The sequence below is a fragment of the Kitasatospora sp. NPDC058190 genome, assembly GCF_042883685.1.
GTDB lineage: Bacteria > Actinomycetota > Actinomycetes > Streptomycetales > Streptomycetaceae > Kitasatospora.
Map to the genome: position 1 here is coordinate 1 of NZ_JBHVVI010000032.1, position 56150 is coordinate 56150.

Sequence of the window (56150 nt, forward strand, 5' to 3'; positions counted from 1 at the left end):
GCTTGGTGGGGTAGAGCTGGTCCATGCTGCCCTCGGGTAGGTAGCGGCGGGGGAAGGCGATCCATTCGTCGTGGAGCTCGAAGAGCACGGCGGTGACCAGCCGCAGGAGCGCGTCGTCGTTCGGGAAGACCTGGACGACGTCGGTGCGGCGTTTGACCTCGCGGTTGATCCGCTCCAGCGGGTTCGTCGATTGGATCTTGATCACAACCTCACACGGACCCAAGCTCCCGGGCCTCCCGGGCCGTCCGACCGGACGGCCCGGGAGGCCCGGGCGTAGCGGTGGTCGAGCAGGCGATCGCCCTGGGGGTGGAGCGGAGCTAACGGGGGCTGAGCAGGCAGAACTCGTTGCCCTCCGGGTCGGTCAGGATCCGCCACGAGATGGCGGACTGGTCGATGCCCGGGTCGGAGGCGCCCAGAGCGCGCAGCCTGGCCTCCTCGGCTGCCGGGTCGTCACCGCGGTAGGGGCTGATGTCCAGGTGGACGCGGTTCCACCCGCTCTTGGTGTCGGGGGTGCGGACGAACTCCAGGTAGGGGCCGACGCCGTGGGCGGAACGCATGGTCGCGTGGTCGTCGGCGGCCTCGTGCACCGTCCAGTCCATTGCCTCGCCCCAGAACCGGGCCATCGCCCGCGGGTCGGTGCAGTCGACCACCACTGCGGCGATCGGCCCGGTGTCCCGGTAGATCTCCCGGGGCTCCAGGACGCAGAACTCGTTGCCCTCCGGGTCGGCCATGACCGTCCAGGGGACGTCGCCCTGCCCCACGTCGGCGAGCGTCGCGCCGAGGTCCTTCAGGCGTGCGACCAGCTCCGCCTGATGGGCCGTCGAGGTGGTGGCCAGGTCGAGGTGCACCCGGTTCTTCACCGTCTTGGGTTCTGGGCGGGCGATGAGGTCGATGCAGACGGCCGCGGGGTCGGGGTAGGCGAAGCCGACCGGTTCGAGGTTGGTCACGCCGGGGCCCTCGCTGTCGACACCCCAACCGAGTGCCTCCGCCCAGAACCGGCCGAGCGCGGCGTCGTCCTGGGCCTTCATGTTGATCTGCACGAGTCGTGTTGCCATGCCGTAGATCCTAGATCCGGAGTCGGCCGGTTTCAGCGGAGTTCCAGGGCGTCGAGCCACCGCTCCGCGCACTGTTGCCGCCGGCTCGGTCGCCCCCTTCGTGGTGTGGCCGATCAGTTGGTGGGCTCGTTGGTGGTGTTGGGTAGTGCGGGGGCGCTTTCGTCGAGCTCGGTGGGGTAGATCCGGTCCATGCTGCCCTCGGGTAGGTAGCGGCGGGGGAAGGCGATCCATTCGTCGTGCAGCTCGAAGAGCACGGCGGTGGCGCGGATTCGCCACAGGCCTGCGCAAGGACTGGGACGCGGTCATGGCCGACCTCACACTCCGCTGGAACTCCGGCCCCGTCGAGGGGCCACGTCAACCGCATCAAGATGCTCAAACGCCAGATGTTCGGCCGCGCCAAGCTCGACCTCCTCCGCAAGCGCGTCTTGCTCGCGACCTGAAGATCACTACGGCGGCTTTCCCGGAAATCGTGCCGTGCGGCTCCAGGTTCCCAGCCATGGCGGGGCGCGAGCTGTCGGCGGCGTGCTCTACCGTCCCGACCATGACAGCTGCTGTGGCCTGGACCGACGACGAGATCGTCGCCAAGATCCGAGAGTTCGCGGACAGCAACGAGTTGCCTCCGCCCGCACCGGTCGAGGCCGCGGACGAGTTCGAAGCCACGGTCGGGTGCCCGATTCCGCCGCTGCTGCGAAGAATCTACTGTGAGGTCGCCAACGGTGGATTCGGAGTTGACTCCGAAATCGTTTCTCTCACCGACACGGGCAAGTGGTACAGCGACGAGGAATCCCTTCTCTCGCTCTACCGGGCGGTGTCGTCCCCGCCACCCGACTACGAGGTGAACCGCCCACCGCACGTCGTGCCGCTCGTGACCCTCGGGTGCGGCATCTGGTGGTGCATCGACCTGAACACACCACACGGCAACATGTGGGGTCTGGACGGGAACAGCCGCTGCACCCGCCACCTGTTCTTCCCAGAGAAGTTCACCTTGGCCGAATGGCTAATCGACTGGCTCGAAGGGAACCGCACCTTCCCTCACGCCCCAGCGATGGATGGCTGCCCCGACTGCTGATACGCCTTGGGCACTTCACGGAACTCGCCAGAGCCACTCTGCCATGGCCACCGACACGCTCCCGAACCTCTGATCCAGGGCCCACACATGATCTGACCTCACCTCACCCCGAGGGACTTTCGGGGTCGACCAGTTAGAAGCCGTTGTCGTACCGATCGAGGGGGTTGCCGATCGAACGAGTCCCGATCGGGCGATCGCGGGGTGGTCGGCGCTTACACCATCCGCTACCTGATCGACAACGGGATCAAGTGGCGGGCGATGCCCGCAGACTTCCCGAGAGCGAGAACGCATGCTGCGGCTCGGTCGCCCACAGTAGAGCCACCCTGGGCGGTCGTTCTCCATCAGACCGGTCACAACGAGTCACCCCAACGCCCGGGACGGAGAACATCCGGCGCAGGCAGAGGTGGACAGCCCCTCCGACAGCAGCCACCCCTGCAATATATTCCCGTTTCCGCCGCCACTCCCCGATGCCTAGCTCGGAAGAACGGCTGGTCAGAATTCCGTTTGTCCCCGCAGGGTAAGGGCGGGAAGCTCATCGTGTCGTTGACGCGCCAACTCTTGAAATCCGAAGAGCCCCGCGCACGGCCTGCTGTTCACGGATCAGCTGCGCGAGTAGGCTGACAGAGAAAGAGGATGAAACATAACAATATTAAGAGGTTGATATGTCAAGCAATGGAACTCGGCGAAGAGTCAGACGGGCAACGGGGCTAAGCGCGGCCGTTATGACGGCGGTCAGCGTACTCGTCGGCGGTGCCACCACTGCATTGGCAGCACCCACCTCGCCCGCGACTGGCGCCATAGTGGCATCCGCCTCGCAGGTTGTGCCGAACCAAGGTGGTGGCGGTGGCTACGGTTATGAGGATGGCTACAACAGTGGCACCAGATGTGAGTACCTTTCTCCTACTAGCGGAGCTGCTCTCCCGTCTGCTCTTGCGGATAATCTAGCGAAGGCGCAGGCCGGTAGGGATCCGACTGCTATTAGGCTGGCACAAACCGCGGCTTCGGAGTACAAGGCGAACTTCGGCCAGGGATACCATGCGGGCGCGGATCAGGCTGGTTGCGCCGAACGTAATCACTACGTGGGCCCTAATCCTCAGGCTCCGCAGCATACCGGTCCGTCCAACACTGGTCCGTCCGGCCACGGCCCGTCCTTGACTGGCCCGTCCGGCCACGGCCCGTCCTTGACTGGCCCGTCGAGCCACGGTCCGTCCATGACTGGCCCGTCCAATACCGGCCCGTCGACGACTGGCCCATCGACGACCGGCCCGTCCATGACCGGCCCGTCCACGACTGGCCCATCGACGACCGGCCCGTCCAACACCGGCCCGTCTGTGCCCTGCAGGCCAGGAATTGACCCAGCCTGCTCAACCCTTGCCCCTCCGTCCACGAGTGGCCCGTCCACGAGTGGCCCGTCCACGACTGGCCCGTCCAATGCGGGCCCGTCGACGACCGGCCCGTCCACGACTGGCCCGTCCAATGCGGGCCCGTCCACGACCGGCCCGTCGACGACCGGCCCGTCCACGAGTGGCCCGTCCACGACCGGCCCGTCCACGACCGGCCCGTCCAACGCCGGCCCGTCGACGACTGGCCCGTCCACGACCGGCCCGTCCAACGCCGGCCCGTCGACGACCGGCCCGTCCACGACCGGCCCGTCCAACGCCGGCCCGTCGACGACCGGCCCGTCCACGACCGGCCCGTCCAACGCCGGCCCGTCCAACGCCGGCCCGTCCAACGCCGGCCCGTCCACGACCGGCCCGTAACGCACATCTTGCCTCTGCCAATTAAGTAGCCGTTGTCGTACCGATCACGGGTCAGCGGATGTATGAAGACAGGGCCTCCGGTGCAGCTCCTGGGTGTTGAAGCCGAAGAAGCACCGGGAAGGCCCTGTTGCCGCAGCTGGATGCCATCGCGGCGGAACTGTCCAACTCGACGCACGCGCAGCGTAGTTGCCTCGCGCCGGTACTGGAACGCGGCCGACCAGGGCGAGCGTCTTCGACGCTACGACTCTGACATGACGGACGCCGAATGGCCGAGGTCAGGGACCTGCTGCCCGTGCCGGCACGGATAAACGGCAAGCTGAGTGCCGATAGCAGCGCCCAGGCCCAGGTGCCCACTGACAGGTGATGTCGCGGAGATCCGTACAGAACCGCGCTGTACGGTGTCGGGCCAGTGGAATGCCACCGGCCCGCCGCTCAGGAGCGGCGGGCCGGTGAGAGGAGGCCGATTCAGACCTCGGTGGTGGCGGCGAACTTCACGAACGCGTCCCATGTAGCCGGCTCGAACGCCAGCTGGGGGCCGCTCTTGTCCTTGGAGTCACGCACGTGGACGACATCCGGGGTCTTGGCGACCTCGACGCACGCGGCACCCTCGTTGCTGCTGTAACTGCTCTTGAACCACGCCAGCTCGGACATGCTCACTGCTCTCCCAAGATCTTCTCGATCAAGGCCAAGGACTCCCTCATCGTGAGCGCCTGCCCCCTGAGGGTGCCGTACCGTGCGGCCATCTTACGGACTTCCTCGGGATCCGTGATCAGCCTGTTGACGTGCTGCACCTCGACGTATGCGATCTGCGATCGCCCGCTGGGAGTGAGGAGGATGAAGGAACCGCCCATGCCGGCGTTTTCCGTCCTGTCGAGCGGCATCACCTGCAACTCCAGGCCTCGGATCTCGGCGACCTTGAGGAGGTGTCGCAACTGCTCCTGGTGTACGTCCCAACCTCCCAGCGGGCGGCGAAGGGCGCTCTCGTCAATCACCCAGCTCATGACTGGCAATGGCCATCGAGTCAGGATCTCCTGCCGTTCCAACCGCGCAGCGACCCACTTGTCGACCTGCTCGACGGAGAGCCACGGCCTGCGCATGTCGTACAGCGCCCGCGCGTGGGCCTCCGTTTGGAGCAGGCCAGGAATGTGAAGGCTGCTGTATTCGTGGATCTCGATCGCCTTCGCCTCCTCCTGCGTGAAGGCCCTGGAGAAGGCCGGGTGTCGCTGGGACACCCGAATCTTCGCCTTCATCACGTCGTCCGCGACGAGCCTCAGGGCTCCACCCGCGTTCAAGAGGTCGTCGACCTTCGTCAGGTACTCGATTCTCGGGGTCCGCAGTCCCCGCTCCACGGCGCCGACCAGGTCTTCGCTGTAGCCACTCAGCCTGGCCAGCTCCTTCTGCGTGATCCCGGCCCGCTCGCGGAAGAACTTGATCAGCTTCCCCACCGCGCTGTAGAACTCCGCGACCCCCTCGGATCCCTCCGGCAGATCGCCGTCCTCGAAGACCGTTCCCTTGACACCCATCGCAGCTCCCATCCTGACTCGCCGCGCTTCCGATCGATTGATCCGGAGTCGGCCGTACATGCCGACCCTCCGCGTCCGCACAAGCACTCTCCGTGCCCGCCGAACTCATGGTCAGCGTACGTCCGTCCCGCCACGCTTTCTCCCATGACCACCCAGATCCCCCTCGACAACCCCCGCAGCCACACCACCACCCTCGCCGGCACGCCCAAGGGCGCCGCCATCTGCCGGCGCATCGCCAGACGTCAACTCGCCACCTGGGGGCTGGACTCCACGCACACCGAGCCGTTCCACTCCGCCCTGCTCATCGTCGCGGAGTTGGCCGCGAACGCGATCACGCACGGACGCGTTCCGGGGCGTGGCTTCGAACTTCACCTCGCCCTCACCACCACCGCGCGCCGGGGCACCACCCTCCGCATCGAGATCAGCGACCCGCGCGGCGACCGGCTCCCCGTCCTCCCGACCGTCCACGTCCCCAACGCCCAGTCCGGGCGCGGCCTCACCCTCATCAACGCCCTCTGCGACCGCTGGGGCACCATCCCCCGCCACCCCAACTCCAAGACCGTCTGGGCCGAACTCGACCTGGCCACCACCCCCGATGCCATCTGAACCCCGCCATAGCGAGGGCCACGCAACCCTCTGCACCCTCCTCCCCGTCGCCCTCCTCCTCGCCCTCCTCGCCTGGGCCCACCCCCTCACCGCCCACAACCACCAACCCCCACACCCCACTTCAAGCCCCACCGTCACCCCCTGAAAACAGCGGGAGTGGGAAGTCGGCCCCACCGACATCCTGCTCCCGCCATGTTGTGTCGGCGCCACCGGCATCGGGCTGTGACGGTGGTCATCCGTCGTCGAACGACACCATGGTGACGATGTCCTGCCGCACGTTGTTGCGGGCTGTTCCGGCGGTGGGTTCGTCCGGTGAATACGCGCTGACACAGATCCAGGTGCCGGCCGGGATGTCATCCCTGGCGCCCACCGGGGGCAGCTGATCCCCGTCGAGGGCCAATGGGTCCGGCGATGAGGGACCGGCCCACGAACTGCACCGGACCTGGGGCGAGTTCAACACGGGTCCCTGCCATCGAGACCCGCCCGCAGCCGCGGCCATCCTCCCGGCGGAGGACTCGATGCCCCTCGCAGGGGTGATCATCAGACACTGCTTCAAGCCGATGCCCGGCGCCGGCCGGGTGGGGAAGATCGGCCCATGCGATTCAAGACACTTCATCCATCCCCGACGGTCGGTGACACCGCGCGACCGGTCCCCAAGTGGGCCATCCGCTCCGCCCAGGTCATACCCCTGGCCGTCCTGCCATCGTGCATCTGGCGCCTGCCGTTCGCATTCAACTACGAGATGGGCCAGGTCTACGCCGTCCACAAGACGTGGCACTGGTGGGTGATCCTCTACGTCTTCGGGCTGAGTCTTCTCTCCGAGGGGCTCGCCTACATGTCCTTCGGCCTGGTGGCCGGATGGGGCGAAGTGGTTCCTTCCTGGATCCCGTTCGTCGGCGGCCGACGCGTTGCGCCGCTCGCGGCGATCATCCCGGCCACCTTGGGCGCTCTGGGGCTGATCGCACTGTGGGACCAGCTGCCGTTCGGCTTCCTCAACGTCGGCGGGTTCCACATGGTCGGGTACTCCAGCGGCTGGTGGAAGACCCTCGCGGCAACGGCCACTCTCCCGCTGACTCTGTGGGGCCCGCTTCTCCTGGCTCTGACGTACGCGTACTACAAGCGTCGTCGTGGAGAGTGACATGGACGGCGCTCGACTCCGGGCCCACCATGACGCGCCTGGAGGCACGTTGACGTCGGACAGGGCTGATGTAGATGTCCTGTTGGGGCGGGTGACGGCTCGGTCCACCGAGCGAGGCTCGGCCTCGTCGCAGCAGAGTCGGCTCAGCCCCGTGATCGTCGCCGTTTGTGCGGGTCACGGGCTCCGCTGGTCACGGGTTCCACTGGTCACGGGTTCCACACCGAGCCCCTTCCGGGTGCGCTGGAGAATCTGCAGGAGGCGCTCTTCGGTCGGATACCCGCCTGTGAGCAGCCGGTTGCAGTGAAGATGGACGTAGCTGGCCAGCAGTCGGTTCCGGGGCACGGAGAGCCGGCCGGCGGCCTCCAGCTCGGCCAGGCGCGCACCGGCTCGCGCGAGCTCGCTCCGCCGCTGCCGCAGGATCTCGACCACCGCATCACCCAGCAGGGCCGGGCCCTGGGGGGAACCGAGCAGCGCGCGCAGGCGCTTCTGACGGGCGCGGTAGTCGTCGCCGGCCTGGTGTCGGGCCTCCGCGGGGTGCTGTCGCACCTGGTCCGAGTACCAGTGCCCCCGGTCCTCGGCGCCCAGGCCGAGCCCGGCGAGGAGGTCGTCGATGGTGACGACGATCAGCTCGGCGAGATCGTCCGAGGGGCGTGCAGCGTCCGTGTGGTGGGCCAGCAGTCGCATCACGGCTCGGCTGTCGGCACAGAAGACCTCCTCGCTGGTGTCGGTCCCCTCCGTGCCGCCGTACCGCTCGAGCTCGCGCTCGTAGGTGTCGATGACGAGCCGTGAGACGAGGCCCTCGTCGGCGAGCCGGGACGTGAACCGGGTGACTTCCGGGAGCAGGTACCGGGTCAGAACGTCCGGGTTGCCCTTCCACCGCACGCGCAGGTGGGGGTCGGGGTCGGCGTAGCGGATGAAGAACCACTGTTCTGCGAGCCCGGACACCTCGGCCATCTCGCAGAGCTGCGTGAGGGGGCCGGTGAGGAGGAAGTTTTCCTGGTCGGGATCGCAGTAGAGCTTGGCGAACAGCCAGTTGCCTCCGGGGAGGCGCGTCCGGTCGCGGATCGATGCCGGGCGACCGTTGCCGCGCCGGGTTCTCCGGGCCAGTGCGGCCGTGCGCGCCGGCTCCGGTGATGTCGGCGTCGGGTGCAGGACGAGCGGCACCACGATCTCGCTCATGAAGAGGCCGCCCGCCCCGGGTATCCACGCGGCCGTCGTGTCCGGCAGTGCTTCCTGGAACACGAGCTGCTCCGCCCGGCCGGAGCGAGCTTCGGCTCGCAGCTGCTCGATCTGACGGGGATCGTCGAGGTCGAGCAGCAGCCGGTTGTCGGCCATGGTCAGGTAGAGGCGCGGCGGGACCGACCATGCCGCGCGCCAGGTGGTCACGTGGCCCGCGAAAGCCGTGTCGTCGGCGGTCCATCCGTCGGAACCGTCGACGGCGGACCTGAGCAGCCATCGCGCCGGGGAAAGGACGATCCGACCGTACTGCACCCTGGGCAGGAACGGGAACGCGGCCGCAGGCCCCCAGTCGAAGGGGGTGAACTCGGGTGATCCGTCACGGGACACCTCGTCGAGAAAGCGACAGACGGCGGGTGCCTGACGAACGTTGAGCATGTGGCGCGCGGTGGGGCGCAACGCGATGTCGAGGCTCCCCGACCGAAGGTGGAAGCGGTTGTCCCGGACGCTGACGAGGATGTCGTCGAGCAGGACAGTCTGGCGTGCGGGCACCCCTGCCGGGACGTCCAGCACGATCTCGTGGTCGCAGGAGGCGGGGCGTACGACGACGTTGGCCATGCGGTGGCTCACGGGAAGGTAGACGACCTCGGCCTGCGTTCCGGCGTCGGGGCGCGCACGGTACTCGGCCTCGGCCAGGCTGCGGAGCGCCTCCGTTCCTCGTGGCGCGAGGAGGTCGGCGAAGCGACCGAGCGAGCGGCCGGCGCTGTTGGCACCAAGGTTCGGTCCGACGACCACGAGGAAGTCCCCCCGGTCCACCGCCTCGGCGGACGTCGCCGCGACGAAGGCGGACAGTTCCAGGGAGACAGGCGCGAGCACGGGCGTGGGATTCCAGGTCTGGAGCTCCTCCAGTGCGGTGTCGGTCAGCTCGACGACGTGCTCTCGATCGCGCAGGGCGCCCAGCGCGAGGTCCGTGAGCACGCGCGCGCGTCGTGCGTCCGACTCCGGGACGCCGGACCGGCGTGACGCGTGCTCGTGCCCGAGTGGGCCGATCCCGGTGTGCTCGTCGAGCACCTCCAGTACGGGGACCTCCCGATCCTGGCCGTAGCGTGCGATGAACGCGCTCCGGTAGGCCGACAGATCGGGAGATCCCAGCGGCCGGGGCGACATCCGGAGAAGCAACTCGGCGGCCTGAGCGCACGCTTCACCCACGGAGGCGCTGACCTGGTCGCCCCCCAGGGGTCGCGCCATGTCGGTCTGGAAGACCGGTCCGGTCACGGGGTGAATGCCCCTGGCGCGCTGGGTGATGCTGCGCCCCCGGGCAGGTGCCTCGGCCGGCGGTGCGCTGTCGAAGCCGGACATCTCGGCGAGGAGCCCGGCGAGTTTCTCGGCCGTCCGGGCGCAGGAAGGTCGAGCGGCGAGCCGTCGGCACAGGTCGTCGGCCGGGTCCGCAGTCGTGAGCCTCGCTCGGAGATCGGTGACCAGGAGGTGTTGTTCCCACAGTTCGGCGAGCAGCCGGTCGACCTGTTCCGGGCTGCCGGAGGTGTGGTCCAACAGATGCTGATGCAACCTGGGGTACGGAACGGGGTGCCTGGCGGCTCGTAGAACCTCGCGCACGGCAGCGGTCAAGCGGACCGAGCCGAGGCCGTCCGCTCGGCCGTCGGCGAGACGCAGGCGTCCGTGGTGCTCGACCGCCAGTGGGTTGACCGTCCATCTGCTCTCCGTCCGGGTGGCCGAGTCGTTGTCCAGTGCCAGGCAGAGTTCCGTCAGCCACCCCATGTCAGGGCGGGTGCGGATCCGGTCGCGGTCGTTGCGCACGGACAGCGTCGTGTGCTCGCCCCAAGCCGCGAGGGAAACGGCCGCGCATGCGCCGTACGGGGTCGGCCGGGTTCTCATCCGGATCAGGTAGCGAACGAGTTTCAGCTCGGCTCGGGCCGTGTCACGCGCGTTCGCCTCCGGGCGCTGCAGGGCCTCCAGCAGGTCGGGGCTTGCGATGGCCAGCGCACGGAGAGCTCGCGGGTCCGCAAGGCTGTCACGCGAGTTGGGTGGGGAGGTCAGCTCCGGCCCGGCGGCGGGCAGCAGGGGCGTGCGGACGATCAGCCAGGGCGCAGGTTCGTAGAGCGAGCCGGGGCCCGCGCCCATGGCCCTTTTCCGCCCGCGTCGCGGAGCGGCAGCCTCCGAGCCCGAGGTCATGACAGCGCCAGCACCCGGTCCCACACCGGCTCGTGGTGTGTCGTCGCGGCGAGCAGGACCAGCGCGACCCCGGTCGCCCCGTCGAGGAGCCCTGGTTGGTCGACGAGGTTGCCCGTCGGCTCGACGGTCGCGATCCCCACCGGCCGGTCCGGATCGACGTGCGCCAGGATCTCCTCGGTGAGATCGGCGGCGGCCTGCCTGAAGACGGGCAGACCGGTGTCACAGGCGAAGCGCAGCGTTATCTGCAGGAGCCCGGCGACACCATGGCAGAGAGTCGGGGAGGCGATCCGGCGCTCGCGGATGGGCCGGCGGTAGACGGCTTCCATCGCTTCGATCGCCGTGTGGCAGAGCTCGTCGTCGGACAGCGCGCACCCTGCCAGCCACAGCGCCCGGGCGATGCCTGGGCTGCCGTAGCACCACGCACTGCGGGTGCACTCGTCAGCCGGTCCCTCCGCCAACGCACGGCCGTCGTCGACCAGGGGGACGAGCGCGGGCCAGGTGAGCCCGGCACCGTCGTGCTGCCGGTGGGACAGCAGCCACTGGGCCAGCGCACGGATGGCCGGCATCAATCCATCGACCTCGACGCCGCGGGCGGACGACAGCGCCATGAGCGCGAGCGGGCCGGGAATGCCGTGGGCCAGACCGCAGTTGAGATTGCCCAGGGGATAGCTGTTCGCCTGTTCCTCGTCGTGCATGAGCGGCGGTGGAGTGTGCCAGGCCGGCGGAGGCCCTTGGGTGAGGGCCAGACCGACCAGTGAACGCAGCACGTGCGGCAGTGCCGGGTGAGGGGGCCGGTCCGTAGCGGACGGGAGCAGATAGGCGGCAACGCCGCTCAGGCCCGAGATGAGGTCGAAGGCCGATACCGGCACACCGTTGCGTCCGTGCAGTGCCGCCGACTCCGCCAGGCACACCGCCGCGATTCGTCGATCCAAGGTCTGGCGCAGCTGCCGGTAATGACGACCGCGCCCCAGGAGTTCCGCGGCGAGAGCGACGCCGCTCAACCCGGTGAAGACGCTCAGCGGAGCGCCTCCGCGTCGTTCGATCGCCGCCACCGACCGCGCCAGATGTGCATGTCCGGCACGGTCCCAGCCCTCTTCCGGGAAACAGCTGTGCAGCTGGGCGCAGAGAAGTGCCTGACCGGTGTCCCCCTGCGCCATCGACACCGGATCCCAGTGCACCGATTGGGGGAACAGGGTCTGCTCGGCAGCCAACCCGACGGCAGTGTCCACCAGTTGGGGATCACTCACGCGGGCTGCGATGAGACGGGCGGCCTTCAGCGCCCGTGATCCGACGGCGGGCCCCAACTGCCGTACCCACGGCTCCCCGCCTCGCGGTCTCATATGCGGCACAACGGGTTGGCGGGTTGGCAGGTAGGGAAGCTCGGGTGGCACGTGTCGCACGTGTTGCAGGTGATGCAGGTGTTGTCGGTGTCGCAGGGAGGGCACGTCTCGCACGTTTCGCAGGAGACGCAGGTGGCGGTATGGCAATGACATGAGAGTGTCCCGGCCACCAGGGATTTCAGCGTCGGATGGCTCGGTCCCAGTCTCAGGTCGAGGTCGAAGGTGTCCAGGGGCTCGGCCGATTCGACCTGTGTGAAGCGTACCGTCGCACCACGTCGCAGGGTGGCCCTTGTTGCCTCCAGCCCGACAAACGGCGGCTGGTCCCTGCCGATGGTGGCTACCGACAGCACGTCCGCCATGGCGAACTCGGCGTAGTAGTCCAGCTGCTTGGTGAAGTACAAACGACGGTAGCCGGGGCGGTCACTGTTTCCGAGCAGGCCACTGAGAGTGATGGTCCTGACCGGCCGCTCCGACGGGCCGGCCAGATATTCTGACACGAAATCATCTTGTGGGCGGTCTCCGATTCCGCTCGGGTCACCGGATTCCGGATTCATGTCGGTCATTCTGACCTCGCAGAAGTTTCCCGTTCCGCGGACGGTTCGGGGCGGCTTTTGCCGAGGAGCGGCATGCCGCATGTCCGCCTCCGGGGCGCAGAAATCCAAGTCGCTCCGGCATGCTGGCGCTATGACCCTGATTTCATGTCGGAGTTTGCTCGAAGGACGCGCCCATGGGCCACTGTTCCCCCGGTCCATGGTCTCATTCGTCTACCAATTATGTTCTCTCCGGTGTCCGGCCGTCGCAACATCGCACGGAGCGCAGCACTTTCACGCCGCGCTGATCCGGCAGCAGGCGTCTGTCCGGTATGAGTCGTCCACTCGTCGACCGGAGCCGCACCGCCGACTGCGGTCCTGCTCGGGGGCGTGTCGTGACGCATCAACTGTGGGACGTGCCCGCCGGATCCGACGATCACGGCGTGCCGGGGTGAGGGGCCGGGCGGTGTCACAGGAGCGCCGCCGCCTCGCGGTCGGTGATCTCGTGGAAGTTCTCGTACCAGGGGCCGGCGGCGTGGGCGTAGCGGGGCAGGTGGAGGCAGACGAGGGCATCGACGTCGCGGCGGAGGTCGGCGGCGATGCGTGCGTCGCAGAGGGGTGCGGCGAGGAGTATTCGCTCGGGGTGGTAGCCCGCGACGGCCAGAACGGCGGCGCGGGCCGGCAGGGGGTCGATCAGGCCGTCGGAGACCAGGACGGCTGTGCGCCCGCACAGGGGGATCTGGTCGTGGCCCCGGCGGTACAGCGACTCGCGGCGGTGGACCTCGGCCCGCTCCCGCTGCACGCTCGCGGCCACCTCCGCCGGTGTGACCCGGAGGCTCTTCAGCGCGTCCCGGTCGAACAGCGGAGGGTCGCCGTCCGCGATGGCGCCGACGGGCCGGTCGTGGCCGGGCACCTTGAGGCGGCTCACCACGGTGACGTCGAGCGGGGCGTCGACGGCCCCGGCGATCTCCGCGGCGACCGGTAGTCCACCGGGCGCCAGGCCGAGGATGACGGCCCCGCCGTCGGCATGGCCGTCGAGGAGGGGGACGACGGCTTGGGCGAGTCGGTGCCCGGCGATGCTTCGGTCCGGGAATCTCGCGGTCATCCCGTCCTCCCGGTGGGTTCGGCCGGTTGCGGCCGGATGGTCCTGACTCTCAGCGGCTACCCAGCCGGCCCGTTCCCATCCGTGCGGGGCGTTACGCGGTGCGCAGAGCGGGCCGCCCGGGTGCCGGTCCTTCTGTTCCCGGTGTCGGCGGCCCTGTCGACGACCCTGCTGCTGGTCGGCGCCACCGTGCACTCACCCGCGGTGATCGCGGGTTTCAGCGTCGTGTGGGGGCTTTCGATCGCGCTGGGGGCCGCGCGGCTGGTCGCCCACCGCCGGGGCATCGCGCCCTGACCCGGGCAGGTCGGCCGACTGGCCGCCGTCCCGTAGTTCGGTGAGCGCCGCCCAGGCGACCGCCACCACCGGGACGGCGACGACCGCGCCCAGCACCCCGGCCAGGACGGCGCCACCGATCACCGACAGCGCGATGGCCACCGGGTGGATGCGCACCGACCAGCCGAGTACCAGCGGGTGCAGCAGGTGGCCCTCGATCTGGCCGATGACGACGATCAGGGCGAGGACGAGGAGCGCGACCACCGGCCCGCGTGCCGCCAGGGCGACCAGGGCGGCGACGGCCAGCGCGATCGGGGAGCCGATCAGCGGGATGAGGGCGGCGACGAACTCCAGCACCATCAGCGGCAGGACCAGCGGCACCCGGAGCAGGGCCAGGGCGATGCCGACCAGTACGGCGTTGACCGCCGCCACGATCAGCACGCCGCGGGTGTACCCGGCGAAGGTGCGCCAGGCGGCGCTTCCGGCGCGGCCCAGGACGGGGCGGACGCGGGCGGGGAGTTGGCGCTGGGCCCAGGACCACATCCGGTCGCCGGAGTGCAGGAAGAACACCGAGCAGAACGCCGCGAGGGCCAGCCCGGTGACCAGCTCGACGACCCGGCTCGCCCCGCTGAGCGCGGTGCTCAGCAGCGCCGAGCGGTGGGCCGAGACGAAGGCCTCGATCTTGGCCCGCAGGTCGGTGACGGTGCCGGGTCTCAGGTGGAAGGGGGCGCGGGTGAGCCATTGGTCGATCCGGCCGAGGCCGCCGCGCAGCTCGTTGCCCAGCCGGTTCCACTCGTCGGCGACGTTCGTGCCGACCAGTGCCAGGACCCCGCCGACGACCATGACGGCGAGGACGAAGGCGAGCAGGACGGCGAGCGAGCGGGGCAGCGCCCGGGCGAGCAGGTCGACCAGCGGGCGCAGGACGGAGGTGATGACCATGGCCAGGAACAGCGCGATCACAGGGAGTTGGAGCTCGCCGAGGACGGTGACGGTCAGGTACGCGGCCACGCCGAGCACCCCCAGCCGCCAGGTGTATCCGGCGGCGGTCCGCAGTCCGGACGGGACGCGCTCCCGCTCCGCCTCGCGACGGACGCGGCGGAGCGCCACCCTGGGCGGGCGGCTGCCGAGCGGCCGAGGCTGGTGGGGGCGCTGGGGGCGCCGGTCCGGTCCGGCGCCGTTCAGGTCCACAGGGTGCCTCCGTGACGAGGGCCGGGCCCCAGGTCTACCGTCCGGTCGACGGGCACGTGCCGCGCGCAACGCCGCCGGACGCGCGATCGCGGTACCGGACCACCCGTTCGCCGGACGGCGGAGCCGATACTTCCGATGATCGGCCCGGAGGGCTCAGTCGGGCGGCTCGTGTGGCAACGGTTCGCGGGCCGGCTCCGTCGCCTCCGGCTCCTCGCCGGGCTCCGAGCCCACCTGCGGTTCCAGCGCGTGGGCCGTCTCCGTGGCGTCGTACTCCGGGCCCGCCTGCGGCCCCTTGCCCCCCTCGGGCACAGGTGGCGGTCCGCCCTCGCCGGTCGTCCGGGACCCGGGAGCCTCGACCGGCACCGGCGGGTCCTTCGGAACGGGCTTTCCCGGGTCGCTCATCGTGTCCACCTCCTGGGGACGGGACGGGTGGTCCGGGCCGCGAGGGCGCCGTGACCACGCCGTCCTGCTCGGATGCCGGCTCAGTGCTTCCCGGCGTCCTTGACCTTCTCGGCGGCCTGCTTCAGGTCGCTCTTGATCTGCTTGCCCCGCCCCTCGGCCTCGACGACCCGGTCGCCCATGGTCTTTCCGGCGACCTCCTTGGCCTTGCCGTGGGCCTTCTCCGCCGCGTTGCGCAGCTTCTGCTCGGTACCCATGACGTGCACTCCTCTCGTGACAGGGGGGTTCCGCGCCGCGCCTGCCCAGGACCGGCGGTTCCACACCACGTTCCGCGCACCGCAGGCTCACCGCCCCCGGGCGAGCGCCCCGGCAGTGGCGGCGGGGAGCACCGCCCCGCCGGTGGCCGACAGGCCGTGGTGCTGGGAGGCCCACAGCTGGTCGGGCGTGTGTAGCCGCGAGGGGACCGGGCAAACGCGTGGCATGGACGAGGAGTACGTGGCGCGCCCGGCCGCGCCCGGGGCGCCCCTTGAACGCCCGGCCGTCCGTGCCGCACGGCATGATGGTCGGGACGGCACCTCGCCGTCCCGACCGGTCAGGGGGCGCGCCATGCCACGGCCAGCCGATGGGCCCAGCGGGGCCGAGGGGGAGCAGGGCAGCGGGGGTCTGCGCGTCGCGGTGGGCCGCGACGGACCGGTGCGGATCGTCACCGTCGCCGGGGAGCTGGACCACGACTCGGCGGACGGGCTGCGCGCCGCGCTCGCCGCCCCCGCGGACGACGGCACCGAGCGGATCGTGGTCGACCTCGCGGACCTGCGGTTCTGCGACTCGACCGGGCTCAACATCCTGCTGCACGCCCGCCTGGAGGCCGAGGCCGCCGGGATGCGCCTGGAACTCGCGGGCCTGCGCCCGATCGTGGCCCGGCTGTTCGAGGTCACCGGGGCCGACGGCGTGCTGCGGATCCATCCCGATCTCACGTCGGCGCTGAACCCGCCCGTCCGGTCGTCCGAGAAGCCGGACGAGACCCCGGGATCGGCGTGAAGGGGCCGGCCATGGACCGCGTCGGGCGAGGACCGCGGGCGACCGCCGGGGAGACCAGGCGGCTCGCGTTCGCCGGCAGCGACGGCGCGGTGCAGCGCAGCCGTGAGTTCAGCCGGGAGGCGCTGCGGTCCTGGCAGTGGCTGCCCACCGACGACGACGAGCAGCTGGCCGTCACCGAGGACGTCCTGCTGATGGTCTCGGAACTGGTCACCAACGCCTGCCTGCACGCCCCCGGGGGGCCGCGCGAGCTGCGGCTGTTCTGGGACGGTGCCCGGCTGCGGGTGGAGGTCACGGACGCCAGCCCGGTGCCGCCGCGGCTGCGCCCGGCCGGGAATCCGGGGCGGCCGGGCGGGCACGGTCTGCGGGTGGTCGACCGGCTTTCCCGTGCCTGGGGCAGCGTGCCCGAGGACGGCGGGAAGCTGGTCTGGCTGGAGGTGGCGTCCCCGCTCGACCAGCGCGCTCCCGACCGTTACCGACACGTGCGTTGACTGTTCGTCAGCTCGAGTGTGCTTTCCTTGATGTGCTCGTACTGGCGTTCCCGCTTGGGGCGGATCCTCGGGGCATGACCGCCCCTCCGCTCGTGGTCACGGTGGTTCCCTGGGCGCGTGTACCCGGACAAACCATAAAAAACCGCCCGAAACATGAATTCGATGTCGTGTGTTCGGGTAGAACACTCATGCGGCAGCCGGGCAGTGGCCGGCCGCCCGGCACCCCGATCGGGTGCCACCGGGGCCTCTGAAGAACCCGGCGGAGGCCCTGCGGAAGAATCCCCTCCTACGCGTGAGCGCGCGCCTGCGGGCGCTGCCGGGCATTCCCCCGATGCCAGGAGAGACCAGTGTCCATCCCGCTGGAAACAGCCGACTGCGGTGACCAGGACGTCGTCGTCCCCTCGGGCACCCCACCCGACCTTCCGCCGAGACCCACCGAGGCCGAACTGCGCTCGATGGGCAAGACCGAGGCGCGTGAACTCAGCGACGCGCTGTTCGAGCGCCTGGCCGGGCTCGCCCGGGAGACGCACGCCTACAGCTACGTGCGCGGCACGATCATCGAACTCAACATGCCCCTGGTCCGGTTCATCGCGGCCCGCTTCCGGCACCGCGCGGAGGACATGGACGACATCCTGCAGGTCGGCATGATCGGCCTGATCAAGGCCGTCGACGGCTACGACCCGGGCCGGGGCGTCGAGTTCGTCACCTATGCCATCCCCACCATCGCCGGGGAGGTCAAGCGCTTCTTCCGCGACACCTCCTGGCCGGTGCGGGTACCGCGCAGCATGCAGGAGCTGTACGTGACGGTGGCCCGCGGCTCGGACCGGCTGGAGCAGGAGCTCGGCCGCCTTCCGCAGCCCGAGGAGATCGCCGAGAACCTGCACCTGACCGTCGAGCAGGCCATCGAAGGGCTGGTCGCGGGCCGTGTCTACCGCCCCAGCTCCCTGGACGCGCTGCGCGACCAGAGCATCGACGAGACCGGCAGCGCGCTGGTGGACCGGCTCGGCAGCTGCGACCCCGGCATCGAACTCGCCGACTTCCGCACCGCCGTCCGCCCGCTCCTCGCCCGGCTGCCCGCGGGCGAACAGCGGCTCCTCAGGCTCCGCTTCTGGGAGGGCCGCACCCAGTCGGACATCGCCGACCGGATCGGCGTCTCCCAGATGCACGTCTCCCGGCTGCTGAGCGCCACGCTGACCTGGCTTCGTGAGCAGCTGGAGGACCGCGACGCCCCCGGCTGGCTTCCCCCACCGGGCGATTCCAGCCCCCCCGCAGCGGATGACCGCGCTGCGGGGGCCCGTCCTGTGAAGGACGTCAAGGGCGTCAAGGACGTGAAGGACGTCGCGAAGGAGGAGCACCGTGTCACCGGAATCCCGTGACGGGCTCGTCACCCGGAGCAGGCCATGGGCCGAGGGCACCCTGCTCACTCTCTTCGGGGAGCTCGACCACGACTCGGCCGACGACCTGCGGAGTGCGCTCGACGACGCGCTGCGACCGCCCGGCACCGTGCTGGTGATCGACTGCGCCGGGCTGGGCTTCTGCGACGCCAGCGGCCTCAACACCCTGATCCGGGCCCGGGCCCGCGCGGCCGCGCAGGGCAGCCGGATCGACCTGGCCCGCCCCCGGCCGTTGGTCCGGTGGATGCTCCAACGGACCGGCACCACCCAACTGTTCACCATCCGCGACACTCTGCCGGCCTGACCGGAAGAAGGCGGCCGTGACGACCGCCGGAGCGGTTCACCGGGCCGGGCCCGGCGAACCTCGGAGGCCTCCGGCAAGCGGTGCAACCCCTCCCGGCCCGGGGCGGGTCCCGCATCGGCGAGGTCGAGCAGGCCAGGCGCCGCCGAGGGCGCGCGATCACGCGGCCCGGAGTTCCTCCAGCGCGCCCTTCGACAGGCTGACCCGGACCAGCGCGGCGGCCAGCCGGGCGTGGTCCGCCGACGGGACGAGCCGGCCGAGGCCGTCCGGCGTGTGCGGCAGCCCGAGGTCCTTCGCCGTCGCGTACGCCCGGTCGTCGAAGTACGGGCGCAGCCGGGGCCACACCGCCTGGGCCTCCCGACAGAAGATGTCCGCGCCGACCGGTCCGATCCGCGGGACCTCCTGAGCAGCTCGCGCAGGGCGCCCGGGTCGCCGTCGGCCTCGTCCCGCATCCGGCGCAGGTCGCCGTGCCAGCGGTCGAGCACCAGCCGCGCCCCCTCGCCGAGCGCGGTCGCGGTGCTCTCGTCGTACCGGACGTAGTGGGCCCGGCCCAGCGCGTCCACCCGGTCCTGCCAGCTGGAGTCGGCCATCGCCCGCGGCGTCCGGAAACCGGCGGCGGACAGCTCCCGGGCCGCCTTGGTGGCGGTTGCGGCGCTGATGCGGATCGAGCAGAGCACGGTGAGGACCAGCAGCCGGTACAGCGGTGAGGGCTTGTCGCGCAGCGTGATGCCGGCCTCCTCGGCGTACGTCCGGCCGTGCTCGGAGAGCAGCCTGGACGTGATCGCGTCGACCGTCATGGTTCACACCTCTGCTACGCCCGGGCGAGCAGCGCCCGGTGGACGCCGCGGTGGCGCATCGCCGGCCGACGACGCCCGGCGGCGCGCCGCCTCAGCTCGGCCCGTCCGGGTCCGGCATCGGCGGCGGCCACCGGCCTCACCGCCGCGGGGTGTGCCGCGCGGGGGAACGGCGGACGGTGTCGGCCGGTCAGCCGCACCTACGGGTGCTCCGCCGGCTCGTCACCGGCCGGATGCGGCGAGCGCCTCCCTGACGGTGACCAGGCACGGGTCGCAGTACCGGTCCGGCAGCGCCGGGCCGGTACCGCCATCCGATGGAACGACCCGCTGCGTGGGTTCGAGGACCCGCCCGCACAGCGAGGCCGTCGCGTCGTCCTTGGCCACCACGTGCCACACCAGTCCGGGCGGTGACACTGCCGGGTCCTGCTCGGCCCACATCTCGTACATGGTGACCTCCGGGTCTCGGGGCTCGGTCACCCCATGCAACCCCGGGACACCATGGCGGGCCACCGGGGCGGACCCGGTGGGATGGTTGTGCCGGTGCCGACTGGGACCACCCGCGGATCGGCCGGGAGTGGCCCGGCCGCAGCACCCTAGGAGGCCCGGATGAGCCTGGCCGAGAAGGCCGGCGACGTCCTGGGCGTGGTCGACCGGCGCGGTGACGGGCGACCTGAAGCGGTTCAAGGAGTTCATCGAGCAGCGCGGCCGGGTTGGTCCGGCCCGGGTGGGGTAGGCGAGCGGCATGGAGGACTTCGGAGCCCCGGCGGGCGGCCCGTCCGCCGACGACGCGGATGCGTTCGACCTGTGCGACCACTGCGGCCGGATCGTCGCCGGTCCGGACGTGCTCAGCGCGCTGGTGCCGGACTCCTCGGCGCTCCACCCGACCGCATCGGAGCTGGACGGCAAACGGGTGCTGCTGGCATGTTCGGTGGACCACCTGGCCCTCCTGGTCGAGCACTACCGCCACCGCCCCTTCGTCCCGGAGGAACAGTGGGCCGGAAAGGTCTGCCGGGCGCTCGCCAACTACGAGGGACCCGTTCCGCTCAGCGTGGTGGCCCGGCTGAGCGGACTGTCCGAGCATCAGGCGGAGCAGGGCGTGGAGTGGCACAACGCCCGCGCCCGCGAGTGGCAGGCGCGCTACGGCGACCGGTCGGCCGCCGACCGCGACGACGACGAGTGACGACGGCTGCTCCACTGCCGGACCGACATCAGGCACGCCGTGGGCGTACGGAGTCGGCGATCCACCTGCCTCGACGGGTGAAGCCCGCGTCGCGTCGCCGTTTTCGTGCTACCGCGAGGACGAAAACTGGCCGTGCTGCTGCGGTGACGGCAGGCGGTGGGCCGGCAGCAGGCCGGTCAGGGCTGCCCCTGCCGAGGGCGGGGGAGCGTGGTCACCATCGGTACCGACGGCCGCCGCCCTCGGCGAGCACGAAGCCCAGGGTCCACAGCACCGGGACGGCGAGCGCGATCCACCACAGGGCGTGGACGGCGAAGCCCACCCCGCCCAGGATGATCGCGAGCAACAGGACCGAGCAACAGGACCGAGCGACAGGACAAGGACGAGAAGAACCATCGGAATCGGCCTCCCGTGGGGAGCGGATGGTTCGATTCCGGGTACGCCCCTCCGGAGGAGGTCGTCCGACGCGGTCGAGCCCGTGCACCGCTCAGCGACCGGTGGCGAGCGCCTCCGCCGAGGCCCGCAGCAGCAGGTCGCGCAGCGCCGTGGCGGTGTCCGACGGCTCGGTGGGGGTGAGGACGACCTGGTCGGCGGTGGTCGACGGACCGGTGAGGGGGATGACGCACAGGCCGGGTGGCTGGTGGTCGAGCGCGGATTCGACGGTGATACCGATGCCCGTTCCGGCGGCGACGTGAGCGGCGATGGCGTACACGCTGTCGGCGGTTCTGATGATGCGCAGGTCGGCTCCGCCGATCCGGAAGGCGGACAGGAGGCGGTCGCAGAGACCGCTGTCGATCTGGTGCGGCCAGGTGAGCAGGTCGGTGGTGGACAGTTCGGAGGCGCTCAACTCGGTGTGCCCGGAGAGCGGGTGGGCCGCGGGTACGAGCGCCACGAACCGCTCGGTGGACAGCACCCGCGCGCGTACGCCGCTGATGCCGTCGGTCGCCCAGCCGATGCCCAGTCCGATCGTCTCGGCGCGCAGGGCGGTGAGTCGGGCCGTGGTCGGCATGGCCTCCGGCACGATCGTCACGTCGGGGAAGCGCTCGCGCAGTTGCGGCAGACAGCGCAACAGCAGCTGGTGGCCGGTGTATTCGGCGTGGGCGACGACGAGGGTGGTGGGGTTCCGGTCGCCGGCGGCCCGGCTCCGCCCGGCCCCGGCCGGTCACACTCCCCACGTCACCCGGCCGGCCGAGTACCTGCGGAGCGTGACCGCCTTCGTCGAGGCTCACGCCTGACGGGGCGCCTTCCCGAGCCGTTCGTTCCAGGCGGCGAGCAGGTCGGCCTCCTGATCCGGCGTCAGCGTCTGCGGCAGCGGGTCGAACGGCGCGATGTCCCGGGCGGTCTCGGCCACCGGGCGCAGCACGAGCCCGGTGGCGAGGGCGGCGGCGGGGTCGGCGGTGCTGGTGGCCCGCACCAGCGGGTTGGTGGTCCACAGCGGCAGCGCGCCGTCCGGGACGTCGGCCGCCCGCAGGAAGTCGTCGTCCACCCAGGTGAGGGTGGTTCCGGCCGGGGCGACCGCCGAGGCGAGGGCGTCCAGCAGCCCGCCCATGGTGAAGGGCGGGGGAGTCGCGGCGTGGTAGGCGCCGGAGGCACCCCGTTCCAGCAGGGCGAGCATCCAGACGGCGAGGTCGCGGGCGTCGACGACCTGGACGGGTGCGTCGGGCCGGCCCGGGGCCAGGACCTCGCCGCCCCGGGCGAGGCGTTGCACCCAGTAGTCGAAACGACGGGTGTAGTCCTGGGGGCCGATCACGTAGGTCGGGCGCACCAGGAGGACGTCCGGGCCGAAGGCCTCGCGCGCCGCCCGCTCGCACTGGACCTTGAGCGGGCCGTAGCTGGCGGGGGTGACCGCGTCGGCCTCCGGGCCGTCGGCGGGCAGCAGCGGGGTGTCCTCGGTGAACGCCGGGGCGCCGGGGGTGTCGTACACGGCCATGGAGGAGACCAGCAAGTAGCGTCCAGCGGCGCCCGGGTCGAGCGCGGCGGCCAGCTTTCGGATCTGGCGGGGGAAGTACGCGCTGACGTCCACGGTGGCGTCCCAGCCGAGGCCGCGCAGGAGGGACAGGTCGGCGTCGCGGTCGGCGATCAGGTGCGTGGCGTCGGGCAGCAGGTGGGCGCCGGACCTGCCCCGGTGGAGCACGGTGACCTCGTGCCCGGCGGCGAGCGCCGCCCGGGCGAAGTGGAGTCCGACGAACCTGGTGCCGCCCATGATCAGTATGCGCATCGGGCCATCGTGCCAGTTCCGGTGCGCCCGGACCACGGGGTCGGCCGAAGCGCCGGCACGCCGCTGAGGCAGCAGGCTCCCCGCTCAGCGCTTCCGCTTCGCCAGCCATTCGGCGAGCACGGCCGCCTGGCTGTGGTCCACGTCCTTGGTGGCGGTCAGGAGGGTGAGCGTGTCGTGGGCGGCGAGGTCGCGCAGATGGCCGGCGGCCTCGTGGTGTTCGGCGTCGCGCAGCTCCGCGAGGTAGCGGCGGCGGAACTCGGCGAAGCGGTCCGGGTCGTGGCCGTACCAACGGCGCAGCTCGGTCGACGGGGCGACGTCGCGCAGCCACTCGTCGAGGTGCGCGTCCTCCTTCTTCATCCCGCGCGGCCAGACGCGGTCGACGAGGACCCGCTGCCCGTCCTGGGGCGAGGACTCCTCGTAGATCCGCCGGTAGGCGATCCGTGCGGCCATGGCGGGTTCCTCCCGGCTCTGCCCGGTGGTGCGTCGGAAAGGCGACGGGCGCTCCACACCAGCGTGCGCCCGGACAGGGAGGATCCGCACTCGGACGGCGGACCGGGGGCAACCGCGACCGCGATCACGCAGCGTGGCGTCCCGGCTCATCGGTCCGCCGACGCTAGGGTCGCTCCCGGCGCGCGAAGCCGCGTACTCCGTGGTGGACGACGGGCCCGGGGGTGCGTCATCGGCTCCGCTGCGGAGGTTCCATGAGTGCGTCTGACACCGCGCCGTCGCGCGCAGAGGTCCGCGTCCGGCGTGGCAGCACGCTGCTGCGCTGGTTGTTCACCACCGACCACAAGGTGATCGGGAACCTCTACCTGGCGACCGCCTTCGGGTTCTTCCTGGTCGGCGGCGTGATGGCGCTGCTGATGCGGACCCAGCTGATGGGCCCGGACACCGGGTTCCTGTCGAATCAGCAGTACAACCGGATGTTCACCATGCACGGCACGATCATGCTGCTGCTGTTCGCCACCCCGACCTTCGCGGGCTTCGCCAACGCGATCATGCCGCTGCAGATCGGCGCGCCCGACGTGGCCTTCCCCCGGCTGAACGCCTTCACCTACTGGGCCTTCCTGCTGGGCGGGCTGATCGTGCTGAGCGGCTTCCTCACCGCGTACGGGGCGCCCGCCTTCGGCTGGTTCGCCTACGCGCCGCTGAACGGGGCGGAGCACTCGCCGGGGACGGGCCCGGACCTGTGGGCGCTCGGCCTGGTGGTGGCCGGCCTCGGCACGATCCTGGGCTCGGTCAACTTCATCACCACCATCACCTGCCTGCGGGCGCCGGGCATGACCCTGTTCCGGATGCCGATCTTCACCTGGAACGTGCTGTTCACGTCGATCATGGTGCTGCTGGCCTTCCCCGTGCTCACCGCCGCCCTCCTGCTGCTGGAGGCGGACCGCAAGTTCGGCGCGCACGTCTTCGATCCGGCGAACGGCGGGGCGCTGCTGTGGCAGCACCTGTTCTGGTTCTTCGGCCATCCGGAGGTGTACATCGTCGCGGTGCCGTTCTTCGGCATCGTCAGCGAGATCATCCCGGTCTTCAGTCGCAAGCCGCTGTTCGGCTACTACGGGATGATCGGTGCGACCATCGCCATCACCTCCCTGTCGATGTCGGTGTGGGCCCACCACATGTTCGCCACCGGGCAGGTGCTGCTGCCGTTCTTCTCGATGATGTCCTTCCTCATCGCGGTGCCCACCGGGGTGAAGTTCTTCAACTGGATCGGGACGATGTGGCAGGGCTCGCTGTCCTTCGAGACCCCGATGCTGTGGTCGATCGGGTTCCTGGTGACCTTCCTGTTCGGCGGTCTGAGCGGGGTGCTGCTGGCCGCGCCGCCGATCGACTTCCACGTCACCGACAGCTACTTCGTGGTGGCCCACCTCCACTACGTCCTGTTCGGGACGGTCGTGTTCGCGACCTTCGCGGGCTTCTACTTCTGGTGGCCGAAGCTGACCGGGAAGATGCTCCACGAGCGGCTGGGGAAGGTGCACTTCTGGATCCTGTTCACGGGGTTCCAGACCACCTTCCTGGTGATGCACTGGCTCGGCGCCCAGGGGATGCCGCGCCGCTACGCGACGTACCTGGACGCGGACGGCTTCACCACCCTCAACGTGGTCGCCTCGATCGGCGCGTTCCTGCTCGGGGTCTCCAACCTGCCGTTCTTCTACAACGTCTGGACGACCACCCGGTACGGCACCCGGATCACCCAGGACGACCCGTGGGGCTGGGGCCGGTCACTCGAATGGGCCACCTCCAGTCCGCCGCCCGACCACAACTTCCACGCGCTGCCCCGGATCCGCTCCGAGTCCCCGGCGTTCGACCTGCACCACCCGGAGGTACCGACGGAGGCGCAGTCGGGCGGCGGAGCCGACCTGCCGTACGGCGGCCGGGACGAACGGGGGAACGGGCGATGAAGGCCGAGGGGTGGCTGTTCGCCGTCATGACGACGTTCTTCGCGGTGACCGGACTCATCTACGGGTTCTGGGCCCGTGAACCGGCCGGCAAGGCGATCCTGGCGGTGGCGTTCCTGATGTCGGGACTGGTCGCGCTGTTCTGGTTCGTCCAGTACCAGCGGAGCGGCGGCGGCCGGGCCCAGGACCGCAAGGACGCCGAGATCGCGGAGACCGCCGGTCCGCTGGGCTTCTTCCCGGCCCGCAGCGGCTACCCCGTGCTCGCGGCGGCGGGCCTGGCCGTCTTCGCGCTCGGCCTGGTGTTCGCCCGGTGGCTGATCGTCTGCGGCGCGGTGGTGCTCGCACTCGCCGTCTTCGGCTTCATCTTCCAGTACCGCGACCGCGGCGACGGCGGGGCCTGACCCTCCGCAGCAGTCGGCCCAGCGGGCCGGTTCGAGGCGTGGGGGGCGGTTCCGGGGACCGGGGGTGGGCCGGCGCGGTGAGGACGGCCTCGACCCGGCCCTCCTCCTGCTCCAGGACGGGCAGGGCGACCCGGTCGCCGTAGTACCAGGAACCGAGCGCGGCCCGCACCCGCTCCGTTCGCGGTGCCCCCACCGGGGCGCTCGGCGGCAGCGGCGCGTCGCGCACCACCATCGCGTAGCGCTCGGCCGCAGGCACCGGGCGGCGGCTCCCGCTGAATCCGCCGTGGACCGACTGGTCGATCCGGCCGGTCGCATCGCCCTCCAGCAGCCGGGTGCGGTCCCGGGCCTGCAGGGCGAGGCAGAGCCGCCGGGTGAGCACGAAGGCGAACGGCGGCAGCAGGACCAGCGCCGCCCGCAGCACCCAGGTGAGGGCGTTGACCGACAGGCCGAAGACGTACGCGATCACGTCGTTGCCGCCGGCGATCAGCAGCACCGTGTAGAAGACGACCCCGGAGACCCCCAGCGCGGTGCGGGTCTGCTTGTTGCGCGGCCGGTCGCACAGGTGGTGCTCCTCGTCGCCCGGGGTCAGCCACCGCTCGACGAACGGGTAGGCGTACAGCGCCCCGAACAGCAGGCCGGGTACCACCAGCGCGGGAAGGAACGCGTTCCACGACACCGTGTGCCCCAGCACCCCGGTCTCCGCGGCCGGCATCAGCCGCAGGGCCCCCTCGATGAACCCGATGTACCAGTCGGGCTGCGCGCCCGCTCCGGCGATGTCGGGCCGGTAGGCGCTGTACCGCCAGATCGGGTTGATCTCCGCGAGCAGGGCGGACAGCGCCAGGACACCGGCGACGGTGAACGCCAGGCCGGTCGTGCGGGCCAGGAACTGGGGGAAGAACGGCAGCCCCACCACGTTCCGGTTGGTCCGGCCCGGCGCCGCCCACTGGGTGTGCTTCAGCACGACCACCAGGGTCAGGTGCGCCCCGATCAGCGCCAGCAGCAGGCCGGGCACGAGGAGGATGTGCATGGTGAACAGCCGCGGGATGATCGCGTGCCCGGGGAACTCGCCGCCGAAGGCGAAGAAGCTGAGGTACGTGCCGACGATCGGCACGGACAGCAGGACGCCCTCGGCGATCCGCAGGCCGGTCCCCGACAGGGTGTCGTCCGGCAGCGAGTAGCCGGAGAACCCCTCCAGCAGCGCGAGGTTGAACAGCGTCACCCCGATCACCCAGTTCAGTTCGCGGGGGCGGCGGAACGCGCCGGTGAAGAACACCCTCAGCAGGTGCGCGCAGATCGAGGCGACGAACAACAGCGCGGCCCAGTGGTGGATCTGGCGGACCAGCAGGCCGCCGCGCACCTCGAAACTGATGCGCAGCGTCGAGGCGTAGGCCTCGGACATCCGCACCCCGCGCAGCGGCAGGTAGGAGCCCTGGTAGTCGATCTCGCCCATGCTCGGGTCGAAGAAGAAGGTGAGGAAGACCCCGGTCAGCAGCAGGACGACGAAGCTGTACAGCGCCAGCTCGCTCAGCAGGAACGACCAGTGGTCCGGGAACACCTTGCGCAGCAGCTCCTTGCCCGCCTCCATCAGCGGGAGCCGCCGGTCGACGGCCCGCGCGGCGCGCTCACCGGCCGACGGTTCCGGCGTGCTCGTCCGCACCCACGCACTGCGGTCCGGCACGCGGTCCACAGGCCTGTCGTCACCCTGGTTGCCGTCCATATCGGGCAACCTAGTGCGAAACGCCCGCCGTGCACGGGCAGGCCGACGCGATCCTCCCTCCGTGTGAGGGGCGGAGCACCCCATCGGAGCAACGCCCGCGGGCGTGCCGCGCGGCCCACCGGGTCGCCCGCGGCCGGCCGCCCCGCCGGGATCGGACGGTGGCCGTCCAACGCGTGGCAGTGCGGATCAACAGCCGTTCCACGGAGGGGACATGACCTGCACCTGTTCCGCCGTCACGCGGCGACGGTGCCCGGGCCGGTCGGAGTGGTCCGGTTCGTCCGGCGTGTCACTGCGCGCGGACGATGACCACCGGGCAGCCGGCGTGCTGCGCGCAGCGCGTGCTCACCGAGCCGAGCAGGGCCCGGGTGAACCCGCCGTGGCCGTGGCTGCCCACCACCAGCACCTCGGCGCCCTGCGACGCGTCCAGCAGGACGTCGGAGGGGTCGCCCATCACCATCGACCGTCGAACCCGAACCGGCTGGTCGTCGCCGAGCACGGTGTGGAGCTGGTCGGCGAACCGTCGTTCGGCCAGCTCCCGGTCGAAGGTGACATCGACCACGGGCGCCGACCAGCCGACGTGGCTCGGCGGCTCCCACGCGCCCACGGCCTCCACGACCCCGCCGATCTGCGTGGCGTACCGGACCGCCCAGCGCAGCGCGGCTTGCGACGACGGCGAGCCGTCCACGCCGACCACGACGCGGGGAGCGGAGTCGTTCGCGTCCATCCGTCTGCACCGTCCTGTCGGTCGTCGCCCCTCCCATCACAGTGCGGGCCGCTCGGCGCCACCGCGAGTACGGCCCGGCACCCGGGTGACACCGCCGGGCGGTCCCGGATCCCGCCCGGCGGGCCTGACAGGGCGACAGTGGAGGGTGGGACCAACGCGGTCACGGCGACGACACGGGGGCTGTCGGCGGCGCCTCCTGGACTGCGGCGCGCGAACGCGACCCTGGTGCTCACCCCGGTGGTCGGCGCCTGAGCCCCGGCGGCCGATGTGGGGGATGCCGTGCCTTCGGCCCACGGAAGGCCCACCCGGCGTGTGGACCGGGCCGGACCGTCCGATCCTCGACTCATGGCATCGATCATCGTTCTGTTCGAGCTGCAGCAGGACGAGGCCCTCGGCCCCGACGGCGTGGAGCCGGTGGTGCTCGCGGTGCACGCCGCGGGCGCCGACCCGGACGCCCCCGAGGACCCGTTGCCGCGCACGCTGTGCGGGCTGGACACCGACGTGATGGAGCACTCCCACTACCGGCCCATGCGTCCGGGCGACCCCTGGTACCCGACCCCGCTCGCGGACCGGCGCTGCCGCGCCTGCGAGGCGGCGCTCCGGGCGGTATGAGCCGGACGGCCTCCGTCTCCGGAGGGATCGACGGGCTGCATGTGGGCGAAGGCTTCGAGGCGCTCGCGGACGACAGGTGCGGGCGCTCGGTCCGGGGTGGTTCACTCGTGTGCGCTGATCTCGCCGCCGGCGGTGAGCACGATGTACACGCCGTTGGCGACGGCTCCACCGTCGTGCTGGTCCGCCTCCAGCGTGCCGTCCACCTCGTTCTCGTTGCCGAGGATCTGCGCGCGGTAGTGGAGCTCGCCGGTCCTGGTGACCTTGGCCGTCCAGCCGCCGGGAAGCTTGAAGGTGCCCGGTCCCTGGTGCCCGCCGCCCATCCAGGAGTGGACCGTGCCGTCCATCGAGAGCACGACGAACATGTCGTTGGCGTCGAGGCCGGCGTCGGTTCCGTTCGTCTCCAGCGTGGCGAGGACCTGCCCGCGGTTCATGATCTTGGCGACGTAGTGCAGGTTCCCGAGGTCCTGGATCTCGGCCGTGCTGCCGTCCGGCAGAGGCTGGCTGCGGGTCGCGGACGCCGGCTTGCCCGGGGCCGCGGGCGTGGTGGAGTGATGCGCGCTGGGCGTGGCGGCGGGCGCGCTGGTGGCCGCCGCCGCCGTGGGCGTGGCGCTCGGGGCGGCGGTGTCGTGCGCGTCGGGTGTGGCGGCGGGCGCGCTGGTGGCCGCCGCCGCCGTGGCCGTGGCCGTGGGCGTGGTGGCTGGTGCGGCGGTGCTGGGCGCGTCAGGCGTGGAGCCGCAGGCCGTTGCGGTGGATACCAGCAGAGCGGCTGTCAGGACGGTGCCGGCCAGCGTTCGGACCGTGGTCGCGCGGCTGGTCGTCGAGAGGGACATGCAGGTTCTCCTGAGCGAAGTGCGGGTGAGGGCGCGCCCGTTGACTGTTCGGCCTGGAACGGGGAGCGGCGGGCAATCGGGTGCGGCGTACACAATCGAAGCTAGTACGAACTGTCGACGGAATTGAGCCTTCCGTGTCACCGGACTGCAACACCCCGGGCGGTGGGTCGCCGATCCGCCGGCTGCCGCTTCGCCCCTCAGGGGGTGAGTGAGGACCGCTGGGCGGCCCCGAACGTGACGTGCCCACCGAACGTCTGTCGGTGCGTCAGCCGATCAGCCCGGCGACCCGCGTCCGCTGAACCGCGGACGATCGCATGCCCGCCCGCCGTGGTGCGTTCGTCCACGGCCGCGTTTCCGGTACGTCGATCCCGTGCCGGACCCGGCCGACGGAGCAACTCCGCCCCGGACCTCGGCCGTTCCGTGTACGAGGTGAACCGCCGCTCAGCCGGGGAGGCGGCGCGAGCACGCCAGTGGCGACATTTCGCCTGGTCAAGCCTCGGTCATGGCATGGACACCGCCCTTGTTCGCCAGTGCGCGCTTGGCTACCTTTCTGGCGCTGACGCCGTGAAGGCTCAGCGTCACCCACTTGGCATGCCCAGAACATCCCCGGTTCGGCCGGCCTTCCGTCACCCTACGGGCTGACCTTCCGCGACCTGCGCCGAACGTCAGGGCAGCCGTCTGCACGTGCGCGATCTCCCCCTCAACCCCGGGCCTGCCCCGATGAGCCGCCCCCAGCGGCGTTGCGCGCATGCCCAGGGCCCGACCCCCACATGGGAGGGCTCCGTTGCACACCTTCCTCCGCTCCAGCCTGCGGCACGGTGGACTCCGTGCGACCACCGCGTCGCTCGCCGTCGGTGCCGTGGTGGCCGCCGGCCTCGCCGTCGCGGCGCCGGCCGACGCCGTGACCAGCACGTCCGGTGCCGGCGTCAAGCACGTGTGCGCCAAGCCGACCGAGCGTCACCAGATGGCCTGCGACGCCCTGGTGCGCACCGACGTCGTCCAGCCGCACGCGTTCTCGCTCAGTGCGGTCTCGCCGAACGCGACGCCGTCCGGCTTCGGCCCGAGCGACCTGCAGAGCGCCTACGGCCTGTCGGCCAACGGCGGCGCCGGTCAGACCGTCGCCATCGTCGACGCCCAGGACGACCCCAACGCCGAGTCCGACCTGGCGACCTACCGCACGCAGTACGGGCTGCCCGCGTGCACCACCGCCAACGGCTGCTTCAAGAAGATCGACCAGAACGGCGGCACCAGCTACCCGACCGGCGACACCGGCTGGGCGGGCGAGATCTCCCTCGACCTCGACATGGTCTCCGCCGTCGCCCCGAACGCCCACATCCTGCTGGTCGAGGCCAACTCGGCGACCATGGCCGACCTCGGCGCCGCGGTCAACCAGGCCGTGGCCCAGGGCGCCAAGTTCGTGTCCAACAGCTACGGCGGCGCCGAGGACTCCACCGACACCGCCTCGGACAGCCAGTACTTCAACCACCCCGGTGTGGCGATCACCGTCTCCTCGGGCGACTCCGGGTACGGCGCCCAGTACCCGGCCGCCTCCCAGTACGTCACCGCCGTGGGCGGCACCTCGCTCACCCGCGACTCCAGCGCCCGCGGCTGGAGCGAGTCCGTCTGGGGCTCCAGCTCGGGCGGCAACGGTGCCGGCTCCGGCTGCTCCGCCTACGACTCCAAGCCGAGCTGGCAGACCGACAGCGGCTGCGCCAACCGCACCGTCGCGGACGTGTCGGCGGTCGCCGACCCGGCCACCGGCGTCGCGGTCTACCAGACCTACGGCGGCAGCGGCTGGGCCGTCTACGGCGGCACCAGCGCATCCTCCCCGATCATCGCCGCCGTCTACGCCGACGCCGGCACCCCGGGCGCGAGCGACTACCCGTCCAAGTACCCCTACCAGCAAGCCGGTTCGCTGAACGACGTGACCAGCGGCGCCAACGGCACCTGCTCCCCGTCCTACCTGTGCACCGCCGGCGCCGGGTACGACGGCCCGACCGGCCTCGGCACCCCCAACGGCCTGACGGCCTTCAAGAACGGAGGCGGCAGCACCGGCAACACCGTCACCGTCACCAACCCGGGCAACCAGAGCGGCACCGTCGGCACCGCCGTCAGCCTGCAGGTCAACGCGAGCGACTCGGCCTCCGGTCAGACCCTGAGCTACAGCGCCAGCGGCCTGCCCGCCGGACTGTCCATCAACGCCGGCACCGGCCTGATCACCGGCACGCCGTCCACGGCCGGGACCTACAACGTGACGGTCACCGCGAAGGACGCCACCAACGCCTCCGGCAGCGCCGGTTTCTCCTGGACGGTCTCCACCTCGGGCGGCGGCAGCTGCACCGGCGCCGGCCAGCTCCTCGGCAACCCCGGCTTCGAGACCGGTAGCGCCTCGCCCTGGACCGCGACCGCGGGCGTGATCGACAACTCCGCCAGTGAGCCCGCCCACTCCGGCTCCTGGAAGGCCTGGCTCGACGGCTACGGAAGCACCCACACCGACACCCTGAGCCAGACCCTCAAGATCCCGGCCGGCTGCAAGGCCGGCTTCTCCTTCTGGCTGCACATCGACACCGCGGAGACCGGTACGACGGCCTACGACAAGCTCACCGTCCAGGCCAACTCCACCACCCTGGCCACCTTCTCCAACGTGAACGCGGCCAACGGCTACACCCTGCAGAGCTACGACCTCTCCGCCTTCGCCGGGCAGACGGTGACCATCAAGTTCACCGGCACCGAGGACGCCTCGCTGCAGACCAGCTTCGTGATCGACGACACCGCCCTCAACGCCTCCTGACCCTCATCGCACGCCCCCGTGGGGCCGCAGCCGCGCGCTGCGGCCCCACGGGCACGCCGTGTCCGTCCGCGGTTGCGCCACTCCCTCGCCATGTCACCTCGCGGCGCCCGCATCGCGGGTCGGACGGAATTCCTCAACGGCGAACGAATGCTACTGACGCGCAATCATTTTTCTCATGAAAATCACTGTGCCGGCCCGCCGGCCGTTGAATAACAATTCGCTCTCGGGGGCTTTCCGAATTTCCCCCAGGGTCCTACGCTGCGGCGCGTGTCGATATTCCGAAGGCTCCGCGCTTCCGGTCCGCGAGTGCGGACGGAGCTCGATGACGTCCAACTCGGCCGCGTGCGGCGACAATTGAATTCCATCGGGCGGCTGGGGCCGGACGACATCCAGGTCGACCAGGTCGAGCGGCTGCTTCAGGAGGCCGGCACCGACTGGGACCGCCGCGGGCACCGCTTCGCTGTGCTCGCCGAGGCCGCCGCGCCGTCGACGTTCGCCCGCTCCTGGCGGCTGCGCCGCCCGCGCGGCGCGGACCCGCTGGTCTTCGACGCGTGGGTCCAGCTGGTCCGCGGCCGCCAGGCCGGGGGCATGGAGGACGCCCGGGCGGCCGCCGAGTGCTGCTACCGCGCCGCCGACGCCCATCCCGCCGATCCGGCGCCCTGGGTGGTACTGCTCGGGATCCTGCGCCTGATGCGGGCCGAGTCGCGTGAGCTGTTCGCCGTCTGGGCCGAGGTGACCGCGCGCGACCCCTGGAACCGTGAGGCCTACCTGCAGATGCTGCGCTACCTGTCGCCGGAGGAGTGCGGCTCGCGGAGCAGCCAGTTGGACTTCGTGGACACGCTCCGCGCCTCCGCGCCGCCGGCCGCGCCGGTCGTGGGCGTCGAGCTGACCGCCCTGGTCGACGAGTACACCCGCACGACGGCGAAGGGCGGCGTCGAGGCGCTGATGGCCCGCCGCCAGTGGACGCAGATCCGGGCCGCCGGCGCACTGGACACCGCACTGATCACCTGGCCCCGCGAGGGCCGCCTGCGCCACGCGGCGGCCCTGGCCGACCTCAACCTGCTCGCCTACGCTGCGGTCCAGGCCGGCCGCGTGCGCGAGGCGGGTGACACCTTCCGCATGATCGGCGACACCGTCACCGCCTGGCCGTGGTCGCTCGACGGCGACCCGCTCCAGCAGTTCGCGTACTGGCAGGCCAAGGCCCTGACCTGAGGCGCACCGGAAGGCCGTCGAATGCACCGTCGTTCGACGGCCTCACCCCGATCGGACGGCAGCGCTCGCCCGGCCCGGGGCCAGGTGACCGCGTCGTCGGTGAGTCGGCGCCGCTCGGTGGCGTGAGGGTGTGGCTCAACGGTCGACCGGCAGGCCGCGCGGCTGCTTGATCGGCTTCATGATGATCTGCGAGTTGACGGCGGTGGCCCCGGTGAGCGTGGTGAGCCGGTCGGTCCAGAGCTTCTCGTAGGCCGCGAGGTCGGCGACCGCGACGCGCAGCAGGCAGCCGGGGCTGCCCATCAGCCGGTAGGCCTCGACGACGTCCGGGATCTCCAACAGCTCGGCCTCGAAGGCCGCGACCGAGCGGGTGTCGCGTTCGACCGAGACGAGCACCTCGAAGCCGCGGCCGACCGCGTCCGGGTTGACGATCGCGCGGTAGCCCTCGATCACCCCGTCCTGTTCGAGCTGCCGCACGCGTCGCATGCACGGGGAGGACGTGAGGCCGACCCGCTGGGCGAGCTCCTGGATGGTCAGCCGGCCGTCGATCTGAAGCTCGCGCAAGATTGCCCTGTCGATCTGGTCCATGGCGCGATTATCCACCACATCTGGTCGGGAGCGAGCCTGAAGTGGCAAACCGATTGCGGACGATTCGGCCTAATCTTGCGACCGCAGCGACCGCAGCGACCGCAGCGACCGCAGCGACCGCGCAGCCCTCGGTCGGCGCTCCGCACGGCGGTCCGCGCCCGACAGCCGCCGTGGCCACCGAGCCTCCGACCCCAGGAACGGAACCCCCATGTCCCCTGCCTTCAGCAGCCCCACCGCGCCCGCCGGCACCGGTATCGGCGTCGATGCCGATGCCGGGCCCGATGTTCGTACCGAACACGACCTGCTGGGCGAACGGAACGTTCCGGCCTCCGCCTACTACGGGATCCACACGCTGCGGGCGGTGGAGAACTTCCCCGTCACCGGCACCCCCGTCGCCGCCTACCCGTCGCTGGTGACCGCGCTGGCCTGCGTCAAGCAGGCCGCCACGCTGGCCAACCGTGACCTGGCCCTGCTGGAGGGCCGCAAGGCCGAGGCGATCGCGCAGGCCTGCGAGGAGATCCGTGGCGGGCGCTGGCACGACCAGTTCGTCGTCGACGTGATCCAGGGCGGCGCGGGCACCTCGACCAACATGAACGCCAACGAGGTCGTGGCCAACCGCGCGCTGGAGATCCTCGGCCACGCCAAGGGCGAGTACCGGTTCCTGCACCCGCTGGAGGACGTCAACTCCGGCCAGAGCACCAACGACGTCTACCCGACCGCCGTCAAGATCGCCTTGCACTTCGCCGCCCGCGAACTGCTGGACACCATGGCCGAGTTGCGCGATGCCTTCGCCGCCAAGGCGGAGGAGTTCGCGGACGTCCTCAAGATGGGCCGCACCCAGCTCCAGGACGCCGTACCCATGACGCTCGGTCAGGAGTTCGCCGCCTTCGCGGTCATGCTGGAGGAGGACCGCGGCCGACTGGCCGAGGCCTGCGAGCTGATCCGTGAGATCAACCTCGGCGGCACCGCCATCGGCACCGGCCTCAACGCCCACCCCGCCTACGCGGCCACCGCCTGTGCCCACCTCGGCGCCATCACGGGCATCCCTGTGGTCGTCGCCGGAGACCTGGTCGAGGCGACCCAGGACGCCGGCGCGTTCGTTCAGCTGTCCGGCGTGCTCAAGCGGATCGCCGTGAAGCTTTCCAAGACCTGCAACGATCTGCGGCTGCTCTCCTCCGGCCCGCGTACCGGCCTCGGTGAGATCAACCTCCCCGCAGTGCAGGCGGGTTCGAGCATCATGCCGGGGAAGGTCAATCCGGTGATCCCCGAGGTGGTCAACCAGATCGCGTTCGAGGTGATCGGCAACGACCTGACCGTCACCTTCGCCGCCGAGGCCGGCCAGCTCCAGCTCAACGCCTTCGAACCGGTCATCGCGCACAGCCTGCTGAAGAGCCTCACCCACCTGCGGGCCGGCTGCCGGATCCTTGCCGAGCGCTGCGTGGCCGGCATCACCGCCAACCGCGACCACCTCGCCCACCTGGTCGAGCACTCGATCGGCCTGGTCACCGCCCTCAACCCGCACATCGGCTACGAGAACGCCACCGCCATCGCCCAGGAGGCACTGACCACCGGGGTCTCCGTCCACGACCTGGTCCTGCGCCGAGGCCTGCTCACCGAGACGCAGCTCGGCGAGATCCTCCACCCCGACAACCTCGCCCGCCCGCACGCCCGCGCCGCCGCCCGCTGACATGCGGAGGCCCCCGGATGTCAGCGGGTGGGGGACTGCCTGCCCGCCGAGCACTGGGTGGATGCCGGGTATCCCACCGTCGCGGACCGCCTCGCCGTCAGCATGGCGACCGTGAAGACCCGTGTCGGGAGGCTGCTCGCCGAGCTCGCCGCCCGGGACCGGACCCAACTGGTCATCGTGGCCCACGAGAGCGGGGCGATCGTGCCGGGCTGAAGCGGTACGCCGCCGGCCCGCCGCCGGAAGGCGGCGGGCCCTTGAGGTGAGGTCCGGGACGCTGGGGCGATTACTCCTGCAGGAACGTTTCGGAGAAGCTGGTGCCGCCGGAGCCGAGCCCGCTGGTGCTGGCCTCGTAAGCGCCGTTGGAGCTGGGGTCGAGCGCGACCGGACCGGAGGATCCGAGGGACTTGCCGTTGACGGTGGCCGAAGTGAAGTTCAGCGTACCGAAGTCGGGGTAGGAGCCGGTCGGCGACTCGATGATGACTTCGGCGCTGGTCCGCTGCGCGGAGAGGGACTTGGTCGTGCTGTAGGTCCAGCCCCGCGAGGAGTCGGTCAGCTTGAGGGTGTACCTGCTGCTTCCGGCGTAGGTCACCGAGGCGGTGATGTGGTCGCCGGCCGACACCGGGTACGAGCTGAGGCTCAGGTAGACGGGGCTCGCCGGGTACATCTCGTACCAGGCCTGGTTCACGGGGCTGCCACTGGAGCAGTCGGTCGCCACCCCGGTCTGCTCCACGGTGGAGGAGCCGTACCCGTCGATGCCGACCCAGGGGGCGTAGAGGTCGTTGGTGGAGTTGCAGGTCGCGTCCGGCTCGGTCCAGGACGCCGACACCGAACTGAAGCCGCTGCCCGTGGCGGCGTAGCCGCCCCAGTTGTAGCCGTTGGTGTTGTACTGCAAGGGGCGGAACGAGAGTCCCTGCGCGGCCGCCGCAGTGCTCGGCGCGGCGGGGACGACGAGAGTCGCGGCCGCTGCCGAGAGGGTGGCGACGCGTATCAGGAATCTGCGCATGCTGGCTCCTTCGTGAGGGGACGAACAGGAGGCTCACACCCAACCCAGGCCGTGGGGGCGGCCGTTGATGGGTGGCAGTACAGGATGGCCGACTGTCATGAGCGGGGCAAGGGGGGTGGTGGAAAGGTTGGTGAAGGCATTGCCGTGCCAGGTGGGATGCTTGACGATGCGTCCGCGTGTGCCGGGCGCCTGCTCACACGGTTGTCGGCACGGGAACCGGGGATGATCTCGGCCACCTTCGACGCACCGCCCCTCGCGACGCGGTCTTCCGGCACCGCGGTGGCGGTTCGCCTTCCACTGGTCAGATGACGGATGGCGAGTCCAGTGGGCCGACGTGTCGTCAGGTGGGCATTCACGGAGCCCGCGCGCGGGCGGACGATCCGGAGTCCACCCCGGGTGGCAGTCCCCGTGATCGGCCCGAGCCGGTTGACCCGTCCGGCGCAGCGTGGCGCGCGGGACGGGCGGGGTGCTGCGATCTTCGGAGGGCACCCGGCCGCGCCCGACCGCCGGGGCCCGTCGTCCCGAGACCGTGGAGGCCCGGATGTGGCAGGCACCCCCCGCCCCCGTCAGCCGTGAGTGGCTCCCGGTGCTGGACATGCCGGCGTCCGGACCGCAGAACCGCTGGACGGTGCTGCTGCGCGCCCTGTTGCTGATCCCCCAGTTCGTGGTGGTGTGGGTGCTGTCGGTGGTGGCGTTCTTCGTCACCGTCATCGGCTGGTTCGGCGCGCTGGTGCTCGGCCGGCTGCCCGGCTTCGTGGCGGACTACCTGACCGCGTTCCTCCCGTACGACACCCGCGTCGCCGCGTACCTGATGCTCACCGTGGACCGCTACCCGCCGTTCCGGTTCAGCGCGCCCGAGTACCCGGTGCAGATCCGTCTGCGCCCGGGTGCGCTGAACCGGCTCGCCGTCCTGTTCCGCATCATCCTCGTCATCCCGGCCTCGGTCGTGCAGGGCCTGGTGAACGCGGGGTGGTGGACGGTGTCGTTCATCAGCTGGCTCGTGGTGCTGGTCCTCGGCCGGATGCCGCAGCCGCTGTACGAGGCGACGACCGCGATCCTGCGTTACCGGATGCGCTACACCGCCTACCTGGTGATGCTCTCCTCCGCCTACCCCAAGCGCCTGTTCGGGGAGGAGCCGGGCAGCGAGCCGGACGGCCCGGTGTCGGCCACCCGCCCGCTCGTCCTGAGCGGCGCCGGGCGCGGCCTGCTCGTCGTCTTCATCCTCCTCGGCCTGTTCTCCTGGGTGACGAGCTCGATCACCGCCTCGGTGAACTCGGGCGACGACAACGACGACGGCACCAACCCGACCCAGCAGGTCATCGCACCCCTCGTGCCGGGCTTCGCCGACCGCGCGCCTCGGATCCCTGCCCGCTAGCCCTGCGGCCGGACCCGGCCACCGCCGTCTCCACGCGCGTGCGGCCAGGGCGCCTCACGGCCGTCTCCGGGGCCTGCCGTCGGTGGCGCACCCGTCCATGGTGGTCAGCAAGGGGATGGCCGGCCTGGTCACGCAGCGTGAACTTCCGCGGCGGTCCAGAGCTGTGATCGGGCAAGGCCCGATCGAGACAGGAGCTGTCCGGCGGCGGCCCTGCGACTGAGCTGCGCGGAGCCGTCAGTCGATGGTGCGCCGGTGAGTCGGCACTGAGCCGGGATTGATCCGACTGGACGCTGCCGCAGATGGTCGGACGCCGTGAAGCGCCTCTCGCCCGAGCCGCGTCCGGCTGGCGGCTTCGGTCCGCGGAGGGACGATGAAGTGAACCGGCGCCGTCGCCGTCGCTGCGGGCGGGTGCGCGTCGGTGGGAGGAGGTGGCCGGATGGAGGCTGGGCACGCGGTGCCGTCGGGAGCGGCCTCGTCGGGCCGGGATCCCGCGATGGAGCCGGGCGGGCTGCTGGACGTGCTGGGTGTCGCCGCGGTGGTGCTGGACGCGCAGGGGCGGATCGTGCTGTGGAGCCCGCAGGCCGAGGACCTGTTCGGCTACCGGGCGGCCGAGGCCCTCGGCCGCCCCGCCGCGCAGGTGCTGGTCGACGAGCAGCACCTGGAGCTGGTGCTGTCGCTGTTCGCGCAGGTGATGGCCGGTGGCGGGGCGTGGGCCGGGGTCTTCCCGGTGCGGCACAAGGACGGGTCCACGCTGCTGGCCGAGTTCCGCAACATGCGCCTGGAGGACGAGAGCGGCCGGTACTACGCGCTCGGCCTGGCCTCGGCCCAGGCCACGCTGCGGCGCCTGGAACGGGACCTCGCACTGTCGCTGCGGCTGGTGGAACAGTCCCCGATCGGCCTGGCGGTGATGGATACCGACCTGCGCTACGTGCTGGTCAACCCGACGCTGGAACGCATCAACGGACTGCCCGCCGCCCAGCACCTGGGCCGTACCGTCCGGGAGGCCCTGCCGTTCCTCGACATCGACGCGATCGAGGCGGCCATGCGGGAGGTGCTGGCCACCGGCACGCCGCTGCTGAACCAGTTCACCACCGGACACACCCACGCCGACCCCAAGGTCGAGCACGCCTGGTCGGCGTCCTTCTACCGTCTGGAGGACCCCGCCCACCGCGTGATCGGCGTCGCCCTCACAGTCGTCGACGTCACCGAGCAGCACCGGGCCGCCACCGCCGCGGCCGCGGCCCGGCGGCGCCTCACCGTGATCGCCGACGCCTCCGAACGCATCGGCACCACCCTCGACCTCGACATCACCGCCCGCGAACTCGCCGACGTCCTCGTCCCCGAATTCGCCGACATCGCCGCCGTCGACATCCTGGAAACCGTCCTCACCGACAGCCAGCCCCCGGCCGGCAAGGGCAGCCCGGCCCTGTTCCGGGCCCTCGCCGTCAAGGCTGCGTACCCCACGCCCGCCACCGAGGCCGCCGACTCCGTCGGACAGATCGCCCGCTACGACGCCACCCGCCTGGTCACCCGCTGTGCCCGCACCGGCCGCCCGATCCTGCTGGCCCACGTCACCGACCACGACCTGACGCGTATCGCCCGCGACGAACAGGCCGCCGAACTGCTCAGGCAGGCCCACCTCCACTCCTACCTGGCCGTGCCGCTGCGTGCCCGGGGCCAGGTCCTCGGCGCACTGGACCTCAAACGTGCCCGCAACCCACAGCCGTTCGACCACGACGACCTGGTACTGGCCGGCGAGCTCGCCGCCCGCGCTGCCGTCGCCATCGACAACGCCCGCTGGTACCAGCGCCAGCGCCACGCCGCGCTCGCCCTCCAGCGCCACCTGCTGCCCGGCCCGCCTCCGCAGCCGCCCGGACTGGAGGTCGCCTACCGCTACGAGCCGGCGGCGAGCGTCGGAGAAGTCGGCGGCGACTGGTTCGACGTCATCCCGCTGAGCGCCGACGCGACCGCCCTGGTCGTCGGTGACGTCATGGGCAGCGGCATCAACGCCGCCGCCACCATGGGCCAACTGCGCACCGCCGCACGGACCCTGGCTGGTCTCGACCTGGAGCCCGCCGCTGTCCTCACCCACCTCGACGGGATCGCCGCCGGCCTCGGCGAGTCCATCGCCACCTGCGTTTACGCGGTCTACGACCCCCGCCGCCACCGCTGCCGCATCGCCTGCGCCGGGCACCTGCCCCCCGTCCGCACCCGCCCGGGCCGCCCGCCGGTCCTGCTCGACCTGCCCACCGGCGCACCCCTGGGAGTCGGCGGCGTCGCCTTCCGCGACACCCTTCTCGACCTCGCCGTCGGGGACGAACTCGTGCTCTACACGGACGGGTTGGTGGAGACGCGCGAGCACGACATCGACACTCGCCTCGCGACGCTCACCGACCTCCTCGGTCGGTCCCGCAGCTCCCCGGAGGAGACCTGCGACCTCCTCCTCGGCGCCCTGCACCACGAGAGCGGACACGACGACGTCGCCCTGCTCGTCGCCCGTGTCCGGCCTCTGCCGCGTGCGGGTGGACTCGTGCGTCCGTGAACCCGACTGGCGTGCACGGTTCACCGCCGCTTCCACGCGGTGAACGCGTCGAAATACCGAGGACGCCCCTCGTGCCGGTGCCGGTGGCAACGGTGGACGAGGGGCGTCGGCGTCGTGGGGTGGCGCGGGGTGGATCAGTCGTCGAGGACCATGGCCTCGGCGCAGGCGGCGACGGTGAGGAGCAGCGCGTCGTCCTGGCCGGGGATGATCTTGACCGAGTAGTGCTCGCTCAGCAGCGACCACTCGCGGGAGATGTGTGCGATCTCCTGCTCGCCGTAGGTGATGGCGTACTGGTGGTCGGTGATGTTGCCGGTGACGTGGATCTCCGCGCCGTTCTCGAACGTCACGGTGAACTTGTAGACCAGCGGCGAGAAGAGCGCCTTCTTCACGGTGGCGATGGTCTGCTCGCCGCGCTTGATGTAGCGGATGTCCCGGAGCGTCATGATCTTCTCGGAGATCCGGTACAGCTCGTTGCCCTCAGGGTCCTGGAGGGCGATCGCACCGCTGAAGCTGAACATCTTCTCGTCGACCTGGAAGACGCGCTCACCGTTGCGCTCGATCCAGAAGTCGTGGGTCGGGGAGAAGAACTTCTCGTCGATGTCGTAAACGACGCCCTCCTGCACGGGCTGGTGGCCGTCCATCAGCTTCTGCCCCAGGTCCATCAGGAAGTTGTCGTGGTGTTCGCCGTGGCCCTGCTGCGGCGTGTCGCTGAACAGCTGCTGTGCGATGCCGAGCAGGCCGCCGAACTCGTTGCTCATGTTCTCTCGTCCCGTGTGAGGTGCGTTGCGGAGGTGATCCTAGGGACGTGATCCGGGTGGCGGACAGCCCTCTCCGGGCTCTGTTGCACAATCTGCACAGAGCGTGCAGAAGGCTGTTGCTTGACGGAGTTGTTGCAGGTCAGCCAAGGTGCGCCCGCCGAAAGGCCCGGCCCGGGGGCGTGCTGCCTCCGGGCCGGGCGAGGCGCGTCCTCATGGACTGGCCACGCTCCTGCCGGCTGCCCGGGCGGTGCCGTCGGATTGCTCATGAGAGGACGCCACGCATGAACTGAAGGCGCGCCGGAACGTACCACCCGGCACTCCCGGGAACGGGCCGCGGCACCGTCGACCGTGCCTCCCGCGCCTCACCGTCCCTCCACTCGCCGCACCACCAGGAGCGCCGTAGCATGACCGCTGTGAAGGTCGCGATTCTCGACGACTATGACACCTCGCGGGGCCCGATCATCGATCAGGACGCTCTGCTGGACACCTTGCGGCGCAAGGCCATCAGGTGCGCTGCGCTCATTGTCTACGACGTCGGACCGCTGCCCGCCGACCACCCCTTCCGCACGCTGCCGAACACCGTGCTCACCCCGCACATCGGCTACGTGACCCGCGAACTCTACGACCTCTTCTACCGCGACTCGGTCGAGGACATCGCCGCCTTCCAGGCGGGACGACCGATACGCACGCTCGCCTAGCCTCCTCGCGGAGGGCGGGGCCGGCATGCCCATTCGCCATGGCGCGGCCGGCGGCCTCCAGCACATTTCAAGCAACGCTCCCTGCACCGTTTCCCGGTCCCAACGACGAACAGATTGCCCGGTAATCCAGTAGTGCTTTTGAGTGGGGTCGTGGTGATGAGGGCTATTCGGTCCGCTCGACACGGTGAGCCGTCCGAGGTTCTGGAAGTCGAGGACGTGCCAGTTCCGGAGCCGGGGGACGGGCAGGCGAGGATGCGCATTCTGGCGACCCCCGTGAACCCGTCGGATCTCCTGTACGTGCGGGGGTTCTACGCCGGCGTTCAGGCCAGGTTCCCGGCGCCGGTCGGATCTCTTGGCGATGTGTGCCGGTGACCACTTCGACGCCCAGGTCGCGGCCTTCGACACGACGAGTGGTGCCGCCACCGAGTGGTTCCGTGAGCGTCTGGCCGGACCGGGATGAGCACGGCCCCACCGGTCAGCCCGCATCACGGGTCGGCTCGAAACCGCGCATCCCGATGCCACACGGCATCGGGTCAATTCCGAGGAGACAGTCATGAACACGGTGCCGACCCGGTGGAACGCCCGTGAACGGCGATGGGACACGACGGCCAGGGGCCGGGCCGTGCTGACCGATGCCCGGCTGAACAAGGGCACCGCCTTCACCGAGGACGAACGGCGGGCGCTCGACCTCGTCGGCCTCCTCCCGCCACAGGTGCTCACGCTCGGGCAACAGTCCTCCCGCGCCTACGCGCAATTCCGGGCACAGCCTGACGACCTGGCCAAACACGTGAACCTGACCGCCCTGCAGGACCGCAACGAGGTTCTGTTCCACCGGCTGGTCAGTGAGCACCTGGACGAGATGCTGCCGATCGTCTACACCCCGACCGTCGGCACCGCGATCGAGCGCTACAGCTCCCAGTACCGGCGACCCCGCGGGGTCTACCTGTCGGTCGACGCGCCCGAGGACGTCGAACGCTCGCTGCGGGCCACCGGCCTGGGACCGGAGGACGTCGACCTGATCGTCGCCACCGACGGCGAAGCCATCCTGGGCATCGGCGACTGGGGGGTGGGCGGTATCAACATCTCGGTGGGCAAGCTCGCCGTGTACACCGCCGCAGGCGGCATCGATCCGGCCCGCACCCTGCCCGTGGTGCTCGACGTGGGCACCAACCGCAAGGAACTGCTGGAGGACCCGCTCTACCTCGGCAACCGCCACCCCAGGGTCGACCGGGAGACCTACGACGCGTTCGTCCGGACCTATGTGGACACCGCGACCCGGCTCTTCCCCGGCGCCCTGCTGCACTGGGAGGACTTCGGGCCGGACAACGCGCGGCGCATCCTGGCGCGCTACCGCGACCAGGTGCTCACCTTCAACGACGACGTCCAGGGCACGGGTGCGGTGAACCTGGCGGCGGTGCTGTCCGGTGTGCGGGCGAGCGGCACGCCGCTGCGGGAGCACCGGGTGGTGATCTTCGGCGCGGGCACGGCAGGTGTCGGCATCGCCGACCAGCTGCGCGACGCGTTCATCGCCGACGGCCTGACGCCAGGCGAGGCCACCCGTCGGATCTGGTGCATCGCCCGGCACGGCGTGCTCACCGACGACATGGCCGGCATGCGGGACTTCCAGGCCCCCTACGCACGCCCCGCCGGAGAGGTAGCCGACTGGGCACGCGACCCGAAGGTCGGCGGCATCGCGCTGGCGGAGGTCGTGCACCGGGTCGGACCGACCGTTCTCATCGGCACCTCCGGCCAGGGCGGCGCCTTCACCGAACCGGTCGTCCGCGAGATGGCCGCGTTCGTCCGACACCCGATCATCCTGCCCATGTCCAACCCCACGCCGCTCGCCGAGGCGACGCCCTCCGACCTGCTCGCCTGGACCGACGGCCGGGCCCTGGTGGCCACCGGCAGTCCGTTCGCGCCCGTCACCCACGACGGCACGACCCACCGGATCGGACAGGCCAACAACGCGCTGGTCTTCCCCGGTCTCGGCCTCGGCGCCATCGTGGCCCGAGCCACCCGTATCACCGATGGCATGCTCACCGCCGCGGCCCACGCGGTCGCCGCACAGGTCGACCCGACCACCCCCGGTGCGCCGCTCCTGCCGCCCATTCAGCAGCTGAGGGAGACCTCCGCTGCCGTGGCCACGGCAGTCGCCCGCGTCGCCGCGCGCGACGGGGTGGCGCGCGTCACCATCGGCGACGAGCTCGACACCCGGGTCCGCGCGGCCATGTGGCAGCCGAACTACCAACCCGTACAGGCGATCTGACCGCACCAGGCCGTCGTCCGCAGGGTCCCCGGGCGCCATCCGACTCGTGTCGCGCTCCACCCGGCCGGCGGCAGTGCCACCACCAGGAGTCCAAGGAGCTGATCACGCGCGGAACATCGCTCGGCCGGAGCGTCCGCACGCTCAGCGGGGACGAAGCGGAATGGGTGGTCCTCGATGTCGTCCGCCGCGCCATCGACGTGTTGCTGAGGGTCAACGATGACCCCACCCACCTGTTCGGCTACACCGGCGGCCCCAACGTCGGCTACGTCATGCTGCGGGCCGTTCCCGGCCACCTCGCTGACTTCTGCGCTCACCTCAACGAACTTTTCGGCACCGAGACGGAGCCGTACCTCCCGCTCATTGCCGCCCAGCCGGCCACGGCGGCAGACGAGTCGCAGGAAGCCGGTGTGGTAAGTCCTGAGCCGGAGACACCTGCTTACGGAGATCATCCCCAAGGGGTGCCTGCGGAGGGTGGGGGGTGGGCGGTCAGGCGTCGGGGTCGACTTCGGGGTGGGTGAACCGCACGGGCTTGCCCAGCGACCGGGCGTAGGCGATTTCGGCTCGGGTGCTGTCTCCGATGTAGTCGCCGACTACGAGCACCTCATCAGCGAGCCGGATCTTCGCCCGGTGCAGATCGTCGAGTCGAACCTTCAGCGCCTCGGCCTCGACAGGATCGGACCAAAGTTCGTGCGGCGACTTCATGTCGCAACCCGGCTTGACGACAATCTTTCCGGCTTTGGTCTCCCGCAGATCGGCCTCGGTCATCTCGGTCATGAAACGGGTGGAGCCGCAGATCACGACGATACGCGGGAGGCTCAGCTGCTTCTTCGCGTCGGCGAGTTTCTCCTCGGGGGTGAGCGGTTGCGGGTATGACACTGGTTCCTCCTGGTGGTGTGCCCCAGCGGTGATGGCTTTGTCTCCGCTCTCCTGCCTGGGCCGGAAGCTTCCCGAACGATGAGTGCCCAGCTTCTTGAGCACGTTGGCTCCCCCGCCAGGATTGACGGAGGTTTCGCGCCTGTCCCCGGCGCTCGGCCGAGCCACGGCAACCTCGTGGCCCGGCGGTCCCGCCCCGCCTCCGATCCGAGGTGGGGCGTCAGTCCGCGGAGTCCCTCTCCGGCGTCCCGTCGCCCACGGTGTCCGGATGTGAGACGCGGCCGGCGGACTGGTCGTCGGTGTGGTTCGCCCCTTGCGGGTCGATCGTGGCCGCCCAGCGCCCCGCCCAGTGGGCGAGGGGGCCCAGGGCGTGGCGCGCCTCCTGTCCCAGAGGGGTGAGCTCGTAGCGGCTGTCCGGTAGTTGGTGAATCACCTGGGCGTCCAGCAGTTCGGTCAGGCGCTGCCGCATCACGCTGGAGGACATGTCGTCGCACCGCTTCTGCAAGGGGCGGAATCCAAGCGGACCCGCGTGAAGCTCCCACAGGATGCGCAGACTCCACCGCCGCCCGAACAGATCGAGTGCGGCCATGAGGGGGCGGCCGGTGGTCGAGCCGCGAACAGGATTGCCAGGCCTGGGTGTTGCCATGTCGGGGTGTCCAGCTCTCCAGGGTTGACGCTTCGAATTCCGACACACTAGCATCGGTGACCGCTTCGGAAATCGAAACGGAGGGGGCTGTTGCGGCACCTGTCCTGACGACCTGGGAGAGAGGCGTTCCTGAAAGCCCGGGTCGACGGAGGCGGGACCGGCTGGGAGGACCAGTACATGCGCATGGCGCCCCGAGTTCGACGTCGGCGCCGAGTCGCACGGACGGCTCACCCGGAACCTGTTCGTGGCGGGGGGACGGGTGACGGCGCGCGGGAGATCGAGTACAGGATCCACCAGGTCCTGTCAGCCGGCCCAGCGGAACTTCAGTGCTGCCTCGTCAGCGGTTGCCGCCACCAAGCCAACGTCCGCTCAGAGCTGGAGACCAGATGACGACGACCGAGTTTCCCTCGGCGGCAGCACGGGCCGCCGCCGCTGCCGCCCTGGCCGAGGACGCGTCAGGGAAGGACATCACCACCGTGTGGAGCGTGCCCGAGGACCTGGCGGCCACGGCCGAGATCCGCACCCGGCAAAGCGGCATCGCCGCCGGCCTCCCCGTGGTCGCCGAGGTCTTCGCGCAGGTCGACCCCGAGGTCAAGGTCGAGCCGGCCGTCGCCGACGGCGCCCGACTGGCCGACGGCCAGGTCCTGGTGCACCTGTCCGGTTCGGCGCGCAGCCTGATCACCGGGGAGCGTACGGCGCTGAACTTCCTGCAGCGCATGTGCGGCATCGCGACGCTGACCGACCGCTACGTCCAAGCTGTGGCAGGGACCAGGGCGCGCATCCTGGACACGCGCAAGACGGCGCCGGGCCTGCGCGCCCTGGACAAGTACGCGGTCACCGCCGGCGGCGGCCACAACCACCGCCTCGATCTCGCGGCGATGGTCCTGCTCAAGGAGAACCACATCGCCGCGGCGGGCGGGGTGACCGCCGCGATCGAGGCGGTCGGGCGCGGGATGGCGCGCACCGGGCAGACCGTGGAGAGCGATGTCGAGGTGCAGACCGTCACCCAGGCCGTCGAGGCCCTCGACGCCGGAGCCCGCTGGATCATGCTCGACAACATGCCGGTGGCCGACATCGAGCAGGTCGTGAAGGTCCGGGCCGGGCGGGCCGACGCTTCCCGGATCCTGCTGGAGGCCTCGGGCACCATCCGCCTGGACACGGTTCTCGCCATCGCCGGGACGGGCGTCGACCTCATCTCGGTCGGGGCGTTGACGCACAGCGCGCCCGCACTGGACCTGACCATGCTGCTGACCACCGGCCCGGTGCCATGTCCGAGGTAGCGGTCGTCGACGCGTGTCAGCGAGACGGCGCGGGTGGCAGCCCGACCGCCGTTCTGGATGATGCGCCGTTCACCGACGAGGAGCGATGCCGCATTCCCGCGGAGTTGGGAACATCGCACGCCGTCTTCCTCCGCGCGACCGGAATCGAGCGTCGTCAGCCCGCGTACACACTGCGGTTCTTCACCGCCCAGGACGAACTGCCCGCCTGTGGCCACGGCACCGTCGCCGCCCTCGCCGTGCTCGCCGAACGGGAAGGTGGCGACCACGACTACCGCGCCGTCCTGCGTACGGCCCACCGCAGCTTCGACGGTCGGGCAAGCCGAAACGGTGACGGCCTGACGGCGTCGTTCGACCCGGGCCCGGTCAGCCTGCGTAGCGCCGGTGGACCCGAACTGAGGGCAGTCGCAGGCGGCCTCGGACTGACGGAGGACGCGGTCGCCGGCGATGCCTGCGTGGCGTCGAACGGGCGGCCGAGGCTTCTGCTGCCCATCCGATCCCGCGCCGCACTGGCCGAACTCACGCCGGACTCAACCCTGTTGAGCGAAGCCTGTGACCGCTACGGTCTGCTGGGCTGCTACGTTTACTCGCCCCCGGACCGACACGGCCGAGCAGCAGCCCGGATGTTCGCGCCGTCGATCGGCGTCCTCGAGGACATCGCCAACGCCAACAGCACGGCCTGCCTGGCAGCGCATGCTGCCGGGTTCGGCACACACCACCTCGCTGTCGACATGGGTGACCACCTCGGCAGCCCGTCCACCATCACAGCGACCGTCCACCGCGACCGCACGGGACACCGGATCCGAGTCGGCGGCCAGGCAGCGATCGTGCGCACGGTCATGCGCTGAGGCCCGCGTGCTCAAGGCGAGGGTGCCGGTGCGCCGCAGGTCGAACTGCTCCTGTGAGAGCCCGGCCAGTTCTGGCGGCATCTGTGGCAGGGCCTCAGGGTTGATGGCCGACCACGTCGTGCTGGTGCGACTCGTCCCTGCTCGTCGGCTCCTCTTCGTTCCAGTTCGGGCCGCCGCCCTTCCGGCGAGGCCGGTCATCGACTCGACCGGCTCTGGCTCGCAGCCCCAGCCGGTTGGTCGAAGCCGTCCGACCTCGACGCCGTCCGTCGGCTCGCTGACCCACAGCGCGCCGGCCATGGATCTGAGCATGCTTCTGAACATCAATTCCGAACACGGGAGGTACCGTGGCCAAGGGCTACTGGGTCAGCGTCTACCGCACCATCACAGACCCTGAGAGGCTTGCTGCCTACGACAAGCTGGCCGGTCCAGCCGTCAGGGCCGCGGGCGGGCGGCTGCTCACCCGCGGCAGCCGGGTCGTCGTACACGACGCCGGAATCGCCGAGCGCACCATCCTGATCGAGTTCGACAGCTTCGAACAGGCGGTCGCCGCACGCGCGAGTGCGGCCTACCAGGAGGCGCTGGCCGTACTCGCTGACGGCGTCGAGCGCGACTTCCGCATCATCGAAGGCCTCGACTGACGACCGATGCCGTGTCAGGGAGGAACACGACGCCGGCCGCGGGGATCACCCCGGCTCGTCAGCGCGCCGCACCGTCGCGGAAAGCGTCAGGCCGGTGGCATCGGCGGTGATGTCCGGTCCGGCGACGGTTCCCGGCGGCGCGGCGGCGCGGCGGCTCGGACGTCGGCCTCGATGTCGGCGGGGTGCGTTCGACGAGGTTCCAGCGGCCGATGTGGATCACCAGGGCGGCGTACGGGTTCGGGGCTGAAGCGTCGAGGACGGTGAGGGCGAGGCAGGTGGTGAACCGGGCGAGGCCGCGCGCCCTTGAAACGGAGATCCTTCGAGGGAGCGAGTTCGACTCCAGCTCGTTGAGATGGCCGACCGCAAGACCATGCGCCTCAACGAACTCCACCGACCGGTCGGGCAGCCCTTCGCCCCGACGGTGTGCCCCGGTCGACTCCATGGCGTCGTCGACCGCCGGAAAGCGCGTATGGGATGCTGCGCGAAGAGGATCTGAACGTCGTCGGCTTGGACGAGGGCGCGTGATGCCGGGTGCGCCCGCGGCGACGACGCGGGCGCCGAGCCGTCAGGCGGGCTGGACGGTGATTGTGCAGAGGCGCTTGGTGGCCCGGGTCAGGGCTACGTACAAGTCCCTTTCCCCACCGGGGCGGGCCGTGATGATTTCGTCGGGGTTCATGACGACGACCCCGTCGAATTCCAGGCCGCGCGCTTCGGACGCCGGCACGATGCGTGCGTGGTGAGCGATGCCCTGGGCCGTCAGCTCGCTCACCCTGGTGTCCGCGCAGATCACTCCCAGAAGCTCGCCCGGGTGCGCGGTGCTCTGGGCGCGGAGTTCCTGAACGATGGCGGTGACCAACCCGTCCGGAGGTGTGGTCACGGTGCGAGGGCTCTCGCCGCTTCGCAGTGACCGTGTGGGCTTCTGGTCCGGGGCGATCCGTGCGAGCAGGTCCCGGACGGTCTCCAGGATCTCCTGCGTGGTGCGGTAGCTGACGGTCAGGTTGTGCAGTTTGAACCGCGGTCCGACGTGGGGGCTCAGTGCTTCCTTCCAGTCGCGTGCTGTCGCGACCGGGCCTGCCTGGGCGAAGTCACCCACCAGTGTCATCGCCCGTGCCGGGCAGCGGCGGACGATCATCCGCCACTGCATGGCGGTCAGTTCCTGCGCCTCGTCGACGACGACGTGCCCGTACGTCCGCTCGGGGGGACCGTCGACCAGGCTCGCCGCCTCGTCCAGCAACGGCACATCGGCATCGGTCCACGGGGCGTCCGGACCGCGCAGCAGAAGGGACCGCTCCTGCGCGGTCAGGCGGGGCAGGTGTTCGGCGAGAGCGTCGGCGTTCGTCAGGAGCGCCTTCACGAGGTCACCGGGGACCAGCCGCGGCCACAACACCTCGACCGCTCGGTCGACGCCGGCGGCGTCGTCGAGGAGATCGGCTCGGATGGCGTCCAGGTCCAGCTCGTGGCCCGGACCCGAGTCGGCCGTCCCTTCGGCACGGCGCTGGGCGACTCCCGTGAACCGGTCGAGGTTGATGCCCGTCATCCTTTCGGTATCGGCGTCGATCTGCTCCAGGAGGTCGCCCATGTCTCGTTGCATCGCGTCGGTGACGGCGTCGACCAAGAGCTCTTTGAACACCTGGCGCGCGGGGTTGTGCCCCGGTGCGGCTGCCACGGCGGCGTCGCGTGCCGTGGCGACCTCCTCGCCGGAGAGGTGAACCAGTTCCTGTCCGACCCGCACGGTGAAGTCACCGGCGGGGGCCTGGTGGACGCGCAGCAGGCCGGCCAAGGCGTCGGCGAGGTCGGAGCCGCCCTTGAGGCGCGCCGTATCGAACGGGTCCACCGTGTCCGTGGGCACTCCGGCCAGTTCCCGGCAGGTCGCCAGAACGACGTCGTTCTCTCCGAGCGAGGGAAGGACCTGGGAGATGTAGTCGAGGAACCGGGCGTTCGGGCCCACCACCAGGACACCCTCCTCCGCGGCGCGCGGGAACGCGTACAGGACATAGGCCGCCCGGTGCAGGGCGACCACCGTCTTGCCGGTGCCGGGCCCGCCCTGCACCACGGTCACCCCACGGTGGGCGGAGCGGACGATCTCGTCCTGCTCGGCCTGCAGCGTCGCGACGGCCGCGTGCATCCTGCCCGTGCGCCGTGCCGACAGCGCCTCGGTCAACGGGCCGTCACCCACGACGTCCTCGTCCGTCGGGGCGGTCCCGTCCAGCAGTTCGTCGCTCACCGAGACGACCGTGCGCTCCTCGAGGCGCAGGTGCCGGCGCCGCCGCAGGTCCATCGGGTGGACCGGTGTCGCCTCGTAGAAGGGCCGCGCCGCGTTCGCGCGCCAGTCCACGAGCAGAGGCAGGTCATCCTCCTCCGTCTGCAGTCCGATCCGCCCGATGCGCAGGGCCGTGCCGTCCGTCCAGTCGATGCGCCCGAAGACCAGCCCCTTTTCGGCGCCCTCCAGCCGGTCGATTTCCTTGGCCAGACGCTCGGCGGCGATTTCTCTCTCGTATGCCTCACCGGCGCTTTCCGCCGAGGCCTTCAGCACACTCGCTCGGTGTACTCGCGCCTCGGAAAGCCGCTCGGTGAGCAACTCGTACAAGGAGGACACATAATCCCGCTCCGATTCAACCGCACGCACAGCGGGATCATTCATCTTCGACAACACGGGGCTCCTTCGATTCGAGCCAAACCATACGGTCAAAGTTCCCTGAAGGTAAGTCTTGACTTACTTGGCGAAGACATGCCCCTGTGACTGAATCCATGACGGCTGACCGTATGGCATGCATTCCGCCGTTCCGTATATCGCTAATTGCGCTCCCAGTGCCCGCCTGCCTTATGGGCGAGCCCGCCCTCGGATGCCGGCGATGTTTTGCCGCGCTCGGGAAAAGGGGGAGGATCCGGCGAGGCGACCGGCGCCATCGGGCTCACTGCCAGGGGGCATCTGGCCGCTTCGTCCGGCGACCCGACCGAGGAGACGAGCAGAGAAGGGGTTGAGCCCTCGACCGGTCCACCACTGCCTCCTCGACCCCTGCCAGGTCCTCGACGGCACCGCGGCGCTCCCGGCCCGGCGCAAGGCGCGCCGCGAGTACGAGAACCGCGTCAACGCACTCCCGGCTGCCGGCCCGCGTTGAGCCGACCGACCACCGCACCCGCCGAGATCAAGAACCGGCGGCTTCTGGGCTTACTTCGGCGCTACCCCCACTACGCCCGCGAGGGCGAGATCACCCGCCGCCGGCCCGAACGGCAGAACGAGCAGGCGTGGTGTCCGACCGTCACGACGAATGCGGTCATCCGCTGGCACACGGAGTGCACGGGCCTGGCCGTGGATGAACTGCGCTGCGCCGGCCGCGGGGTCGCGCCCGGGACCTCAGCCCAGTTCCATGAGGATGTCGGCGCGGGCGTAGTAGTCGGCCACCGGGAGCCGGTCGCGGGCGATCCTGACGAACCCGGCGTCCTCGTAGAGGTGGACGGCGGGGGCCAGCTTGCTGTTCGTGCCGAGGAACAGCCTGGCCGCGCCGAGTGCCCGGGCCCGGTCGATCGCCGCGGCCACGAGCCGGCGGCCGATGCCGCGCCCCTGCGCGCCGGGGGTGACGGCCATCTTCGCCAGCTCGAACACGGCGTCCGGGTGGGCCAGAAGTGCGACGCACCCCACGACGGTTCCGCTTCCCGGCTCGCGAGCCAGGAGCACGTCGCCGCCCGGGTCCACGATGCGGCCGAACGGATCCCCGAGCACGGCCCGGTCCTCCTCCACCAGGGTGAACAGCTGCGAGATCCACTCCTCGTTCAGCGTGCGGAATGCGTCGGCGTCGCTCGGTGAGGCGATCGAGGAGACCACGGTCGGGGCGGAGGCGTACGGCACGGGGCGGATTCCTTCCCTGGATGACACCACGTCAGACTGCGGCTGCGCCCGCCCATGTGTCCAATACGTACGCCGGTCGCCATCCATAGGCTGGAGATATGGATCAGCGAATCGAGCTCCGGCATCTGCGCTACTTCCTGGCGCTGGCCGAGGAGTTGCACTTCGGCCGCGCCGCCCGGCGGCTGCACATCGCCCAGCCCGCCCTGTCCCAGCAGATCAGGCAGCTGGAGAAGATCGTCGGTGTCGAGCTGTTCCGGCGGACCTCCCGGAGCGTCCATCTCACGGACGCCGGGGTGACGTTCCGGCCGCGGGCGCGAGACCTCCTGGGCCGGCTGGCCGCCGATCTGGACGAGGCCGGCCGGGTCGGCCGCGGCGAGGCCGGCCGCCTGGACGTCGCCTTCATCACCTCCGCCGCCGCGATCGTCAGCGAACGGCTCCGTGCCTTCTCCCTTCGCCGCCCGGACGTCCAGGTCAGGCTGCACGACGGCTTCACCGTCGACGTCCTGACGGCCCTGGAACGCGGCACGGCCGACATCGGGATCGTCCGGGATGCCGAGGAGCGCGACGACATCGACCTCGCCCTCCTGACGACTGAACGGTTCGTCGCGGTCGTCCCCGCCGACCACCCCGCCGCTGAGGGAGACCGGGTGGAAGCGGCGGCGCTGGCCGCCGACCCGCTGATCCTCTTCCCGCGCTCCGCGGGAGCCCGCGCGTTCGACGTGAACACCCAGCCGATCCGGGACACCGGCAACGACGTCCGGGTCGCGCAGGAGTGCTCGAACTGGCACACCATCACCATGCTCGTCGCCGCCGGCCTCGGTGTCACCATCGCCCCCCGCAGCGTCACCACGTTGCTCCCCGCGGGCGCCCGGCGCCTTGAGCTCGACGGGCCGTCCGCCGTGAGCCGGGTCTTCCTGGCCACCCGCCGAGGAGACGACCGCCCCCTCGTGCGGGCCTTCGTCGAGGTGTCCGAATCCGTGGCGGGCCGGGGCGGACGGTCGAACGACGGGGCCGCGTCGGCCTGCTGAGCGCTTCGGACCTTCGGTCGACGTCGGCCCCCGGTCCGTGGACGTCGGGCCCGGACGCCCGACACGGGCATCCGGGTGGGCTGCTCGAACCGCCGCACACGCAGACCGGTCGTGTATCGACCGTCCGGTCCTTCCCCGGAAAAGCGACTGACGGACCGTCTGGCAGGCCAACGGGAGGGGTCCTTGGCGGCCCCCGCCGCGGGCGTGGATATCGTGGCCGACGCCGCGCGGCCGACTCCTCGGCGTGCGGCCTTTCGTCATGTCAGGAGAGATCTGGGTGAAGTCCCCAATGACAGCGCTCCGGAGCGCCGCGGCCCTCGTGGCGGCCGTGCTCGTGGCGGCGCCCGCCGCCGCAGGCTCCGCCGTGGCCGCTCCCGCCGGAGGTCCGGACACCAAGGCGGTGACGTACCAGGGCCGCGTCTTCCACGTGCCCGCGGCCTGGCCGGTGGTGGACCTGGCCGTGGACCCGCAGGCCTGCGTCCGCTTCGACCAGCACGCGCTGTACCTCGGCCACCCGGGCGAGCAGCAGGCCTGCCCGTCGCGGTTGACCGGCCGCACGGAGGCCCTGCTGGTCGAACCCGCCGCGGCCGCCGCACCGGACGGGGAGGGTTCCAACCCCGTCGCGCAGACGATCCGGGCGACCGACGGCGTCGTCGCGGTGACCGGGACGTACGACACGGACCAGCCGCTGGTGAAGCGGATCATCACCGGTGCCGGGCTCACCCCCGCGCCGGCGCACCGACCGCAGCCGGCGCCCGCGGGGCCCCGGACGACCGTTGCCCCGCGGTCCGCCACCACCACCGCTGCCGCCGCTGCCGCCGCGCCGTCCGGCCAGGCCATGGCCGCACCGGCTGCGGCGGCGTCGATACCGGCGTCGATACCGGCGTCGGCGACGAACTACACCGGCAAGGGGTTTGACGCGTGTACGGCGCCCTCCGGCGCCGCGATGAACGCGTGGATGACCTCCTCCCCGTACCGGGCGGTCGGCATCTACATCGGCGGTGTCAGGCGGGCCTGCGCCCAGCCGAACCTGACGGCCTCCTGGGTCCAGCAGCAGCAGGCCGCGGGCTGGGCCTTCATGCCGATGTACGTCGGTGTGCAGGCCCCGAAGATCAGCTCCCCCGCCACCGAGGGCGCCAACGCCGCCGACGACGCGGTGAGTCAGGCCCAGGCCCTCGGCTTCGGCCCCGGCACGATCCTCTACTACGACATGGAGGCGTACGCCACTCCGCAGTACTCGGCCACGGTGCTCGCCTTCCTCACCGCCTGGACCAACGAACTGCACGCCTGGGGCTACAACTCCGGCGTCTACAGCAGCTCCGGGTCCGGCATGAAGGACCTGGCCGCCAATGCCGGCAACAGCGCCTACACCATGCCCGACGCCGTTTTCAGCGCCAACTGGAACGGCAAGGAGGACACCGCCGACCCGTCGATACCGGCCGGCTACTGGTCCGGCCATCAGCGCGCCCACCAGTACGCTTCGCCGCAGGACCCGGAGACCTGGGGCGGCTACGCGATAGCGATCGACCAGGACTACCTGGACATCCAGCTCACCGCCGCCCCGCCGTCCCAGTCCTCCGCGTTCTTCCTCGGCGTGCGCCAGAGCTCGGGCGTCTGGCCCGGCTTCAGCCCGTTGACGGGCGGAGCGGGCGTCTTCCGCGGCTCGGAGGCCGCGATCACCGGGCTGCCGGGCGGTTCCTCGCAGGAGCTGGGCATCGGCCTGGACGGCCGGCTCTACCACGGGGTCCGCGCCTCGAACGGCAGTTGGAGCGGTTTCGCCGCGCTGGCCGACGACGGCACCCCGGCCTCGCAGGGCCGCCGGGCCGGCATCGCGGGCATGCCGGACGGCTCCTCGCAGGTCCTGGCCATCGGCAGTGACGGCAACGTCTACCACCGGATCCGCTTCGCGGACGGCAGCTGGTCCGGCTACGGAGCGCTCCCCGGGGTCGGCACCCCGACCATGGCGGCCTGGGACGTCGCCATCGCCGGTCTACCCGACGGGTCCGCCCAGGTCCTCGCGATCGGCAACGACGGGAACGTCTACCACGAGACCCGCTTCGCCAACGGCAGTTGGAGCGGCTTCGCCCCGCTCCCCGGTGTGAACAGCTCGTGGATGGCGGCCTCGCGGGTGGCCATCACCGGACTGTCGGACGGCTCCTCGCAGGTCCTGGTGATCGGCGGCGACGGCAACCTCTACCACGAGACCCGCTTCGCCGGCGGCAACTGGTCCGGCTTCGCCGCGATCCCCGGCAACGGCACGCCCACCATGGCCGCGCGGTCGGTCGGCATCGCGGGTCTGCCGGACGGGTCGTCCCAGGTGGCGGTGGTCGGCGGCGACGGCAACGTCTACCACGAGACCCGCTTCGCCGGCGGCGCCTGGTCCGGATTCGCCGCGGTCCAGGGCCCGTACGGTGCGAGCACCTTCCCGGCCCAGCGCGCCGCCATCGCGGGCCTGCCGGACGGCTCCAGCCAGCTGGTGGCTGTCCGGAGCTGACCCGGTCACGCCCCACCATCCGGCGCCCCCGCCCCCGGCCCGCCCCGGGGGCGGGGGCGCTGTCCGGTTCATCCGGCACCACGTCGCCCCAGGGTCGATCAGCACCCGGGTGCCACGGGAGGGGACGGCCGAAGGCG

50 protein-coding genes and 3 pseudogenes are annotated in these 56150 nt (G+C 71.0%); 24 read left to right on the forward strand and 29 right to left on the reverse strand.

The window, feature by feature from the left end:
- From ACFVWU_RS16880 to ACFVWU_RS16890, 3 genes and pseudogenes are all read right to left on the reverse strand, one after another.
- Positions 1-196 (reverse strand): annotated as a pseudogene (locus ACFVWU_RS16880) (transposase); the annotation flags it as partial.
- 121 nt (positions 197-317) lie between these two features.
- A complete protein-coding gene (locus ACFVWU_RS16885) occupies positions 318-1055 on the reverse strand; it encodes a VOC family protein (protein WP_387620963.1) in 738 nt (245 codons plus the stop codon).
- Between the two features lie 113 nt (positions 1056-1168).
- Positions 1169-1309, reverse strand: a complete 141-nt coding sequence (locus tag ACFVWU_RS16890) for a hypothetical protein (RefSeq protein WP_387620966.1) — start codon at positions 1307-1309, stop codon at positions 1169-1171.
- A gap of 287 nt (positions 1310-1596) precedes the next feature.
- Between ACFVWU_RS16890 and ACFVWU_RS16895 the strand changes: the two genes are divergently transcribed.
- Positions 1597-2124, forward strand: coding sequence for an SMI1/KNR4 family protein (locus ACFVWU_RS16895; RefSeq protein ID WP_387620969.1), 528 nt, complete (start codon positions 1597-1599; stop codon positions 2122-2124).
- Between the two features lie 2225 nt (positions 2125-4349).
- Here ACFVWU_RS16895 and ACFVWU_RS16900 read toward each other — a convergent pair.
- Both ACFVWU_RS16900 and ACFVWU_RS16905 read right to left on the reverse strand, forming a co-directional pair.
- Entirely contained in the window at positions 4350-4535 is a 186-nt protein-coding gene (locus ACFVWU_RS16900) for a DUF397 domain-containing protein (protein ID WP_387620972.1), read from the reverse strand.
- A gap of 2 nt (positions 4536-4537) precedes the next feature.
- A complete protein-coding gene (locus ACFVWU_RS16905; RefSeq protein WP_387620974.1) occupies positions 4538-5407 on the reverse strand; it encodes a Scr1 family TA system antitoxin-like transcriptional regulator in 870 nt (289 codons plus the stop codon).
- A gap of 144 nt (positions 5408-5551) precedes the next feature.
- On the opposite strand from ACFVWU_RS16905, the gene ACFVWU_RS16910 reads away from it, so the two are divergent.
- Positions 5552-6013 (forward strand): ATP-binding protein, encoded by a 462-nt coding sequence (locus ACFVWU_RS16910; protein WP_387620976.1) that lies wholly within the window; start codon positions 5552-5554, stop codon positions 6011-6013.
- A 232-nt stretch (positions 6014-6245) separates the two neighbouring features.
- On the opposite strand, the gene ACFVWU_RS16915 is transcribed toward ACFVWU_RS16910, so the two are convergent.
- Positions 6246-6383 (reverse strand): hypothetical protein, encoded by a 138-nt coding sequence (locus ACFVWU_RS16915; RefSeq protein WP_387620978.1) that lies wholly within the window; start codon positions 6381-6383, stop codon positions 6246-6248.
- 225 nt (positions 6384-6608) lie between these two features.
- On the opposite strand from ACFVWU_RS16915, the gene ACFVWU_RS16920 reads away from it, so the two are divergent.
- Entirely contained in the window at positions 6609-7151 is a 543-nt protein-coding gene (locus ACFVWU_RS16920; RefSeq protein ID WP_387620980.1) for a hypothetical protein, read from the forward strand.
- Between the two features lie 174 nt (positions 7152-7325).
- Here the strand turns inward: ACFVWU_RS16920 and ACFVWU_RS16925 are convergent, their stop codons facing one another.
- From ACFVWU_RS16925 to ACFVWU_RS16955, 7 genes are all read right to left on the reverse strand, one after another.
- A complete protein-coding gene (locus ACFVWU_RS16925) occupies positions 7326-10466 on the reverse strand; it encodes a lantibiotic dehydratase (protein WP_387620982.1) in 3141 nt (1046 codons plus the stop codon).
- A 47-nt stretch (positions 10467-10513) separates the two neighbouring features.
- The gene (locus ACFVWU_RS16930) at positions 10514-11746 is read right to left on the reverse strand and encodes a lanthionine synthetase C family protein (RefSeq protein WP_387620985.1); all 1233 of its coding nucleotides are present in this window, start codon (positions 11744-11746) and stop codon (positions 10514-10516) included.
- A gap of 107 nt (positions 11747-11853) precedes the next feature.
- Entirely contained in the window at positions 11854-12411 is a 558-nt protein-coding gene (locus ACFVWU_RS16935; RefSeq protein ID WP_387620988.1) for a hypothetical protein, read from the reverse strand.
- A gap of 445 nt (positions 12412-12856) precedes the next feature.
- Positions 12857-13492 carry a phosphoribosyltransferase gene (locus ACFVWU_RS16940; protein ID WP_387620991.1) on the reverse strand — a complete coding sequence of 212 codons (636 nt, stop codon included), beginning with the start codon at positions 13490-13492 and terminating at the stop codon, positions 12857-12859.
- 192 nt (positions 13493-13684) lie between these two features.
- Complete coding sequence (locus ACFVWU_RS16945) at positions 13685-14950, reverse strand: AI-2E family transporter (RefSeq protein WP_387620994.1); 1266 nt, start codon at positions 14948-14950, stop codon at positions 13685-13687.
- Positions 14951-15103: 153 nt separating this feature from the next.
- Positions 15104-15352, reverse strand: a complete 249-nt coding sequence (locus ACFVWU_RS16950) for a hypothetical protein (RefSeq protein ID WP_387620997.1) — start codon at positions 15350-15352, stop codon at positions 15104-15106.
- 80 nt (positions 15353-15432) lie between these two features.
- Positions 15433-15606 carry a CsbD family protein gene (locus ACFVWU_RS16955; protein WP_387621000.1) on the reverse strand — a complete coding sequence of 58 codons (174 nt, stop codon included), beginning with the start codon at positions 15604-15606 and terminating at the stop codon, positions 15433-15435.
- A 349-nt stretch (positions 15607-15955) separates the two neighbouring features.
- Here ACFVWU_RS16955 and ACFVWU_RS16960 point away from each other — a divergent pair, with 349 nt between their 5' ends.
- The 4 genes from ACFVWU_RS16960 (at position 15956) to ACFVWU_RS16975 (ending at position 18573) form a co-directional block, all read left to right on the forward strand.
- A complete protein-coding gene (locus ACFVWU_RS16960; protein WP_387621002.1) occupies positions 15956-16387 on the forward strand; it encodes an STAS domain-containing protein in 432 nt (143 codons plus the stop codon).
- Between the two features lie 11 nt (positions 16388-16398).
- Positions 16399-16875, forward strand: a complete 477-nt coding sequence (locus ACFVWU_RS16965) for an ATP-binding protein (protein ID WP_387621004.1) — start codon at positions 16399-16401, stop codon at positions 16873-16875.
- A 347-nt stretch (positions 16876-17222) separates the two neighbouring features.
- The gene (locus ACFVWU_RS16970; RefSeq protein ID WP_387621006.1) at positions 17223-18251 is read left to right on the forward strand and encodes a SigB/SigF/SigG family RNA polymerase sigma factor; all 1029 of its coding nucleotides are present in this window, start codon (positions 17223-17225) and stop codon (positions 18249-18251) included.
- On the forward strand, positions 18232-18573 hold the full coding sequence (locus ACFVWU_RS16975; protein WP_387621009.1) for an STAS domain-containing protein: 342 nt from the start codon (positions 18232-18234) through the stop codon (positions 18571-18573). Before ACFVWU_RS16970 ends, ACFVWU_RS16975 begins: the two co-directional genes overlap by 20 nt.
- 156 nt (positions 18574-18729) lie before the next feature.
- On the opposite strand, the pseudogene ACFVWU_RS16980 reads toward ACFVWU_RS16975, so the two are convergent.
- Together ACFVWU_RS16980 and ACFVWU_RS16985 are read right to left on the reverse strand one after the other, a co-directional pair.
- Positions 18730-19367: pseudogene (locus ACFVWU_RS16980) on the reverse strand (endonuclease).
- Positions 19368-19586: 219 nt separating this feature from the next.
- On the reverse strand, positions 19587-19841 hold the full coding sequence (locus tag ACFVWU_RS16985) for a hypothetical protein (RefSeq protein ID WP_387621011.1): 255 nt from the start codon (positions 19839-19841) through the stop codon (positions 19587-19589).
- Between the two features lie 265 nt (positions 19842-20106).
- On the opposite strand from ACFVWU_RS16985, the gene ACFVWU_RS16990 reads away from it, so the two are divergent.
- Positions 20107-20544 carry a hypothetical protein gene (locus tag ACFVWU_RS16990; protein ID WP_387621014.1) on the forward strand — a complete coding sequence of 146 codons (438 nt, stop codon included), beginning with the start codon at positions 20107-20109 and terminating at the stop codon, positions 20542-20544.
- Positions 20545-20755: 211 nt separating this feature from the next.
- Here the strand turns inward: ACFVWU_RS16990 and ACFVWU_RS16995 are convergent, their stop codons facing one another.
- The 4 genes and pseudogenes from ACFVWU_RS16995 to ACFVWU_RS17010 form a co-directional block, all read right to left on the reverse strand.
- Complete coding sequence (locus ACFVWU_RS16995; protein ID WP_387621018.1) at positions 20756-20887, reverse strand: hydrophobic protein; 132 nt, start codon at positions 20885-20887, stop codon at positions 20756-20758.
- Between the two features lie 141 nt (positions 20888-21028).
- Positions 21029-21646, reverse strand: a pseudogene (locus tag ACFVWU_RS17000) (LysR family substrate-binding domain-containing protein); the annotation flags it as partial.
- Positions 21647-21766: 120 nt separating this feature from the next.
- A complete protein-coding gene (locus ACFVWU_RS17005; RefSeq protein ID WP_387621020.1) occupies positions 21767-22759 on the reverse strand; it encodes an NAD-dependent epimerase/dehydratase family protein in 993 nt (330 codons plus the stop codon).
- A gap of 84 nt (positions 22760-22843) precedes the next feature.
- A complete protein-coding gene (locus ACFVWU_RS17010) occupies positions 22844-23209 on the reverse strand; it encodes a DUF488 domain-containing protein (RefSeq protein WP_387621023.1) in 366 nt (121 codons plus the stop codon).
- Positions 23210-23460: 251 nt separating this feature from the next.
- On the opposite strand from ACFVWU_RS17010, the gene ctaD reads away from it, so the two are divergent.
- Positions 23461-25164 carry a cytochrome c oxidase subunit I gene (gene ctaD / locus ACFVWU_RS17015; protein ID WP_387621026.1) on the forward strand — a complete coding sequence of 568 codons (1704 nt, stop codon included), beginning with the start codon at positions 23461-23463 and terminating at the stop codon, positions 25162-25164.
- Entirely contained in the window at positions 25161-25562 is a 402-nt protein-coding gene (locus tag ACFVWU_RS17020) for a cytochrome c oxidase subunit 4 (protein ID WP_387621029.1), read from the forward strand. The genes ctaD and ACFVWU_RS17020 overlap by 4 nt, the downstream gene beginning before the upstream one ends.
- Here ACFVWU_RS17020 and ACFVWU_RS17025 read toward each other — a convergent pair.
- A complete protein-coding gene (locus ACFVWU_RS17025) occupies positions 25522-27147 on the reverse strand; it encodes a cytochrome bc complex cytochrome b subunit (protein WP_387621135.1) in 1626 nt (541 codons plus the stop codon). The genes ACFVWU_RS17020 and ACFVWU_RS17025 overlap by 41 nt on opposite strands.
- A gap of 418 nt (positions 27148-27565) precedes the next feature.
- The gene (locus ACFVWU_RS17030; protein WP_387621031.1) at positions 27566-28003 is read right to left on the reverse strand and encodes a universal stress protein; all 438 of its coding nucleotides are present in this window, start codon (positions 28001-28003) and stop codon (positions 27566-27568) included.
- A 345-nt stretch (positions 28004-28348) separates the two neighbouring features.
- Between ACFVWU_RS17030 and ACFVWU_RS17035 the strand changes: the two genes are divergently transcribed.
- Positions 28349-28615 carry a hypothetical protein gene (locus ACFVWU_RS17035; protein WP_387621035.1) on the forward strand — a complete coding sequence of 89 codons (267 nt, stop codon included), beginning with the start codon at positions 28349-28351 and terminating at the stop codon, positions 28613-28615.
- 101 nt (positions 28616-28716) lie between these two features.
- On the opposite strand, the gene ACFVWU_RS17040 is transcribed toward ACFVWU_RS17035, so the two are convergent.
- A complete protein-coding gene (locus ACFVWU_RS17040) occupies positions 28717-29445 on the reverse strand; it encodes a hypothetical protein (protein WP_387621038.1) in 729 nt (242 codons plus the stop codon).
- Between the two features lie 748 nt (positions 29446-30193).
- Here ACFVWU_RS17040 and ACFVWU_RS17045 point away from each other — a divergent pair.
- Both ACFVWU_RS17045 and ACFVWU_RS17050 read left to right on the forward strand, forming a co-directional pair.
- The gene (locus ACFVWU_RS17045; RefSeq protein WP_387621041.1) at positions 30194-32236 is read left to right on the forward strand and encodes a putative Ig domain-containing protein; all 2043 of its coding nucleotides are present in this window, start codon (positions 30194-30196) and stop codon (positions 32234-32236) included.
- A gap of 342 nt (positions 32237-32578) precedes the next feature.
- Positions 32579-33448 (forward strand): hypothetical protein, encoded by an 870-nt coding sequence (locus tag ACFVWU_RS17050; protein WP_387621043.1) that lies wholly within the window; start codon positions 32579-32581, stop codon positions 33446-33448.
- A gap of 135 nt (positions 33449-33583) precedes the next feature.
- On the opposite strand, the gene ACFVWU_RS17055 is transcribed toward ACFVWU_RS17050, so the two are convergent.
- Entirely contained in the window at positions 33584-34033 is a 450-nt protein-coding gene (locus ACFVWU_RS17055) for an Lrp/AsnC family transcriptional regulator (protein WP_387621046.1), read from the reverse strand.
- 208 nt (positions 34034-34241) lie between these two features.
- On the opposite strand from ACFVWU_RS17055, the gene aspA reads away from it, so the two are divergent.
- A complete protein-coding gene (gene aspA / locus ACFVWU_RS17060) occupies positions 34242-35720 on the forward strand; it encodes an aspartate ammonia-lyase (RefSeq protein ID WP_387621049.1) in 1479 nt (492 codons plus the stop codon).
- A gap of 283 nt (positions 35721-36003) precedes the next feature.
- Here the strand turns inward: aspA and ACFVWU_RS17065 are convergent, their stop codons facing one another.
- The gene (locus ACFVWU_RS17065) at positions 36004-36723 is read right to left on the reverse strand and encodes a G1 family glutamic endopeptidase (RefSeq protein ID WP_387621052.1); all 720 of its coding nucleotides are present in this window, start codon (positions 36721-36723) and stop codon (positions 36004-36006) included.
- Between the two features lie 541 nt (positions 36724-37264).
- Here ACFVWU_RS17065 and ACFVWU_RS17070 point away from each other — a divergent pair.
- Both ACFVWU_RS17070 and ACFVWU_RS17075 read left to right on the forward strand, forming a co-directional pair.
- Complete coding sequence (locus tag ACFVWU_RS17070) at positions 37265-38098, forward strand: DUF4389 domain-containing protein (protein ID WP_387621055.1); 834 nt, start codon at positions 37265-37267, stop codon at positions 38096-38098.
- Between the two features lie 436 nt (positions 38099-38534).
- Positions 38535-40640: a SpoIIE family protein phosphatase gene (locus ACFVWU_RS17075; RefSeq protein ID WP_387621057.1), complete on the forward strand. Its 2106-nt coding sequence runs from the start codon at positions 38535-38537 to the stop codon at positions 40638-40640.
- A gap of 134 nt (positions 40641-40774) precedes the next feature.
- Here the strand turns inward: ACFVWU_RS17075 and ACFVWU_RS17080 are convergent, their stop codons facing one another.
- The gene (locus ACFVWU_RS17080; protein WP_387621059.1) at positions 40775-41398 is read right to left on the reverse strand and encodes an LURP-one-related/scramblase family protein; all 624 of its coding nucleotides are present in this window, start codon (positions 41396-41398) and stop codon (positions 40775-40777) included.
- A gap of 404 nt (positions 41399-41802) precedes the next feature.
- Between ACFVWU_RS17080 and ACFVWU_RS17085 the strand changes: the two genes are divergently transcribed.
- A complete protein-coding gene (locus ACFVWU_RS17085; protein WP_387621061.1) occupies positions 41803-42096 on the forward strand; it encodes an NAD(P)-dependent oxidoreductase in 294 nt (97 codons plus the stop codon).
- 553 nt (positions 42097-42649) lie between these two features.
- Positions 42650-44362: an NAD-dependent malic enzyme gene (locus tag ACFVWU_RS17090; RefSeq protein WP_387621064.1), complete on the forward strand. Its 1713-nt coding sequence runs from the start codon at positions 42650-42652 to the stop codon at positions 44360-44362.
- 486 nt (positions 44363-44848) lie between these two features.
- Here ACFVWU_RS17090 and ACFVWU_RS17095 read toward each other — a convergent pair whose 3' ends face one another.
- Both ACFVWU_RS17095 and ACFVWU_RS17100 read right to left on the reverse strand, forming a co-directional pair.
- The gene (locus ACFVWU_RS17095) at positions 44849-45238 is read right to left on the reverse strand and encodes a hypothetical protein (RefSeq protein WP_383976073.1); all 390 of its coding nucleotides are present in this window, start codon (positions 45236-45238) and stop codon (positions 44849-44851) included.
- Positions 45239-45455: 217 nt separating this feature from the next.
- On the reverse strand, positions 45456-45935 hold the full coding sequence (locus ACFVWU_RS17100) for a winged helix-turn-helix transcriptional regulator (RefSeq protein WP_387621139.1): 480 nt from the start codon (positions 45933-45935) through the stop codon (positions 45456-45458).
- Between the two features lie 332 nt (positions 45936-46267).
- Here ACFVWU_RS17100 and nadC point away from each other — a divergent pair, with 332 nt between their 5' ends.
- The 3 genes from nadC (at position 46268) to ACFVWU_RS17115 (ending at position 48644) form a co-directional block, all read left to right on the forward strand.
- On the forward strand, positions 46268-47161 hold the full coding sequence (gene nadC, locus ACFVWU_RS17105) for a carboxylating nicotinate-nucleotide diphosphorylase (RefSeq protein ID WP_387621067.1): 894 nt from the start codon (positions 46268-46270) through the stop codon (positions 47159-47161).
- The gene (locus tag ACFVWU_RS17110) at positions 47149-48006 is read left to right on the forward strand and encodes a PhzF family phenazine biosynthesis protein (protein ID WP_387621070.1); all 858 of its coding nucleotides are present in this window, start codon (positions 47149-47151) and stop codon (positions 48004-48006) included. Before nadC ends, ACFVWU_RS17110 begins: the two co-directional genes overlap by 13 nt.
- 344 nt (positions 48007-48350) lie before the next feature.
- Complete coding sequence (locus tag ACFVWU_RS17115; protein WP_387621073.1) at positions 48351-48644, forward strand: DUF1330 domain-containing protein; 294 nt, start codon at positions 48351-48353, stop codon at positions 48642-48644.
- A gap of 565 nt (positions 48645-49209) precedes the next feature.
- Here the strand turns inward: ACFVWU_RS17115 and ACFVWU_RS17120 are convergent.
- Positions 49210-51285 carry a HelD family protein gene (locus tag ACFVWU_RS17120; RefSeq protein WP_387621141.1) on the reverse strand — a complete coding sequence of 692 codons (2076 nt, stop codon included), beginning with the start codon at positions 51283-51285 and terminating at the stop codon, positions 49210-49212.
- Positions 51286-51622: 337 nt separating this feature from the next.
- On the opposite strand from ACFVWU_RS17120, the gene ACFVWU_RS17125 reads away from it, so the two are divergent.
- Positions 51623-51763, forward strand: a complete 141-nt coding sequence (locus ACFVWU_RS17125; protein ID WP_387621075.1) for a hypothetical protein — start codon at positions 51623-51625, stop codon at positions 51761-51763.
- 236 nt (positions 51764-51999) lie between these two features.
- Here the strand turns inward: ACFVWU_RS17125 and ACFVWU_RS17130 are convergent, their stop codons facing one another.
- Complete coding sequence (locus tag ACFVWU_RS17130) at positions 52000-52491, reverse strand: GNAT family N-acetyltransferase (RefSeq protein WP_387621078.1); 492 nt, start codon at positions 52489-52491, stop codon at positions 52000-52002.
- 98 nt (positions 52492-52589) lie between these two features.
- Here ACFVWU_RS17130 and ACFVWU_RS17135 point away from each other — a divergent pair, with 98 nt between their 5' ends.
- Entirely contained in the window at positions 52590-53519 is a 930-nt protein-coding gene (locus ACFVWU_RS17135; RefSeq protein ID WP_387621081.1) for a LysR family transcriptional regulator, read from the forward strand.
- A 289-nt stretch (positions 53520-53808) separates the two neighbouring features.
- Entirely contained in the window at positions 53809-56013 is a 2205-nt protein-coding gene (locus ACFVWU_RS17140; protein WP_387621083.1) for a glycoside hydrolase domain-containing protein, read from the forward strand.
- The last annotated feature ends 137 nt before the right edge of the window (positions 56014-56150 follow it).

Excerpts from the sequence above, each read along its gene's own strand:
- ACFVWU_RS16950 (WP_387620997.1), bottom strand. The coding sequence starts at position 15,352 with ATGAGCGACCCGGGAAAGCCCGTTCCGAAGGACCCGCCGGTGCCGGTC.
- ACFVWU_RS17075 (WP_387621057.1), top strand. The coding sequence starts at position 38,535 with ATGGAGGCTGGGCACGCGGTGCCGTCGGGAGCGGCCTCGTCGGGCCGG.
- ACFVWU_RS17005 (WP_387621020.1), bottom strand. The coding sequence starts at position 22,759 with ATGCGCATACTGATCATGGGCGGCACCAGGTTCGTCGGACTCCACTTC.
- ACFVWU_RS16900 (WP_387620972.1), bottom strand. The coding sequence starts at position 4,535 with ATGTCCGAGCTGGCGTGGTTCAAGAGCAGTTACAGCAGCAACGAGGGT.
- nadC (WP_387621067.1), top strand. The coding sequence starts at position 46,268 with ATGACGACGACCGAGTTTCCCTCGGCGGCAGCACGGGCCGCCGCCGCT.
- ACFVWU_RS17135 (WP_387621081.1), top strand. The coding sequence starts at position 52,590 with ATGGATCAGCGAATCGAGCTCCGGCATCTGCGCTACTTCCTGGCGCTG.
- ACFVWU_RS16990 (WP_387621014.1), top strand. The coding sequence starts at position 20,107 with ATGGAGGACTTCGGAGCCCCGGCGGGCGGCCCGTCCGCCGACGACGCG.
- ACFVWU_RS16960 (WP_387621002.1), top strand. The coding sequence starts at position 15,956 with ATGCCACGGCCAGCCGATGGGCCCAGCGGGGCCGAGGGGGAGCAGGGC.
- ACFVWU_RS17085 (WP_387621061.1), top strand. The coding sequence starts at position 41,803 with ATGACCGCTGTGAAGGTCGCGATTCTCGACGACTATGACACCTCGCGG.
- ACFVWU_RS16905 (WP_387620974.1), bottom strand. The coding sequence starts at position 5,407 with ATGGGTGTCAAGGGAACGGTCTTCGAGGACGGCGATCTGCCGGAGGGA.
- ACFVWU_RS17090 (WP_387621064.1), top strand. The coding sequence starts at position 42,650 with ATGAACACGGTGCCGACCCGGTGGAACGCCCGTGAACGGCGATGGGAC.
- aspA (WP_387621049.1), top strand. The coding sequence starts at position 34,242 with ATGTCCCCTGCCTTCAGCAGCCCCACCGCGCCCGCCGGCACCGGTATC.
- ACFVWU_RS16910 (WP_387620976.1), top strand. The coding sequence starts at position 5,552 with ATGACCACCCAGATCCCCCTCGACAACCCCCGCAGCCACACCACCACC.
- ACFVWU_RS16935 (WP_387620988.1), bottom strand. The coding sequence starts at position 12,411 with ATGAATCCGGAATCCGGTGACCCGAGCGGAATCGGAGACCGCCCACAA.
- ACFVWU_RS17020 (WP_387621029.1), top strand. The coding sequence starts at position 25,161 with ATGAAGGCCGAGGGGTGGCTGTTCGCCGTCATGACGACGTTCTTCGCG.
- ACFVWU_RS17040 (WP_387621038.1), bottom strand. The coding sequence starts at position 29,445 with ATGTCCCTCTCGACGACCAGCCGCGCGACCACGGTCCGAACGCTGGCC.
- ACFVWU_RS17025 (WP_387621135.1), bottom strand. The coding sequence starts at position 27,147 with ATGGAGGCGGGCAAGGAGCTGCTGCGCAAGGTGTTCCCGGACCACTGG.
- ACFVWU_RS17070 (WP_387621055.1), top strand. The coding sequence starts at position 37,265 with ATGTGGCAGGCACCCCCCGCCCCCGTCAGCCGTGAGTGGCTCCCGGTG.
- ACFVWU_RS17035 (WP_387621035.1), top strand. The coding sequence starts at position 28,349 with ATGGCATCGATCATCGTTCTGTTCGAGCTGCAGCAGGACGAGGCCCTC.
- ACFVWU_RS17030 (WP_387621031.1), bottom strand. The coding sequence starts at position 28,003 with ATGGACGCGAACGACTCCGCTCCCCGCGTCGTGGTCGGCGTGGACGGC.
- ACFVWU_RS16925 (WP_387620982.1), bottom strand. The coding sequence starts at position 10,466 with ATGGGCGCGGGCCCCGGCTCGCTCTACGAACCTGCGCCCTGGCTGATC.
- ACFVWU_RS16895 (WP_387620969.1), top strand. The coding sequence starts at position 1,597 with ATGACAGCTGCTGTGGCCTGGACCGACGACGAGATCGTCGCCAAGATC.
- ACFVWU_RS17055 (WP_387621046.1), bottom strand. The coding sequence starts at position 34,033 with ATGGACCAGATCGACAGGGCAATCTTGCGCGAGCTTCAGATCGACGGC.
- ACFVWU_RS16965 (WP_387621004.1), top strand. The coding sequence starts at position 16,399 with ATGGACCGCGTCGGGCGAGGACCGCGGGCGACCGCCGGGGAGACCAGG.
- ACFVWU_RS17010 (WP_387621023.1), bottom strand. The coding sequence starts at position 23,209 with ATGGCCGCACGGATCGCCTACCGGCGGATCTACGAGGAGTCCTCGCCC.
- ACFVWU_RS17065 (WP_387621052.1), bottom strand. The coding sequence starts at position 36,723 with ATGCGCAGATTCCTGATACGCGTCGCCACCCTCTCGGCAGCGGCCGCG.
- ACFVWU_RS17140 (WP_387621083.1), top strand. The coding sequence starts at position 53,809 with ATGACAGCGCTCCGGAGCGCCGCGGCCCTCGTGGCGGCCGTGCTCGTG.
- ACFVWU_RS17120 (WP_387621141.1), bottom strand. The coding sequence starts at position 51,285 with ATGAATGATCCCGCTGTGCGTGCGGTTGAATCGGAGCGGGATTATGTG.
- ACFVWU_RS17110 (WP_387621070.1), top strand. The coding sequence starts at position 47,149 with ATGTCCGAGGTAGCGGTCGTCGACGCGTGTCAGCGAGACGGCGCGGGT.
- ACFVWU_RS16955 (WP_387621000.1), bottom strand. The coding sequence starts at position 15,606 with ATGGGTACCGAGCAGAAGCTGCGCAACGCGGCGGAGAAGGCCCACGGC.
- ACFVWU_RS16885 (WP_387620963.1), bottom strand. The coding sequence starts at position 1,055 with ATGGCAACACGACTCGTGCAGATCAACATGAAGGCCCAGGACGACGCC.
- ctaD (WP_387621026.1), top strand. The coding sequence starts at position 23,461 with ATGAGTGCGTCTGACACCGCGCCGTCGCGCGCAGAGGTCCGCGTCCGG.
- ACFVWU_RS17045 (WP_387621041.1), top strand. The coding sequence starts at position 30,194 with ATGCCCAGGGCCCGACCCCCACATGGGAGGGCTCCGTTGCACACCTTC.
- ACFVWU_RS17100 (WP_387621139.1), bottom strand. The coding sequence starts at position 45,935 with ATGCTAGTGTGTCGGAATTCGAAGCGTCAACCCTGGAGAGCTGGACAC.
- ACFVWU_RS16940 (WP_387620991.1), bottom strand. The coding sequence starts at position 13,492 with ATGACCGCGAGATTCCCGGACCGAAGCATCGCCGGGCACCGACTCGCC.
- ACFVWU_RS16920 (WP_387620980.1), top strand. The coding sequence starts at position 6,609 with ATGCGATTCAAGACACTTCATCCATCCCCGACGGTCGGTGACACCGCG.
- ACFVWU_RS17080 (WP_387621059.1), bottom strand. The coding sequence starts at position 41,398 with ATGAGCAACGAGTTCGGCGGCCTGCTCGGCATCGCACAGCAGCTGTTC.